The 56,021-nt window shown below is 63.4% G+C and carries 53 protein-coding genes, 1 tRNA gene, 1 other RNA gene and 1 riboswitch (2 of these 56 running past the window's edge); of the genes, 33 read left to right on the top strand and 22 right to left on the bottom strand.

Going from position 1 to position 56,021, the window contains the following annotated elements:
* The 4 genes from tpiA to kdsA form a co-directional block, all read left to right on the top strand.
* Positions 1–489, top strand: the 3' portion of a protein-coding gene (tpiA, locus tag QEG70_RS12400) for a triose-phosphate isomerase (protein WP_308720957.1). 255 nt of this gene lie to the left of the window's left edge; only the last 489 of its 744 coding nucleotides appear in the window; its start codon lies beyond the left edge, outside the window; the stop codon is at positions 487–489.
* Between the two features lie 37 nt (positions 490–526).
* Positions 527–820 (top strand): preprotein translocase subunit SecG, encoded by a 294-nt coding sequence (gene secG / locus QEG70_RS12395; protein ID WP_110569213.1) that lies wholly within the window; start codon positions 527–529, stop codon positions 818–820.
* A gap of 128 nt (positions 821–948) precedes the next feature.
* Entirely contained in the window at positions 949–2,583 is a 1,635-nt protein-coding gene (locus QEG70_RS12390) for a CTP synthase (RefSeq protein ID WP_308720956.1), read from the top strand.
* On the top strand, positions 2,580–3,428 hold the full coding sequence (kdsA, locus tag QEG70_RS12385; RefSeq protein WP_308720955.1) for a 3-deoxy-8-phosphooctulonate synthase: 849 nt from the start codon (positions 2,580–2,582) through the stop codon (positions 3,426–3,428). The genes QEG70_RS12390 and kdsA overlap by 4 nt, the downstream gene beginning before the upstream one ends.
* A gap of 82 nt (positions 3,429–3,510) precedes the next feature.
* Here kdsA and QEG70_RS12380 read toward each other — a convergent pair whose 3' ends face one another.
* The 4 genes from QEG70_RS12380 to QEG70_RS12365 all read right to left on the bottom strand — a co-directional run bounded on the left by QEG70_RS12380 (position 3,511) and on the right by QEG70_RS12365 (position 9,266).
* Entirely contained in the window at positions 3,511–4,590 is a 1,080-nt protein-coding gene (locus QEG70_RS12380; RefSeq protein WP_308720954.1) for a glycosyltransferase family 4 protein, read from the bottom strand.
* 43 nt (positions 4,591–4,633) lie between these two features.
* Positions 4,634–5,794, bottom strand: coding sequence for a hypothetical protein (locus QEG70_RS12375; protein WP_308720953.1), 1,161 nt, complete (start codon positions 5,792–5,794; stop codon positions 4,634–4,636).
* 184 nt (positions 5,795–5,978) lie between these two features.
* A complete protein-coding gene (locus QEG70_RS12370; protein ID WP_308720952.1) occupies positions 5,979–6,926 on the bottom strand; it encodes a homoserine O-succinyltransferase in 948 nt (315 codons plus the stop codon).
* Positions 6,927–6,971: 45 nt separating this feature from the next.
* A riboswitch (SAM-I-IV-variant riboswitch) is annotated at positions 6,972–7,079 on the bottom strand.
* Positions 7,080–7,130: 51 nt separating this feature from the next.
* Positions 7,131–9,266, bottom strand: a complete 2,136-nt coding sequence (locus QEG70_RS12365; protein ID WP_308720951.1) for a putative bifunctional diguanylate cyclase/phosphodiesterase — start codon at positions 9,264–9,266, stop codon at positions 7,131–7,133.
* A 473-nt stretch (positions 9,267–9,739) separates the two neighbouring features.
* On the opposite strand from QEG70_RS12365, the gene QEG70_RS12360 reads away from it, so the two are divergent.
* Both QEG70_RS12360 and QEG70_RS12355 read left to right on the top strand, forming a co-directional pair.
* On the top strand, positions 9,740–11,188 hold the full coding sequence (locus QEG70_RS12360) for a phosphomannomutase (protein WP_308721105.1): 1,449 nt from the start codon (positions 9,740–9,742) through the stop codon (positions 11,186–11,188).
* Between the two features lie 134 nt (positions 11,189–11,322).
* The gene (locus tag QEG70_RS12355; RefSeq protein WP_374762602.1) at positions 11,323–12,951 is read left to right on the top strand and encodes a tannase/feruloyl esterase family alpha/beta hydrolase; all 1,629 of its coding nucleotides are present in this window, start codon (positions 11,323–11,325) and stop codon (positions 12,949–12,951) included.
* A gap of 78 nt (positions 12,952–13,029) precedes the next feature.
* Here QEG70_RS12355 and QEG70_RS12350 read toward each other — a convergent pair whose 3' ends face one another.
* A complete protein-coding gene (locus tag QEG70_RS12350; protein WP_308720949.1) occupies positions 13,030–13,380 on the bottom strand; it encodes a hypothetical protein in 351 nt (116 codons plus the stop codon).
* A gap of 155 nt (positions 13,381–13,535) precedes the next feature.
* On the opposite strand from QEG70_RS12350, the gene QEG70_RS12345 reads away from it, so the two are divergent.
* Complete coding sequence (locus QEG70_RS12345) at positions 13,536–14,102, top strand: hypothetical protein (protein ID WP_308720948.1); 567 nt, start codon at positions 13,536–13,538, stop codon at positions 14,100–14,102.
* An 86-nt stretch (positions 14,103–14,188) separates the two neighbouring features.
* Here the strand turns inward: QEG70_RS12345 and shc are convergent, their stop codons facing one another.
* The 3 genes from shc to QEG70_RS12330 form a co-directional block, all read right to left on the bottom strand.
* Positions 14,189–16,294 (bottom strand): squalene--hopene cyclase, encoded by a 2,106-nt coding sequence (gene shc, locus QEG70_RS12340; protein WP_374762601.1) that lies wholly within the window; start codon positions 16,292–16,294, stop codon positions 14,189–14,191.
* A 41-nt stretch (positions 16,295–16,335) separates the two neighbouring features.
* The gene (locus tag QEG70_RS12335; protein WP_308720946.1) at positions 16,336–16,893 is read right to left on the bottom strand and encodes a TetR/AcrR family transcriptional regulator; all 558 of its coding nucleotides are present in this window, start codon (positions 16,891–16,893) and stop codon (positions 16,336–16,338) included.
* Between the two features lie 133 nt (positions 16,894–17,026).
* Positions 17,027–18,085, bottom strand: coding sequence for an NAD(P)-dependent alcohol dehydrogenase (locus QEG70_RS12330; protein ID WP_308720945.1), 1,059 nt, complete (start codon positions 18,083–18,085; stop codon positions 17,027–17,029).
* A gap of 524 nt (positions 18,086–18,609) precedes the next feature.
* On the opposite strand from QEG70_RS12330, the gene QEG70_RS12325 reads away from it, so the two are divergent.
* Complete coding sequence (locus tag QEG70_RS12325; protein ID WP_308720944.1) at positions 18,610–18,786, top strand: hypothetical protein; 177 nt, start codon at positions 18,610–18,612, stop codon at positions 18,784–18,786.
* A gap of 457 nt (positions 18,787–19,243) precedes the next feature.
* Here the strand turns inward: QEG70_RS12325 and QEG70_RS12320 are convergent, their stop codons facing one another.
* Positions 19,244–19,648 (bottom strand): HD domain-containing protein, encoded by a 405-nt coding sequence (locus QEG70_RS12320; protein ID WP_308720943.1) that lies wholly within the window; start codon positions 19,646–19,648, stop codon positions 19,244–19,246.
* A gap of 15 nt (positions 19,649–19,663) precedes the next feature.
* Complete coding sequence (locus QEG70_RS12315; protein WP_374762600.1) at positions 19,664–20,581, bottom strand: hypothetical protein; 918 nt, start codon at positions 20,579–20,581, stop codon at positions 19,664–19,666.
* Between the two features lie 616 nt (positions 20,582–21,197).
* On the opposite strand from QEG70_RS12315, the gene QEG70_RS12310 reads away from it, so the two are divergent.
* Positions 21,198–21,662: a hypothetical protein gene (locus QEG70_RS12310; RefSeq protein ID WP_308720941.1), complete on the top strand. Its 465-nt coding sequence runs from the start codon at positions 21,198–21,200 to the stop codon at positions 21,660–21,662.
* A gap of 218 nt (positions 21,663–21,880) precedes the next feature.
* Here QEG70_RS12310 and guaA read toward each other — a convergent pair whose 3' ends face one another.
* The gene (gene guaA / locus QEG70_RS12305) at positions 21,881–23,482 is read right to left on the bottom strand and encodes a glutamine-hydrolyzing GMP synthase (protein WP_167370246.1); all 1,602 of its coding nucleotides are present in this window, start codon (positions 23,480–23,482) and stop codon (positions 21,881–21,883) included.
* 168 nt (positions 23,483–23,650) lie between these two features.
* On the opposite strand from guaA, the gene QEG70_RS12300 reads away from it, so the two are divergent.
* The 3 genes from QEG70_RS12300 to QEG70_RS12290 all read left to right on the top strand — a co-directional run bounded on the left by QEG70_RS12300 (position 23,651) and on the right by QEG70_RS12290 (position 25,002).
* Positions 23,651–24,046, top strand: coding sequence for a hypothetical protein (locus tag QEG70_RS12300; protein ID WP_308720940.1), 396 nt, complete (start codon positions 23,651–23,653; stop codon positions 24,044–24,046).
* 99 nt (positions 24,047–24,145) lie between these two features.
* Positions 24,146–24,655 carry an NUDIX hydrolase gene (locus QEG70_RS12295; protein WP_308720939.1) on the top strand — a complete coding sequence of 170 codons (510 nt, stop codon included), beginning with the start codon at positions 24,146–24,148 and terminating at the stop codon, positions 24,653–24,655.
* Entirely contained in the window at positions 24,652–25,002 is a 351-nt protein-coding gene (locus QEG70_RS12290; protein ID WP_308720938.1) for a response regulator, read from the top strand. The genes QEG70_RS12295 and QEG70_RS12290 overlap by 4 nt, the downstream gene beginning before the upstream one ends.
* A 65-nt stretch (positions 25,003–25,067) precedes the next feature.
* Here QEG70_RS12290 and QEG70_RS12285 read toward each other — a convergent pair whose 3' ends face one another.
* The 3 genes from QEG70_RS12285 to QEG70_RS12275 are packed head-to-tail and all read right to left on the bottom strand — an operon-like array spanning position 25,068 to position 27,658.
* Positions 25,068–25,658: a hypothetical protein gene (locus tag QEG70_RS12285; RefSeq protein WP_308720937.1), complete on the bottom strand. Its 591-nt coding sequence runs from the start codon at positions 25,656–25,658 to the stop codon at positions 25,068–25,070.
* Between the two features lie 55 nt (positions 25,659–25,713).
* Positions 25,714–27,177: an ArnT family glycosyltransferase gene (locus tag QEG70_RS12280; RefSeq protein ID WP_308720936.1), complete on the bottom strand. Its 1,464-nt coding sequence runs from the start codon at positions 27,175–27,177 to the stop codon at positions 25,714–25,716.
* A gap of 10 nt (positions 27,178–27,187) precedes the next feature.
* On the bottom strand, positions 27,188–27,658 hold the full coding sequence (locus QEG70_RS12275) for an Lrp/AsnC family transcriptional regulator (protein ID WP_061275817.1): 471 nt from the start codon (positions 27,656–27,658) through the stop codon (positions 27,188–27,190).
* Between the two features lie 145 nt (positions 27,659–27,803).
* Here QEG70_RS12275 and trxB point away from each other — a divergent pair, with 145 nt between their 5' ends.
* On the top strand, positions 27,804–28,760 hold the full coding sequence (trxB, locus tag QEG70_RS12270; protein ID WP_308720935.1) for a thioredoxin-disulfide reductase: 957 nt from the start codon (positions 27,804–27,806) through the stop codon (positions 28,758–28,760).
* 105 nt (positions 28,761–28,865) lie between these two features.
* Positions 28,866–29,750, top strand: coding sequence for a LysR family transcriptional regulator (locus QEG70_RS12265; RefSeq protein WP_129551321.1), 885 nt, complete (start codon positions 28,866–28,868; stop codon positions 29,748–29,750).
* A 244-nt stretch (positions 29,751–29,994) separates the two neighbouring features.
* On the opposite strand, the gene ihfB is transcribed toward QEG70_RS12265, so the two are convergent.
* The 4 genes from ihfB to QEG70_RS12245 form a co-directional block, all read right to left on the bottom strand.
* Positions 29,995–30,288, bottom strand: coding sequence for an integration host factor subunit beta (gene ihfB, locus QEG70_RS12260; RefSeq protein WP_061275800.1), 294 nt, complete (start codon positions 30,286–30,288; stop codon positions 29,995–29,997).
* 27 nt (positions 30,289–30,315) lie between these two features.
* A complete protein-coding gene (gene sppA / locus QEG70_RS12255; protein ID WP_308720934.1) occupies positions 30,316–31,239 on the bottom strand; it encodes a signal peptide peptidase SppA in 924 nt (307 codons plus the stop codon).
* Between the two features lie 66 nt (positions 31,240–31,305).
* Positions 31,306–31,788, bottom strand: a complete 483-nt coding sequence (locus QEG70_RS12250; protein ID WP_308720933.1) for a Ros/MucR family transcriptional regulator — start codon at positions 31,786–31,788, stop codon at positions 31,306–31,308.
* 392 nt (positions 31,789–32,180) lie between these two features.
* Complete coding sequence (locus tag QEG70_RS12245; protein ID WP_308720932.1) at positions 32,181–32,585, bottom strand: ArsR/SmtB family transcription factor; 405 nt, start codon at positions 32,583–32,585, stop codon at positions 32,181–32,183.
* Positions 32,586–32,806: 221 nt separating this feature from the next.
* Here QEG70_RS12245 and QEG70_RS12240 point away from each other — a divergent pair, with 221 nt between their 5' ends.
* From QEG70_RS12240 to guaD, 4 genes are all read left to right on the top strand, one after another.
* Entirely contained in the window at positions 32,807–33,595 is a 789-nt protein-coding gene (locus tag QEG70_RS12240; RefSeq protein ID WP_308720931.1) for a sulfite exporter TauE/SafE family protein, read from the top strand.
* Between the two features lie 51 nt (positions 33,596–33,646).
* Entirely contained in the window at positions 33,647–34,873 is a 1,227-nt protein-coding gene (locus QEG70_RS12235) for a UdgX family uracil-DNA binding protein (RefSeq protein WP_308720930.1), read from the top strand.
* Between the two features lie 105 nt (positions 34,874–34,978).
* A complete protein-coding gene (locus QEG70_RS12230) occupies positions 34,979–37,183 on the top strand; it encodes an FUSC family protein (RefSeq protein WP_308720929.1) in 2,205 nt (734 codons plus the stop codon).
* 35 nt (positions 37,184–37,218) lie between these two features.
* Positions 37,219–38,562 (top strand): guanine deaminase, encoded by a 1,344-nt coding sequence (gene guaD / locus QEG70_RS12225; protein ID WP_308720928.1) that lies wholly within the window; start codon positions 37,219–37,221, stop codon positions 38,560–38,562.
* A 120-nt stretch (positions 38,563–38,682) separates the two neighbouring features.
* Here guaD and QEG70_RS12220 read toward each other — a convergent pair.
* Positions 38,683–38,772 (bottom strand) — tRNA-Ser (locus QEG70_RS12220).
* A gap of 244 nt (positions 38,773–39,016) precedes the next feature.
* Here QEG70_RS12220 and rplU point away from each other — a divergent pair.
* From rplU to proB, 4 genes are all read left to right on the top strand, one after another.
* Entirely contained in the window at positions 39,017–39,331 is a 315-nt protein-coding gene (gene rplU / locus QEG70_RS12215) for a 50S ribosomal protein L21 (protein ID WP_061275787.1), read from the top strand.
* A gap of 66 nt (positions 39,332–39,397) precedes the next feature.
* Entirely contained in the window at positions 39,398–39,667 is a 270-nt protein-coding gene (rpmA, locus tag QEG70_RS12210; protein WP_061275785.1) for a 50S ribosomal protein L27, read from the top strand.
* 148 nt (positions 39,668–39,815) lie between these two features.
* Positions 39,816–40,859: a GTPase ObgE gene (gene obgE, locus QEG70_RS12205; protein ID WP_308720927.1), complete on the top strand. Its 1,044-nt coding sequence runs from the start codon at positions 39,816–39,818 to the stop codon at positions 40,857–40,859.
* Positions 40,856–42,007, top strand: a complete 1,152-nt coding sequence (proB, locus tag QEG70_RS12200) for a glutamate 5-kinase (RefSeq protein ID WP_308720926.1) — start codon at positions 40,856–40,858, stop codon at positions 42,005–42,007. The genes obgE and proB overlap by 4 nt, the downstream gene beginning before the upstream one ends.
* A 106-nt stretch (positions 42,008–42,113) precedes the next feature.
* Here the strand turns inward: proB and QEG70_RS12195 are convergent, their stop codons facing one another.
* Together QEG70_RS12195 and QEG70_RS12190 are read right to left on the bottom strand one after the other, a co-directional pair.
* Positions 42,114–42,803 (bottom strand): hypothetical protein, encoded by a 690-nt coding sequence (locus QEG70_RS12195; RefSeq protein ID WP_308720925.1) that lies wholly within the window; start codon positions 42,801–42,803, stop codon positions 42,114–42,116.
* Between the two features lie 103 nt (positions 42,804–42,906).
* Complete coding sequence (locus tag QEG70_RS12190) at positions 42,907–43,182, bottom strand: DUF2312 domain-containing protein (protein ID WP_061275776.1); 276 nt, start codon at positions 43,180–43,182, stop codon at positions 42,907–42,909.
* A 254-nt stretch (positions 43,183–43,436) separates the two neighbouring features.
* On the opposite strand from QEG70_RS12190, the gene zwf reads away from it, so the two are divergent.
* On the top strand, positions 43,437–44,918 hold the full coding sequence (gene zwf, locus QEG70_RS12185; protein WP_308720924.1) for a glucose-6-phosphate dehydrogenase: 1,482 nt from the start codon (positions 43,437–43,439) through the stop codon (positions 44,916–44,918).
* A 7-nt stretch (positions 44,919–44,925) separates the two neighbouring features.
* Entirely contained in the window at positions 44,926–45,378 is a 453-nt protein-coding gene (locus QEG70_RS12180) for a hypothetical protein (protein WP_308720923.1), read from the top strand.
* A gap of 445 nt (positions 45,379–45,823) precedes the next feature.
* On the opposite strand, the gene QEG70_RS12175 is transcribed toward QEG70_RS12180, so the two are convergent.
* Positions 45,824–46,780: an alpha/beta hydrolase gene (locus QEG70_RS12175; RefSeq protein ID WP_308720922.1), complete on the bottom strand. Its 957-nt coding sequence runs from the start codon at positions 46,778–46,780 to the stop codon at positions 45,824–45,826.
* Positions 46,781–46,873: 93 nt separating this feature from the next.
* Between QEG70_RS12175 and rnpB the strand changes: the two genes are divergently transcribed.
* The 9 genes from rnpB to murD all read left to right on the top strand — a co-directional run.
* An RNA gene (gene rnpB, locus QEG70_RS12170) (RNase P RNA component class A) lies at positions 46,874–47,287 on the top strand.
* 324 nt (positions 47,288–47,611) lie between these two features.
* A complete protein-coding gene (gene mraZ, locus QEG70_RS12165; protein ID WP_308720921.1) occupies positions 47,612–48,088 on the top strand; it encodes a division/cell wall cluster transcriptional repressor MraZ in 477 nt (158 codons plus the stop codon).
* On the top strand, positions 48,085–49,086 hold the full coding sequence (gene rsmH / locus QEG70_RS12160) for a 16S rRNA (cytosine(1402)-N(4))-methyltransferase RsmH (protein ID WP_308720920.1): 1,002 nt from the start codon (positions 48,085–48,087) through the stop codon (positions 49,084–49,086). The genes mraZ and rsmH overlap by 4 nt, the downstream gene beginning before the upstream one ends.
* Entirely contained in the window at positions 49,083–49,874 is a 792-nt protein-coding gene (gene ftsL / locus QEG70_RS12155; RefSeq protein WP_308720919.1) for a cell division protein FtsL, read from the top strand. The genes rsmH and ftsL overlap by 4 nt, the downstream gene beginning before the upstream one ends.
* Positions 49,875–49,912: 38 nt before the next feature.
* Positions 49,913–51,922 (top strand): peptidoglycan D,D-transpeptidase FtsI family protein, encoded by a 2,010-nt coding sequence (locus QEG70_RS12150; RefSeq protein WP_374762599.1) that lies wholly within the window; start codon positions 49,913–49,915, stop codon positions 51,920–51,922.
* Between the two features lie 5 nt (positions 51,923–51,927).
* The gene (locus QEG70_RS12145; RefSeq protein WP_308720917.1) at positions 51,928–53,400 is read left to right on the top strand and encodes a UDP-N-acetylmuramoyl-L-alanyl-D-glutamate--2,6-diaminopimelate ligase; all 1,473 of its coding nucleotides are present in this window, start codon (positions 51,928–51,930) and stop codon (positions 53,398–53,400) included.
* Positions 53,397–54,788: a UDP-N-acetylmuramoyl-tripeptide--D-alanyl-D-alanine ligase gene (locus tag QEG70_RS12140; protein ID WP_308720916.1), complete on the top strand. Its 1,392-nt coding sequence runs from the start codon at positions 53,397–53,399 to the stop codon at positions 54,786–54,788. Before QEG70_RS12145 ends, QEG70_RS12140 begins: the two co-directional genes overlap by 4 nt.
* Entirely contained in the window at positions 54,788–55,879 is a 1,092-nt protein-coding gene (mraY, locus tag QEG70_RS12135; RefSeq protein ID WP_061275344.1) for a phospho-N-acetylmuramoyl-pentapeptide-transferase, read from the top strand. Before QEG70_RS12140 ends, mraY begins: the two co-directional genes overlap by 1 nt.
* Positions 55,876–56,021, top strand: the 5' end (the start) of a protein-coding gene (murD, locus tag QEG70_RS12130; RefSeq protein WP_308720915.1) for a UDP-N-acetylmuramoyl-L-alanine--D-glutamate ligase. 1,243 nt of this gene lie beyond the right edge of the window; the window shows 146 of its 1,389 coding nt (coding positions 1–146); its start codon is at positions 55,876–55,878; the stop codon falls past the right edge of the window. The genes mraY and murD overlap by 4 nt, the downstream gene beginning before the upstream one ends.

The raw sequence follows: 56,021 nt of genomic DNA, 5'->3' as shown, positions 1-56,021 counted from the left end.
CTCGGGGTGCAGTATGTCATCCTTGGCCATTCCGAGCGCCGTGCCGAGCACCATGAGCTTGACGAGACGGTGCGCGAGAAAGCCGTTGCCGCCATGGCCGCCGGCCTCACCCCCATCGTGTGCGTGGGCGAGAACGACGACCAGCGCTCATCAGGGGATTCGCAGGCCACCGTGGGCTGGCAGCTCGAGGGCTCGCTGCCGCAGGGCTTTACAGGCATCGTGGCCTATGAGCCGATCTGGGCCATCGGCACCGGGCAGGCTGCATCACAGCAGGATATTGCCGATATGTCCGCCTTTATCCGCGCCGAACTGGTGCGGCAGTTCGGTGAAGCTGGCAAAACGATCCGAATCCTTTATGGTGGGTCCGTTAACGCACGCAATGTCACCGATATCCTGCCTGTCGAACACGTTGACGGGGCGCTGGTGGGCAATGCCAGCCTGAAGGCCGAGTCCTTCGTGCCGCTTGTCCGCGCCGCCCGCGCATCGTGATTGCCGCGCGGCCTGCGGGGATCTACTGGAAAGACGCATGATCACAGTTCTTCTTCTACTGCACCTGTTCGTCACCATCGCGCTGATCGGCACCATCCTGATCCAGCGCAGCGAGGGTGGCGGCCTTGGAATCGGCGGCTCGCAGGGCATGGGCTCCTTCATGTCCGGGCGCGGCACGGCAACGCTGCTCACCCGCTCGACCGCGGTGCTCGGCACGGCGTTCATGGTGCTCTCGCTCACGCTCGCGGTCATGAACCGGGGTGCCTCGAGCGGGGTTGGCCACGATATCCTGGCCCAGCCGCCCGCAACTTCGGCCCCCGCAGGCAAGTAAGCCCGGCCCCTTTCGGGCACGGGCAGCAGCCCCTGCCCCGCATATGTGGGGCGGGGGCTTTTTATTTTTTTAATCAGCCCGCAGGTAGGCTTTGCGCGTGGGCTGCAAGCAGTGTAGGAAGGCCATCCATGACGCGGTTTGTATTCATCACCGGCGGCGTGGTGTCCTCCCTCGGCAAAGGCATCGCTTCGGCTGCCCTTGCTGCCCTGCTCCAGACCCGTGGCTATCGGGTCCGTTTGCGCAAGCTTGACCCCTATCTCAATGTCGATCCGGGGACCATGAGTCCCTACCAGCACGGCGAGGTCTTCGTGACCGACGACGGTGCCGAGACGGATCTCGACCTTGGGCATTATGAACGCTTTACCGGCGTGCCCGCCACCAAGGCGGATAATGCCACCACGGGGCAGATCTATTCCGGCGTGATCGCGCGCGAGCGGCGTGGCGACTACCTTGGCGCCACCGTACAGGTCATTCCCCACATTACCGACTCGATCAAGGAAACGATCGTGGCGGATACCGAGGATCTTGACTTCGTGCTGGTCGAGATCGGCGGCACGGTGGGCGATATCGAGAGCCTGCCCTTCCTTGAATCCATCCGGCAGTTGCGCAATGACCTCGCACCTGACCAGACCATGTTCATCCACCTCACCCTGCTGCCCTGGATCGCGGCTGCGGGTGAACTGAAAACCAAGCCCACGCAGCATTCGGTCAAGGAACTGCAGAACGTGGGCATCCAGCCGCAGATGCTCGTCTGCCGCTCGGACCGGGAAATACCGGAAAACGAGCGCCGCAAGATCGCCAATTTCTGCAACGTGCGCCCGCAGGCCGTCATTGCCGCGCGCGATGTGGATACGATCTATGCCTGCCCCATCTCGTATCATGCCGAGGGCATGGACACCGAGGTGCTGCACCATTTCGGCCTGCCGACCGATACGGCCCCCGACCTGTCGCGGTGGGAGAAGATCGTTGACGCCGTGCGCCACCCCGACCGCGAGGTGGTGGTGACGGTGGTGGGCAAATACACTGCCCTGCTCGACAGCTACAAATCGCTCATCGAGGCGCTGCAGCATGGCGGCATTGCCAACCGTGCGCGCGTGCGGCTGAACTGGGTCGAGGCCGAAAGCTTCGAGAAATCGGACGACGCGGTGAACATGCTGGCCCGCAGCGACGCCATTCTGGTGCCCGGCGGGTTTGGCGAGCGCGGATCGGAAGGCAAGATCCGCGCCGTGCGCTATGCGCGTGAGAACAACATCCCCTTCATGGGCATCTGCTTTGGCATGCAGATGGCGGTGGTGGAATGCGCGCGCAACCTTGCGGGCATTCCCGATGCATCTTCGACCGAATTCGGGCCTACCGACCAGCCGGTGGTGGGCCTGATGACCGAATGGGCACGCGGCAACGAACTGCTGCGCCGGCGCGAAGGCGGCGAACTTGGCGGTACCATGCGCCTTGGCGCCTACCCCGCCAAACTTGCTGAAGGCTCACGGGCAGCCGAGACCTATGGCCGCACCGACATCCGCGAGCGCCATCGCCACCGCTACGAGGTCAACGTGCATTACCGCGAGCAGCTGGAAAAGACCGGCCTGCGCTTTTCGGGCATGTCGCCTGACAATATCCTGCCTGAAGTGGTGGAATACCCCGACCATCCGTGGTTCATTGCGGTGCAGTACCACCCCGAGCTGCTCTCCAAGCCGTTTGACCCGCATCCGCTGTTCTCCGGCTTCATCAAGGCGGCAGTGGCGCACGCGGCGGCCAAGCGATGACAACGCACGCCACGGTCGATATCGGCGCGCTTGCGGTTGGCAACGAACACCCGTTCGTGCTGATTGCGGGGCCATGCCAGATCGAGTCCGCCCAGCATGCAACCGAGGTGGCCGATGCCCTGCAGGGCATGGCGAAGCGCCTCGGCATCGGGCTGATCTATAAAAGTTCGTTCGACAAGGCCAACCGCACCTCCATCAACGGCGCGCGCGGCGTGGGCATGGCACAGGGGCTTGATATCCTCTCACAGGTGCGCGCGCGTTTTGGCATGCCGGTCCTCACCGACGTGCACCAGCCCGAGCAGTGCGCGCCGGTGGCGGAAGTGGCCGATGTGCTCCAGATCCCCGCCTTCCTGTGCCGCCAGACCGACCTGTTGCTGGCAGCAGGCCAGACCGGGGCTGCCATCAACATCAAGAAGGGGCAGTTCCTTGCCCCGTGGGACATGGCGAACGTGGCGGCCAAGGTCGCCTCGACCGGTAACGAACGCATCATGCTGTGCGAGCGCGGCACGTCGTTTGGCTACAACACGCTGGTCAATGACATGCGGGCGCTGCCCATCATGGCAGGTACGGGTTACCCTGTAATCTATGATGCCACGCATTCGGTGCAGCAGCCCGGCGGCCTGGGTTCGGCCTCGGGCGGGCAGCGCGTGTTCGCACCCATTCTGGCGCGCGCGGCTCTGGCCATTGGCGTGGCGGGCCTGTTTATCGAGACCCATCCCGACCCCGACACGGCCCCGAGCGATGGCGCGACCATGCTGCCGCTCTCGGCCATGGAAGACCTGCTGGCCACCCTGCTGCGCTATGACCGGTTGACCAAGCAGACCCCGCCGGATGAAATCCTCTAAAAGCTTCAGAAGATCGCCGCCTTTTTGAAAAAAGGCGGCCCCAAAAGACTTTTACTTTTCCGCTTTCAGCCGGTTAACGGCGCTATGCCAGCGCCGCCATGCGCTGCAACACGGCACTCCCGGCCTGCATGAAGGCCGCCGGGCTGAAATGCTGCGCCACATAGGCCCGCGCCGCCTGCCCCATGGCTGCAAGACGCTCGGGCTGGCGCAGGGCCTGCTCGAGCTTGACGGCAAGCTCATGTGGCCGCCGGGGGCGGACATGCCAGCCACTGACCCCTTCGGTAATGGAATGCGTCATCTCGCCCACGGTGCTGCCCAGCACCGGCAGGCCCATGTTCATGGCCTCATGAGCGGCAATGCAGAACCCTTCCTGCCGCGAGGGCTGGGCATAGAGATGGCAGCCCCGCAGGAACGCCGCCGTATCATCGACATAACCCGCGAAATGGACCTGATCCAGCCCGTGGCGCTGGCAAAAGCCCTGCAGCAGCTTATGCTCCGCTCCCTCGCCGCCTATGGTGACCCTGTAGGGCGGCAGGCCGGGCACCTCACGCAGGGCCAGCAGCGCGCGGAGCAGCACGTCATACCCCTTGGATGGATCAAGCCGCCCCAGCGAGCCGATCTGCACCACCTCGCCCGGCTGCCACGGCGTGGCAGGTGCCAGATCAGGATCAATGCGGAAGATGGGCCATGACATGACCCGTTCGGCAGGCAGGGCAAGGCGCTGGCGGGTCAGTTCGGTCACGTAGCCTGAATCGCCCACCCATAACCGGCTGCGGTTGCGCATGAGCCGCAGCAGGGCCAGGTTGGCAGGCTTTAGAAAGGCGTTGTGCTGCCAACTCACCACCGGAATGCCCTGACGCAGCCCGACAAGCTGCCCGAGCAGGGTGGCGCGGGTGAGCGATGTCCAGATATGGGTCGGCTGCACTTTGCGCACCCAGGCATCAAGGCGGTGCAGCATCAGCGCGGGGGATGATGTATCCTCGGCCAGCACAACGGGCGCAATCCCGGCCTTGCGCAGGGCGGGCATGGCGCGCCCATTGCGCGGGGAGAGCGCCGCAACATCAACACTATGCCCGTTGGCGCGGCACACCTCCACGATATCGGGTATGGGCAGGGCAGCCCCTCCCCCCTCGAACGTGTTGATGACATAGGCGATCCGCATGACCTTCTCCTCCCACACCGATGGTCATGGGTTCTCTCAGCTTTCAGGCGGCGGCTGTTTTACCATGCGAGAGGAAATACACAATGTCCCGGGCAGCGCGGCTGGCGGCACTCTCATCGGGCACGGTGTGGAAGGTTGCGGCAAACGCCGCCTGCTGGCGTGGCCCATAAAGGGCCTGCTGCGCCTGCGCCACCGCAAGTGCATGGGGCAGTTCATCCACCCGGTCGATCACCTGCCCCATGTTCCAGTGGGCATAATTGGGATTGTCGCGCCACTTCGCACCGTGCGAATTGAGGAAGATGCACGGCCGTGGCTGGTAGATCCATTCATAGATCTGGCTGCTGACATCACCGAGGTAAATATCAGCCCCGCGCACATAGGACATGTCAACCGAGTTGGGGCTGCCGGCATCGATCAGGATATGTGACAGGTTGCGGATTTTCTGCGGTATCATCCGGCGCAGGCGCAGCCTGCGGTGCTCGACCGATGTATGCAGGTAGCGCCTGAACAGCATGACATGGGGCGCAAAGATCAGGTTGTAGTCGTCCTGCCGTGCAAACCAGTCCAGCACCTCAAGCCCCATGTCCCACCATGAGGACAGGACCGGATCGAAATGCGGGTTGTACAGCACGGTCGGGCGGTCATTATCAAAAAACCGGGAACGGCTGGACAGGTCGACAATATCGAATTTGGGGTAGCCCACCACGGAATGCGCATCAGGGCGGATGAGGTCTCCGGCCTGCATGCGCTCGCGCGTTTTCTCGCCGGGCAACAGCACCAGGTCGAAAAACCGCGTCACATCGCGAAACCCGATGGAACGGTCGCCCGCGCCGTGGGGGAAGTAGATCAGCTTGATATCGAGCCGGAAATGGCTCTTGAGCAGGGCGGATGTGGTCTCGGGCACGACCAGCGCATCAAAGCGGGAGAACAGGCGGATATTCTCGCGCAGGTTGGCAATGCGGCGGAACGGCAGGAAGGAACGGGCCACCACGTTGACGGCACGCGCGAGCAGGCTGATGTCAATGTGCACGAAGGTCACATTCCGCGCGCAGGCGGCAACCATGCGGCGTACCTGCGCCTCCTGCTCCACTGATGAGGTAATGACCGTAACATCCTGCCCCAATGCGACAAGCTGGCAGATGATGGGGGCCGTATGCGGAATCTGGTGGATACAGTCGTGGTTGAATAGAAAGCCGATCTTCATGCCATGCAAAGTCATGCCTGTAACTATATCGGTTTTTTATCGCAATAAATAGCCGCGGACCATGGCCTTGACCCTTTTCTAGCACCGTCGGCGACGGGGGAGAATACCCCCATCTTCACACCATTCTTTTTATTGTCTGACATTTGCGCGAACAGGCATGCCTCCTTCACGTATCCGTGTGCCTTCAGGCGCAGGCCATGGCGGGGCTGCGGCTTTCATGCCCGATCCGCGCCATATCGAACGGCGTGGTCTGGTAGATCTGGTTGATCCAGTTGCCCGCCAGCAGGTGCGCATGCGCGCGCCAGCGGTTGATGGGGCGCAGGGTCGGGTCATCATGCGGGAAATAATTGTGCGGCACCGCAATATCGAGCCCCCGCTCCCGGTCGCGGAAATATTCATCGGCCAGCGAGGTGGAATCATATTCAAGGTGGTTGAACATGTGCAGCGCATGGTGGCGCGGGTCATCGAGCAGGCACAGGCCGGTCTCGGGGCTTTCGGCCAGAACGGTCATGTCGGTGCCGCGCGGCAGGTCGGCGCGCCGCACCTCCGTCCAGCGCGAGACGGGAATGGACAGGTCATCGGCAAAGCCTTGCAGGTAGGGCGATGTCGGGGCAAGGATGCGGTGGTCATACACCCCGAACGCCTTGTGGGCGAGCGCGTGCTTGGGCATGCCATGAAAGTGATGCACTGCCGCCTGGGCGGCCCAGCAGATGTTGAAACATCGGTGCACGTTGGTCCGGGTCCAGTCGAACACGCGGCGCAGTTCATCCCAGTACGTCACCTCGGCAAAAGGCAGGCGCTCGACGGGGGCGCCGGTGATGATGAAGCCATCGAAACGCGCGCCGCGCACCTCCTCCCACGCCCGGTAGAACGAGGTCATATGGCTGGCGGACGCATTGCGCGGCACATGCCCGCTCATGCGCACCAGCGTGAGTTCGACCTGCAGCGGTGTTGCCCCGATGAGGCGGGCGATCTGGGTCTCGGTGCGGATCTTGTTGGGCATGAGGTTGAGCAGGCCGATGCGCAGCGGGCGGATATCCTGCCGTATGGCGTCGGTCTCGCCCATCACCATCACACCCTCGGCTTCAAGCGTGCCACGGGCGGGGAGATCATCGGGTATTCTTATGGGCATTGCCGCGTCCGTCCTCCATTATGTGGGGCGTGACGCACTGCGTGGCATGATCCGCTTGGTTGCCGGCCTGGCCACATCCTCCCTTGCGGGAGCGCCACCTTGCCCGGAACGGCAGGTTGGCGTTGGGCGTCGCCCCAACTCCTGATGCTGGCCGTGGTTTTACGTGTTTTGCGTTACGGGTGCAAGAGCATGCCGCCCCTGCGCTCAGGCATGGGTAAGGAGGCTCTGGCGGATCATCTCCGATGGCTGGGGGCGGCCAAGCAGGAAGCCCTGCACCTGGTTGCAGCCCAGTTCGTTGAGATGCGCCCACTGGTCGTGTGTTTCCACCCCTTCCGCCGTGATGGGAATGTCCATGCTCTGCGCCAGGCTGATGATGGCGCGGATGATGCCCGCAGCCCCGCGCTCGGGCAGTTCCTGCACGAAGGAGCGGTCGATCTTGATCTTCTGGAATCGAAACGAGCGCAGGTAGCCCAGCGAGGAATAGCCGGTGCCGAAATCATCCAGCACGATGCTGCACCCGATCTGGCCCAGCCTGTGCAGGATGTCGCGGTTGGTGGCGCTGTTCTGCACAAAAATGTTTTCGGTAATCTCGACCTCAAGCCGCGCGGGGGCAAGGCCGGAACACGCCAGGGCCCCTTCCACGATGCCGAGGAAGCGCGGGTTGCGCAACTGGATGGGCGAGACATTGACCGCAATGCGCACCTGCTCGGGCCAGCCCGCCGCCTCGAGGCAGGCGGCGCGCAGCACCCATTCGCCAAGGTCGTGGATCAGGCCGTTTTCCTCGGCCAGGCCCACGAACTGGTCGGGCGGGATCATGCCGCGCTCGGGGTGGTGCCAGCGCACCAGCGCCTCGCACGCGCTGATGCGGTTGCCCGGCATGGAATAGAGCGGCTGGAAATGCAGCGTCAGCGCATTGCCTGCAATGGCCGCGCGCAGTTCATTGCCAAGGCGCGCGCGGGTCTGGATTTCATCGCGCAGGTCGGCATCAAAGAACTGGAAGCCGTTGCGCCCGAGCGACTTGGCGCGGTACAGCGCAATATCGGCATGCTGGAGCAGCATTTCGGCATTCTCGCCATCCTGCGGGTACAGCGCCGCCCCGATACTGGCGCCAATGACGATATGGTGCCCGTCGATGACGTAGGGTTTGCTGACAGTCTCGACAATTTCACGCGCGCGACCGGTCAGTTCGTCCGGGGCGGGCACCTGGGGCCAGATGATGGCAAACTCGTCGCCGCCCAGCCTTGCCACAAGGTCTTCGGGCCGGCTGCAGGCCAGCAGGCGGGCGGAAACCAGCCGCAGCAGCGTGTCGCCCGCCGCATGGCCATAAACGTCATTGACGGTCTTGAAGTAATCAAGGTCGATGCACAGCAGCGTCGCACTCAGGCCGGGGGCGCAACTGGCCTCGAGCCGGGCGGAGAACAGGGCGCGGTTGGCCAGCCCGGTCAGCGGGTCGTAATGGGCGAGCTGCTCGACGCGGCGCTGGGCGCTGCGCTGTTCGGTCACGTCATCGGCCACGCACATTTCCCACCGCGCGCCGCCGCGCTCATCGGTAATGGTGACGTGGCGGGTGGCAATGGCGCGCGCGGTGCCGTGATGGTCGCACAGAACCTGCTCCGCCGCCTGCGCGCCGCCTGCCGCGCGGCTGAGCAGCAGGTGGCCGATCTCGTCGGCATCAAATACAGCATCGACCTTGCGTTCAAGTAGCAGGTCGCGCGTGCAGCCCATCATCTCCTCCGCCGCGCGGTTGACCAGCACGGGGTGGTCCTCACGCATGGAGCGCACGACCAGGGCGGAGGGAATGTTCTCGACAATGGTGTCGATGAACAGCTTGTCACGCAAGATGCGCTTGTTGGCCCGCCTCAGGTCCTCGGCCGCGGCCTTCAGCCCCGCGGCCGAGGCCACGGCGTGGGAATGCGAGGCGTTGATCAGGTCCAGCGCCGAGCCCGTGCCGTGATAGCGCCCCGCCTTTGTCACGATATAGCCGCGCATGAGGTCGGAGGGCTGGGTCATGAGCGCGCGCGCCGTAAACTCGGCGGAGGGAATATCGGCATCGATCATGACCGGGCTGTCATCCATCAGCAGCGCCACGGGGCGGCGGTTGAACAGCGCATGGCCAAACCGGCCCGATACCTTGAGGAAGAACGCCTGCCGCTCCACCAGCCCCACCGGCGCGTCGTGCTGGTCCACCACCGCCACCAGCATCAGCGCGGGGTCATTGTGAAACAGCTCGAACAGCCGCTCGCCCAGCGCATCCGGCCCGATGACCGGCCCCTGGCAGGCGATATCGCCCATGGTCATGAAAGCCGAGGGGGCTGGCGGAGCGGCGATATCATTCATCATGCAATGTTCCACAACCATTTCAAAGCGGAGGGCGCCATGCCTGCGCCAGCATTCAGGACGCGCATGACAGCCTGCCCCACCTGCCCGCAACCAGGAGCCGAGCGTGATCGACATGCGGGCACATCATGATGTTGCAACGAACCGGCAGGCCATATTCATCATTCCTTAACCACGGCTTCTTCATCTAGCCGCCCCGCCTGCCTGCATGTGTTATAGTTTCAATACATTTTTATTATGTTTTTATGAACAAAATTAAAAAATGCAGTATAGATCAGCCATAAATGCAATATAGCGCCTCCCGCCCCTGTGCCCCGGCCGCCTTATTTGCGCCATGCCCCTGCCCCACGCTGGCCCGCGCGGCGGGGGCAGGCAGCGACCGGACACGATTGTTTGTATCAACATCTGCCCGCGCGCCAGCGTTGTGCGCAGGATTGGTCAGGAGCGAGAAAGAACCCATGAAGATAGCCCAGTGGATGCAGCATTCCGGTGTCGCGTTTGGAACGAGCGGCGCGCGCGGCCTTGTCAGCGCCATGAAGGATTCGGTCTGCTTCGCCTACACCGTGGGCTACCTGCGGCACCTGACCAGCCTTGGCGAGTTCGCGCCCGGCGCATCGGTGGCCGTGGCGGGTGACCTGCGCCCGAGCACGCCGCGCATCCTGCGCGCCTGCGCCGCCGCGATCCGTTACATGCATGGCGTACCGGTCTTTTGCGGTTACGTGCCCACGCCCGCCCTGTGCCTGCATGCGTTTGCGCAGGGCATGCCCTCGCTCATGGTCACGGGCAGCCATATCCCGGCGGACCGCAACGGCATCAAGTTCAACCGTGCGCGCGGCGAGTTCCTCAAACCTGACGAGGCGGCGATGCGCGAACTCGATGTGAGCCTGCCCGAAGGCTGGTTCGACACGCAGGGCACGCTCACCGCGCCGCCCGACCTGCCGCCCGTGACCGACGTGGTGCCCGGCTTCGTGGCCCGCTACCGCGACTTTTTTGGCGCCGATGCCCTGGCGGGGCTGAAACTGGGCATCTACCAGCATTCCGCCGTGGGGCGCGACGTGCTGGTGCAGATTGTCGAGGCCCTTGGCGCCACCGCCGTGCCTCTTGGCCGCATGGACAGCTTCATTCCCGTCGATACCGAGGCCGTCCGCCCCGAGGATGCCGCCCTCGCCCGCGAATGGACCGCCGATGGCACGCTGGACGCCATCCTGACCACTGATGGCGATTCCGACCGCCCGCTGCTGGCCGACCGGCATGGCGCATGGCTGCGCGGCGACGTGCTGGGCATTCTGGCCGCGCGGTTTCTGGCTGCCCGTGCCGTGGCAACCCCGGTCAGCAGCAACACGGCGCTGGAGCAGGCGGGGTTTGCCTACACGGTGCAGCGCACGCGCATCGGCTCGCCCTACGTGGTCGCGGCCATGACGCAAGCGGCGGGCGATGGGCATGAACCCTCGGTCGGTTATGAAGCCAATGGCGGCTTCCTGCTGGCAAGCCCGGTCACGCGCGGCGGCCGCACGCTGGCGGCATTGCCCACGCGGGATTCCGTGCTGCCCATGATCTGCGCGCTCGTGGCTGCGCGTGAGGCAGGCACCGACCTTGCCGGGCTTGTCGCCACCCTGCCCCGCCGCTTTACGCTGAGCGACCGGCTCAAGGACATGCCCACAGCGCAGAGCACCGACCACATTGCCGCCCTGCGTAGCGACCCGGCGCGAGGGGCGAATGCGCTGGGCCTGACCGATGCGTGCGGCGCGCTGGCCCATGTGGATGAAACCGATGGCCTGCGCATGATCTTTGCGGGTGGCGAGGTCATTCACCTCCGCCCGTCAGGCAACGCGCCGGAACTGCGCGTGTATGTAGAGGCCGAAAGCCCCGAACGGGCGACGCAACTGTTGCATACCGGGCTTGAAGCCGTCAGCGCATGGCGCTGAACCCGCGGCCCGCGCAGGATTGAAGGCACCTCCCTGCCCGTAGCCCGGGGGCTTCCAACCCCGGGCATTCAGGACCACAATGGGGCCAGCCGTCATGACCCGATCTGGCGCATGACACCCGTTTTTTCCCTGCAATGAGCCGCCAGGACCTTCGCATGCCCCATCTCGATCCCCTGCCCGCGTCCCGTCCATGGCGCGCCTCCCGCCGCGCCCTGGCAGGTGCCCTGCTGGCCGCCCCGTTCATGATGGGAGGCGCCTGCGCCGCACGGGCCACAAGCTGTAGCGACCTTGCCCGCCACGCCCTGCCTGACGCCACCTTCACCACCGTTGAAACCGTAAAGGCGGGAAGCTGGCACGCCCCGCAGGACCAGCTCAGCCACATCATGTCCACGCCGGGCATGAACCTGGCCGGGCACCAGACCGAGGCCGCGAACCCCGCCTTCTGCCGCATTGCCCTCACGCTCCACCCGACGGCGGATTCCCACATCCGCACCGAGATCTGGCTGCCACTCAAGGGCTGGAACGGCAGGTTGCTGGGCGTGGGCAATTTTGGCTGGGCCGGTTCGCTCATGTATGACGGCATGGCCACGGGCATCAATGAAGGCTATGCAGTGGCCAGCACCGATACCGGGCATGACAGCGCAACTCCCGAGGGCCAGGGCGGCCGCTTTACGCTGGGCCACCCCGAGAAAATGATCGACTACGCCTACCGCGCCGACCACCTGATGACGGTCGCGGCCAAGACGCTGGTCAGGACATTCTATGGCCACGAGGCCACGCATGCCTACTGGATCGGCTGCTCGCTCGGCGGGCTGGAAGGGCTGATCGAGGCCAAACGCTACCCTGAGGATTATGACGGCATCGTAGCGGGCGCACCGCCCAACCCGATTGTCAATTTCAATGCCGAGCAGCTCTGGGCGGGGTGGATGAGCTATCATGACCCCGCGCTACGCGTATCCCGCGACAAGTTCCGGCTGCTCAATGCGGCGGTGATGAATGCCTGCGCGGGGCCGGTGGGCAGGAAACAGGGCTTTGTGGATGAACCCGACCGCTGCGCCTTCAGGCCCGAGCAGATCCTATGCAAACCGGGCGGCAACACGGATCATTGCCTGACCGCCGATGAAGTGCGCGCAGCCCGTAACATCTATCAGGGCCCCGTTGACCCGCAGACGCATACGGTCATCTTCCCCGGCCCGGCCAAGGGCAGCGAGGATGGTTTCTCGGCTGATGGCAAGGCCTTCCCCGTAGCGCTCGACCTGTTCAGATATGCAGCCTTCCAGAACCCGGACTGGGACTGGACCACCCTGAAATGGGATACCGACGTGCAGGAGGCCACCCGCAAGGTCGGCCCGCTTTTGCATGTGGATGACAACCTTGCGCCCTTCCTGGCCCGTGGCGGCAGGCTGCTGCTTTATATCGGCTGGAATGACGGCCATAACCCCCAGCAGCTCGCCACCTACTATCAGGCCGTGCAGCGCCGCGCGGGTGCTGCAGGCCGTGACGGGGTCAGGCTCATCACCATTCCCGGCATGGAGCACTGCCACGGCGGGGCCGGGTGCGACACCTTCAGCAAGCTTGGTGCAATCGATAGCTGGGTCAGTAACGGGCAGGCGCCTGACATGATTGTTGCCGCCCGCGTCGAAGGGGGGAAGGTCGTGCGTACCCGCCCGCTCTGCGCCTGGCCTGCCGTTGCGCGTTATGATGGGCAGGGCGACATGGATGATGCCCGCAGCTTTGCCTGCGTGACACCAGGTACGAACTGATTTTTAAACATTTACAGGGAACGCCGCCTTAAAGAAAAGGCGGCACCCAACAACGTCTGTTATTTTTCAACAATCTTTTCAGTTTTTAAGAATAACCCATTCACCCTCGACCTTCTTGACCGGCAGGGTCGCCTCGCGCACGTCGCCCTGCGCGTTTTTCAGCGTGATCTTGCAGGTATAGATCGAGTCATCACCTTCCTTCGTGTGGCAGTCGCTATCAACAACCTTGACCTGCGGGGTCTGCGACACAAGCGGGTTGGGGCGACCGATCAGTTCCATGCTGAGGTGGTTCGCCTGGTCGAGTTCCTGCTTCATGCTCTTGTCCAGAGCCGTCTGTATGTCGCCTGTCGAAGGGCCGCCGCAGGCGGTCAGCGCCAGCACGGGAAGCAGCACCAGGCCGGAACGCAGGGATTTAACTGAAAAACGCATGGCGGGTTCTTTCACGGGCAGGAATTGAGGCCGTGCTTATGATAAAGCTGCCCATGGATGTCAATAAACCAGGCTTTACGCCTGACCATCCGGCAGGCATTGGCCATCCTTTTATCAAGACCTGTGCCCTCAATAGCAGCACCCGGTCGGAGAATATGATGACAGCAGACCAGGAACACACTGATGCCGCGCAGAATGGCCCGGATGGTAATGATGCCCCCCTGCCCCCTGAAAACGGCGGCAAAAAGGGGTGGCTGAAATCAAAGTTCGCCTCCGTGGCCGAAAAAACGGGCCGGGTGAAGGAAGGGGTAAAAGACTATTACAGAAGCGACGCCTCGCAAGAGAAGATCCAGTGGCTGCGCGATAAAACCCTGTCCATCAGGGAGTCCGAACTGCTGGAAAAATATGGCCCGCTGATCGAGCAGACCATCCGGCAGGTCGCCTCTTCCGCCGCGTTCGATATCCTTGCCGATGAACTGATCATCGCCCGTTTTGCCGATCTGGTCATCGCGCACCTGCCGCCACATGCCCAGATTGTCCTGCGCAAGACCGGCATGGACAGGCTGCTGACAGCAGCCCTGTCGCGCGCCAAGGAGCCGATCCTGCGCAAGATCGCGGCCATCCGCCTGCAGGGTGTGCCCACCGCTGACGCCATGAAAGCAAAGCCGCTTGAGATTGAAGCCAGCCCCGCTACGACCGGGAAAGACGGATTACAGAAATAAAAAAGCACTGTTTTATTTAAGGTAGCGATTTTTTGGTTTTTTAAAATCAGGTGGGCAGGCGCATTTCAAATGCGCCTGCCTTTACTTCAGGTGCTGCTTTTAAGCAGGCGCGCGGCCCGGCTCAGCGCCATGATGGGGAAGAACTGCCGGTACAGGTCATAGCGCAGCATGAACGCACGTGAGAGTTCCGCGCCCTGCTGCAGGCGGCTTGTCAGGGCCGGGTCATCGAGCTTGATGGTCTGCCCCACCCCGTAACCGGGGAAGCCGGTGCCGGTGAACTCCTTCTCATCCCAGTGGCCATCGGCCTGCTGCAGGTCGATCAGGTAGCGGCAGCCGCGCACGATGGCCTCATGGTCCTGCTTGCGGTTGGCCGCGATCAGCCCCATCAGCGCCCAGGCGGTCTGCGAGGGCGTGGTCGGCCCGCGCCCGATGGAGGCGATCTCCATATAGGATGCACAGCTTTCGCCCCAGCCGCCATTTTCCTGCTGGTGGGCCACGAGCCAGTCACAGGCCTTGCCAATGTAAGGCTGGGTCATGTCCTCGCCAATGGCGGCAAGGGCGGGCAGCACCGCACCCGTGCCATAGAGGTAATTGACGCCCCAGCGGCCAAACCACGGGCCATCGGGTTCCTGCTCGGCGCGGATATAGGCCAGCCCGCGCTGGAGTGCAGGCATGTCACGCGGCAGGCCCAGCACGCCAAAAGCCTCGAGCACATGCGCCGTGACATCGACGGACGGCGGGTCAAGTGCTTCGCCAAAATCACAGAACGGGATCTTGGAGAGCAATGCGCGGTTGTTGTCCTTGTCAAACGCGCCCCAGCCGCCACAGGTGCTCTGCATGCCCACGAGCCAGTTCACGCCGCGGGTAATCGCGGCCTCGACGCCCCTGCCCTTCCATTCCTCGCGGTCGCGGCAGGCGGCGAGCGCAATCAGGGCCACGGCGGTGTCATCGGTGTCGGGGTAGCGGTCATTGGCATATTCAAACGCCCAGCCGCCGGGTTCGAGATCCGGCAGCTTGATCGACCAGTCACCTTTCACGCGCACCTGGCGTTCAAGCAGCCAGCCAAGGGCCTTGTCCATCTCGGGGGTGAAATCGGTCTCGGCATCGGCATCATGCAGGGCCATCAGCGCCAGCATGGTGTCCCATACCGGGCTGTTGGTGGCCTGCACCCAGCTTGCATCGCCCCGGTCATAGCGCCAGCCGGGATCATCAAGCGCTGCCAGCCCCTTGGCCATGACGGGGTGATGGAACTGGTAGTCCTCGCCATGCAGCGCCATCAGGCCATAGACCCATGGCGGCTGGATGCCGCCCCAGCCGCCATCGGCATCCTGATGGCGGATGATCCATTCCAGCATGTGGCGGATCGCGGCCTCGCGCATGGTGTTGCGCTTGAGGAATTTGGTCTGCAACCAGTGCAGCGCGCGATCGGTCTTGCGGAAGAAGGTGGCCCACAGGTCCTGCCCGTCACGCGGGGGCAGTTCGTAATCGAAATTCTCGCGCCCTGCGGGAAAGAGCGCATCCAGCCGGTCCTGCGGGCGCAGGGGGCGCGACGAGCGCCGCGCGGACAGGATGGCCAGCGGCACCAGGGTCGCGCGCGCCCACTGCGCGAAATTGTAGATGGAGAAAACGAATTTGTTGGGGAACCAGATAATTTCCGGCGGCAGGTTGGGCGTCTTTTCCCACGGCCATTCCCCGATCAGGGCCAGCCAGTAGCGGGTGAACACGCGCACGTTGCGCAGGCCGCCCTTGCTTGCAATCCATGTGGCGGCCCGGCTCAGGGCGGGGTCATCGGCGGCATAGCCCAGCGAGCGCAGGGCGGCGTAGGATTCGACGGTGGCGTTGATGTCGCCATTGCCCGCGCCGTAATAGATGCCCCATGAGCCATCCTCACGCTGCATTTCCAGCAGGGCTTTGCCCAGGCGGGGGCGCAGGGGGTGGTCCTCAAGGCCAAGGAACCACAGGGCCAGGCACCACTCGGCCTCCATCGAGGCGTTCGAGGCGACCGAGCCAACCCAATGGCCATCGGGCTTCTGCTGTTCCATCAGCCATTTGCAGGCGGCGGAGATCGTGTGCGTCAGGCTGTTGTCAATGCCCCTGAAAGCCGCCGCCGGAGCGGAATCGGGGCGGGATTCGGTCTTGTTGGAGCCGGAAGTTCCGGCCTGCTTGCGTGAAGGGCGACTTTCGCTGTTCATTTCATCCATACCTGTGGGCGATATAATAGTCAGGGGCCTTGTCAATCCGTGCCGGCCTGCAGGGGCGTGACCAGTTGCTCAAAATCAGCGAAGACAGTTTCCCACTCCGCCTGATCCATTTCAATAAACCCTGTGCTGCGCAGAAAAAATGCCCCCTCGGCGGCAAAAAGCGCCGTGCGGGCCCGACGCGCCACGGCAGAGGCCGGATTACACACTTTGAACCAGCGTGCATACCACGCCCGCACCCGGTGCAGGTGTTTGGGGGACTGCATGAGGGTAACGAGCATGCCCGCCATCCTCGCCTGCGTGGCCTCATCAATCTGGCTGGCGACCAGCAGGTAGGCGCGCGCCCGATCGGTGGCATCGGGGTTGCGTGGCATGTTCTGGCTGACCTGGGCATCAAAAACCGCGATCCAGCGGTCGATCAGGGCGGTGATCAGGTCATCCTTGCTGCCAAAGCAGTATTGCAGCCCACCCTTGGTTATGCCCGCCTCGCGCGCCACGGCATCGAGCGTGAGGGCGGCAACCCCTTCGCGCTGCACGAGGTGCTCGACACAATCAAGCACCCTATCGCGGTCAATGGTTCTTGGGCGCGCCATGCGCGGGGTCTCCGTAGTTTCATTCCGTCCGGATGGAATTAAACCATGACGGCCTGCCCTGCAAGCCATGCCCGCGTGAGTGGCACGGTGCCGCCTGTGAAAAAAAAGCGGCACCTGCTGGCATGCCCTGCTGTCAGGCTGCGGTGAGCGAGGCCATGTCGATGACGAAGCGATAATGCACATCACCCCGGTCCATACGCGTGAAGGCTTCGTTGATCTGCTGCATGGGCACGATCTCGCAATCGGGCAGGATGTTCTTGCGCGCGCAGAAATCGAGCAGTTCCTGTGTCTGCGGCAGGCCACCCACGGGCGAGCCGGTAATGCGCCGCCGCCCCAGCACCAGCGGCAGCGAACTGAATGCGGGCACCGGGCCAAGATTGCCCACGATCACCAGCACCCCTTCCACATCGAGCAGGGCGACATAGGGCGAGACATCATGCGAGACCGGCACGGTGTCGATAATGACATCGAGCGATGAGGCCCCGGCCTTCATGGCCTCATCGGAGGTGGAAACGATGACATGATCCGCCCCCAGCGCCCTGGCTTCCGCCGCCTTGGCGGCACTGCGCGTAATGACCGTGACCGTGGCGCCAAGCCCTGCCGCAAGCCGCACGGCCAGATGCCCCAGCCCGCCAATGCCCACCACGCCCACGCGGCTGCCCGGCCCCACATTCCACGTGCGCAACGGGGAATAGACGGTGATGCCCGCGCACAGCAGCGGCCCCGCGCGGGAGGGGTCAAGCCCCTGCGGCAGGCGCAGCACGAAGTCATCGCGCACCACGATGTGCTTGGAGTAGCCGCCATGCGTGGTTTCGCAGGTGAGCCGGTCGCGGCCGTTATAGGTCAGGGTCGGCACTTCGCGGCACATCTGCTGCTCGCCCCGGCGGCACTGGTCGCATTGCTGGCAGCTATCGACAATGGTGCCCACGGCAACCGCATCACCCACCTTGTGGCGTGTCACCTTGGGGCCGACGGCAACGACCTGGCCAATGATTTCATGCCCCGGCACGCAGGGGTAAAGGGTTTGTCCCCAGTCCTTCCAGTCATCACGGCTCTGGTGCAGGTCGGAATGGCAGACGCCACAGTACAGGATTTCGAGGGCCACATCATTATCACGCAACGCCCGGCGCTCGAAGGCATAGGGCGCCAGCGGGGTCTTTGCATCACGCGCGGCATAACCAATGGTCTTCATGTTATTCCACCCTGTTCAGACTTTTGTTCTACGGCACAGGCACGCGGTATGGACACCCGCCCTGGAGGGGGCTGAAACCGGATCCCCCAGCAAGAAGGCATCTCTGGGGTTCTGTCATGCCGGAGCTTGCAAGGGCGCAGTCTGGCACTGATGGTTCAGGGCCACAAGAAAACAACATGCTGCCACACAGCGCGCATTGCGGGGCGTATGCGCCACAACGCGACGGATTACAGGATGTTTTCAGAACGGAACCGAAGCGCGCCTTCATGTCGGCTGTCGGAACAATAGATGCCAGCATGGATGCCGCTCATTGCCGCACATGTGGGGAACACACTCCTGTTAGCGGCAGCGGGAACGACGGGAAAGGCAGCAGCCGACAGGGCGACTGGTTCTTCCACACGTCATTCTTGACAAGAAGGAAAGCGCGCATAGGGTCGATCCTGTAAAGGGTCATGCGGATGCATGGTCATTGTGGAGCAATATGGTGCCTCAAGGCGCATCTCCAGCCATAATCTTGGAAAAAAATGATGAAAGAATACAGTCAGGACGAACTGGAAAAGTTCGATTATCCGGACACGCCGGACATGAGCGAGCCGCCGGTCATCCAGATGCCGGACTTGATGGAGGAGTTCCGGGAAAAAGTGGCAGCGGCTCGGGCCAAAAATCAGAAAAATTCAAAAAATCCTATCCCAACCGCCTAATCTTTCTGTCTGGCCTGCCGGTATGAGCGACAATGCTGGGCGCGTGCTGATTGATCTATCGAGCATGTCAGGCTGCCAGTGCGATAATGCCCTTGAACACATGCTCAAGGGACTGACAGAGGCACCAGCCCAAGCGCTGAATGTAACGAAATCCAGAACCATTCTGCCCGTTTACTGACCAGTGAACCGAGCAGGCTGCTGCAAAATGTCGATTACGCCCCTCGGAGGCACTGGACGTCAGATGGGATGCCGGTCGTACACACATGGCTTGAAAACCGCACTGCGACCGATGGTTCATCTCCGCACATGCGCTCGCGAAATCAAAATCCATGCTGAACATGGATGACAGGATGAAAATACGCGCAGATGTGGCCTATATCAGCGAAGCGATGTGCCGTGACACGGTGTTATTCTCCCAGCCGTAGGACCGCCCTTGTGGCGGGACCGCTATGAGGGGTTACCGGGAGGCCCCTCCGGCGCATCGTTTCCAGATCAGACAGTAAAACGATTGCAGCCAGACTTCCTTCCCGTCTCCCGTTACCTTGATCAGGCCATCCACGTCATGTCGTGAGTCCACCACCGCATCGGGCAACGGCCCGAGCGCCTGCCAGGGCCAGTGGGCCGGAACCTGTGCCTGAAAAGCGGGCGTGACCTTGCCAATATCATGCAGCGCCACGAGCAGGCCAAGTTGTCGACGGTCCAGCGCCAGCCGCCCGCTGCCGGGCCACAGAACCGCTACCGCCGCCACATCGAGCATATGCGCAACAAGGGGATGGATGGGCGCACCCGTGTTGCCGCCCTGATCCGCCGGGCGTGCCTTGCCCCATAAAAAGCGCAGCATGTCGTAGGCTTCATTGACCATGCGCGGCCACCGGCTTCATCCATTTACGGGTATGGTCAGCACGGCGCCCGGGTTTTTGGTGGTTTTTGAAAGTTCCATCAGGATCTGCAGCATGGTGAACCCGAGTTTGCTGGGGAAATCGGTATCCGATATATAGTAGAATTTGTTATTGTATTTTGTTGATACAAAAGAAGATTTTGGCCGCTCATTACTGACATGAACAAAAACGGTCGGCTTTGTATTGCGCCCGACCAGAATGATTTTGGGCAGGGTACGCCCTGAATCAATATCTTCCTGCGGCACGTCGATCTGGTAGGCAATCTGCCCCATAACGCCCAGCATCGTGCGCGTAAGAAGCCGGACCTGGCCGCGTTGCGGCTTGCCTGCCCCGTAGATGACTTCCACGCGCTCGTCATTGGGGCCCATTGCAAAAAACCGCCGCGTCGCCTTCACGACTTCAGACAGGATCGGGTCGGTCGTTGAGGATACCGTCAGGAAGACCCGGTCAAAAGCCGGGGTCTTTCCAGGTATTTCCTCGCTATGTTCAAGCTGTATGCCGAGCAGGCCCGCAATCTGCAACCGGCGCAGGTCATAGAGCAGTTCAAAGAATTCAGGCGAGCCGCGCCCAAGATCCCCCCCGATGGCGCCCGCGTTATTGATAAGATTGACCGACTGGACCGACAGGCGGAACAGGATATCGATGGGCAGGCCGCCCATGGCCAAAGGCAGCAGGCTGCCGGGGGGGAGCGGGCGCAGGAAACTCTGCGCATAGGCATCGCCCGTAACGGGCTGGAATGTAAAAGTCGGGCTTTCCTGTATCTGCGCCCCGATGGTCCCTGCGGGCCTGATCGGGTTGGAGTCCGAACCGACCCCGATGGAAATATTGCGCTGTAACTGGTAGCCGGAAATCAACTGGGTCGTATCAAGGAAGCCGGGCGTGTCAGCATACCGCAAGCGGACAACATTAAGGAGGGTCTGCTGCTTGGAAGAACCAATCAGCGCCTGTGAATAGTCAAGCTGATCACGATCCAGCCTCTGGGAGCCAACGCCATAACATCCACTCAACAATAAAATAAGCGGCACCACCATAATTTTTTTCATGACAACAGAACTCTGCATCCCTCAATACGACATATTACATGAACTTTAATTATTTTTTAATGATACGCGGGTCCCTGACTTCATACACTGGCGGCATTGCATTATATCATACGGTTTTCTTGAATTGTAACTCTATTGATTTTTATCCGGTAATGGAAATAATCTTACCTACCATCATTTAATTAATATTTTCAATGACATAGGATAATATCTGGCGCGATGTGCTGGCAGGCAGGCTGTATGATATTATTAAAATCATGTAAATTATACTGCTCCATCCACCCATGCCCGAGGTCCGACCACCGGCCCCGCGCATGAAAGCCATTTTTTGCAAGGAGCATGCGCTATCATGAAATAGTGTATCAACCTGCCGATGCCGCCCCATCATATCCTGTGCAGAAGAGGTAATCTGGAGTAATGATCAGGATCGTGAGTGTTGTCCAAATCTCCCTTAAGGTGTCTTGATATTATGCGTAAAAGCTTTTTTGCCCTTGTTCCGGCACTTCTGCTGACGGGCCATGCGCATGCAACGGACGTGAAGCTTCCCGATGGAACACAGGCCAGCACGACCGTTCAGACACCGTGCACAAGCGAGAGCTACAAGGAATACGAAACCTGCATTTCCGCCATCCTGAGCCTGCCCTCCAACCGTGGTGGTGATATCGACATCAGGGCAATCGAAACCCTGCTGCCCAAAGACATCCAGAAAGCAGCCATCATCAGCGGAATCACGGCGGCACCGGTTGCGCCGATGACGGTGTCGTTAAAGCATTATGATGACAAGAATATCACCTGGCCCTCAACAGATACGCCACTCGACCACATCATTATTCCCAATAACGGCACCTATCAGGTCGCACTCACGACAACTGATGGCGGGAAGACATGGGGCATGCGGATCATTATCGAACAGCCGGGCTCAGCCGATCAGTAAAATACAGGGCGGAGGGCATCCATCCCGTCGCCGCTCCTGCCTCCCAGCTTTTATTTATGGCAAGAAGTAAAAATTGCTGCGCTTGCATAGGCAATACAATATTTCCAGCCAGGAAATACCGTCAAAAGCCCATCTGCGGCCGACCTTATTCATCCCCCTTCCTCCAACGGGCATGCCGGTTGGAGGAAGGGGCAGGTTATTTCAGAACCTTGTGGAAATCATTCCCACTCGATCGTTCCCGGCGGCTTGGACGTAATGTCATACGTCACGCGGTTCACGCCCCGCACTTCATTGACAATACGCCCGGCCACGCGATTGAGGAAAGACATGTCAAACGGATAGATATCCGCCGTCATGCCATCCGTGCTGGTCACGGCACGCAGGGCACAGGCGTAATCATAGGTGCGGCCGTCACCCATCACACCCACGGTGCGCACGGGCAGCAGCACGGCAAAAGCCTGCCAGATGGCGTCATACAGCCCGGCGGAGCGGATCTCCTCCAGGAAGATCGAATCAACACGGCGCAGCAGGGCCAGCTTCTCGCGCGTGATGGCACCGGGAATACGGATGGCCAGCCCCGGGCCGGGGAACGGGTGACGGCCCACGATCGCTTCGGGAATATCCATCTCGCGGCCGAGTTCGCGCACTTCATCCTTGAACAGTTCACGCAGCGGCTCGACAAGCTGCATCTTCATCCGCTCGGGCAGGCCACCCACGTTGTGGTGCGACTTGATGGTAACCGACGGGCCGCCAGTAAAGCTCACGCTCTCGATCACGTCGGGGTAGAGCGTGCCCTGCGCCAGGAACTCGGCGCCGCCAAGCTTGGCGGCTTCTTCCTCGAACACCTCGATGAACAGGCGCCCAATGGTCTTGCGCTTGATTTCGGGGTCGCTCACGCCCTCAAGCGCATTGAGGAACAGGTCGGAGGCATCACGGTGGATCAGGTGGATGTTGAAGCGGTCACGGAAGGTGCGGATCACCTCATCCGCCTCACCCGCGCGCAGGATGCCCGGATCGACGAAAATGCAGGTCAGCTGGTCGCCAATGGCCTGATGGATCAGCACGGCGGCCACCGAGGAATCAACGCCCCCCGAAAGCCCGCAGATCACCCGCCCCTTGCCCACCTGCTGGCGGATGCGCGCAATCTCCATGTCGCGGAAGCCCGCCATGGTCCAGGTGCCCCGGCACCCCGCAACGCCATGCGTGAAGTTGCGCAGCAGGGCCGCGCCATGCGGGGTGTGCACCACCTCGGGGTGGAACTGCACGCCATAGAGCCTGCGGCCTTCATCGGCGATGATGGCGAACGGCGCGCCCTCGCTCACGGCCACGGCCTGGAAGCCGGGCGGCAGCGCGGTCACGCGGTCACCGTGGCTCATCCACACCTGCTCGCGCCCACCGCGCGCCCATGTGCCGCGAAACAGCGCGCAGTCCTTGATGATATCGATATGCGCGCGGCCGAATTCACGGTGTTCGGATGATTCGACCTTACCGCCCAGCATGCGGCACATCGCCTGCTGCCCGTAGCAGATGCCCAGCACCGGCACGTTCAGTTCAAACACCACCGGCGGGATGGTGGGCGCATTCTCGTCAAGCACGCTGGCCGGGCTGCCTGACAGGATGATGCCCTTGGGCGCAAAGGCCCGAATCCGCTCGGCCGTGCTGGAATATGGCCAGATTTCGCAATACACCCCGCTCTCGCGCACGCGGCGGGCAATCAGCTGCGTGACCTGGCTGCCGAAGTCCAGGATCAGGATCCGGTCTTCATGCAGGGATTCATCAAGTCCTGCCGGTGGGGGGGCTGTATTCACGGTGTCGTTCATCATGTGTCTTTCGGTCGCGGCATTATCGATACACAGGGCTTCCAGCATGAACGGGCGACCCGGTGCAAGGGTGGGATAGTCTTTCGGGCGCAGATAGCACAATATAAGGCATCAGGCAGGCCCATGTCGCCTGCCGCGTTCCAAAACCTGAACCAGAGGTCCGTTTTCATGATTGCATGCCTCGTGCGGCCAGCGGTGGTGGCCCTTGGCCTGGCCGGCATCCTTGCCTTTGCGCCCCCCGCCTCAGCCGATGCGCTGCACGACCCGAAAGGATTGTGGACCGGACAGCTCGTGACCGACAAGGGCAACTGCACCGACGTGACGCGTGACACCTCCACTTTCCAGGTCGGTTCGAAAACCCTGACCTTCACCCCTGCTGATGGCTCCGTGCCGCTGCGGGGCCAGCCGGAAAAGGGATACGCCCATTATCATGCCGAGACCCTGCTGCAACAGCCCTCGGGGGCGGCCTTCCCCATGGTTTTCGAGGCCCATCCCGAAGGGAATACCATCGTTGGCATCTATGGCACGCCGCGCTGCCGGGCGCACATCGTACTCCATCGATAGACCCGGCATACCGCCCCGCAGTGGCGCGATCACGCAATCGGGAACACTCCGGTCCCGTACAGGCATGGATGCCGCGCCACGATCCGATATATTTCATCCATGTCCGATAACATGACACTGGCCGGGGCCGTTCTTTCCATCATCGTGCGCAAGGGGCGCATGCTGCTCGTGCGCCGTCGCAATCCGCCCGATCAGGGGTTGTGGGGCTTTCCCGGCGGGCGCATCGAGTATGGCGAAACCTGTTTTGATGCCGCCGCGCGCGAACTGCGCGAAGAAACCGGCTTCACCACCCATGCCGAAGGCACGCTGACCGCCTTTGACCTGATCGATCGTGATGGCAAGGGCCATATCCGCTTTCACTACCTGATCGTGGCCGTGAAATGCCACGACAATGGCTGGACCGACATCCACGCGGGCGATGACGCGGATGCGGTGGACTGGTTCGACCTTGAGCAGGTACATGCCCGCCCGGCCGCCTTCAGCCCCGGCCTGCCCGAACTCGGCGCCCTGGCCCTGTCAGCCCGCGGCATCGCGCCGTGGCCACTGGCCCCGCAAACCCGCACGACCGATACCGCCCCCCGCCATCGGGCCGAAAGCCTCCTGTCATGACCGCCCGCACCGCCCTGATTGTTGAAGACGAGGCCATGATTGCCGAACTGGTCGCCACCATGCTGGAAAGCGACGGCATCACTGCCACCATATGCCCCAGCGTGGCCGATGCCATGCATGCGCTTGAAACCCGCCCCTGCACGCTGGCGCTGGTGGACCTGACCCTGCCCGATGGCGAGCCTGATGCCTTTATTGCCGCTGCCCGCGCGCGCGGCAGCCATGTGATCGTGATGAGCGGCGACCCCGACCGGCTGGCAGGCTACGCCCCCCTGCCCCTGCTGGAAAAACCCTTCCGCATGAAGGCCATGCTCGAACAGGTGCGCCAGGCATTGCCCGTGGCTGACTGAGGCTGGCACAGTCTGCTCCGGATTGGCTTTTCAGGTGGCACTACAGCCCTGGCAGGCGCGACATCTCACGCGGCAGGCCTGTTTTTTCGTGCATTCTGCTCCCATCTGTCGAACAGGCTCAGCAGTCTCTTTCCATCCGTATAATCGCCTTCCTTAACCCCGATGCAGAATACTGCTACAATATGCATGGGGCAGACTTTGACTGCATTTATTCCGCTCAATACCATCTGCCCGTAAAAATAATTTCTTTTGCCAGTGGAAACCTGCTGCCAGGCGACCCATGGATATTGTTTGCATAAAACTTCTCCCAGATAGACGCCTACATCAAATGCCAATGATTCCGTTGCAGAAGAAAGAACTGATTCTGGCACGGCTATCGGGAACGGTTGTTGCTGCCTTATTTCTTCACGTTCCTGCTCGCTCAGACATACTGACCCGACATGCTGCGACAGCCAGTCACTCAAACGCGCGACTGAACCGTGACTGTAATCAAGGTCTATCTTGTTCGTACGATCACACGTATTTAACGCATGCTGTAATGCTTTAATTCTGTTGGATATATTGGCAATAAACCACTTCTTGTAGTCCTTGCGCAAGGAGGATGGACCACTCATTAAAACATCTGCCTGAAGCACGCCTACAGGTTCATATTCCATGCTCGCTGTCACCCTCTCTTCCATGCCGCCCGTTTACATGGCGCGCATGACGACCTTACCCACCCGCTACCGGCAGGCGCGCCATTGTCTGGCGCTGGGCGGCTGACAGGTCAGGACGCAACTGCACGCGATACAGGCCAACCGGTTCGGCCACACGCCCCCCGCGCCCGCGCATGACCGTGCCCAGCCTGTCCATGGTGGCGAATACATCCGTATCAAACGTGCGGCGCGGATTGCAGACCATAATGCCCCCGCCCGTCACGTCATGGGGCAGGTTGAACAATGCCCAGCGCGGCTCCATGCCCACCACGGTGCGGCCGGGCAGCACCGTGGCCAGTTCCGCTGCCGTGCCGTAATCACACGCGGCCACGAATTCGCCCGGTCTGGCCACGGCTGTAATATCCGCCGCCAGCGCGCGCCACCCCGCCATCTGCCGCAACGCCACATCGGTATGGGCAGAAAGGGGCAGCGGGGCAAACAGCGCCTGCCCATATACCAGCGCACCAACCAGCAGCCCGCCGCCAACCGCCCAGCGCCCCCAGCGCCAGCCCACCAGCGCCGTGGCCACGGCCAGCGCCGGATACAGGACCACCGGCCAGTTCGCCTGCACCCGGTCGCCTATGCCATGCTGCACGAACACGCAGGCAGGCACGGCGACCAGACAGGCCAGCAGGGCCGCACCGGGCGCCTGCCGTGCCTGCCGCCATGCACGCACCTGTCCCCACACAAAAAACGCGGTAATGCCCGGCGTCATCAGCCCCACCTGCCCGGCCAGCAGTTCGGTCAAAAACTGAAAGGCCTTTGCCGGGTGCCAGTCTGCCGTGCGGCCACCCTGGCGGGCAAAGCTGACCCAGCCATGCGTTGCGTTCCACCACAGCACGGGCGTTGCGCACAGCACGGCCAGCGCCAGCCCGGCTGCAATCGCGGCCCAGTGCCGCCCCTGCCCCGGCACGCGCCGCCACAGGGCGAGGACCGCCCACCACAGGCCAATGCCCGCCACGGGCAGCACGGCGGTGTATTTGCTGTCAAAGGCCAGCCCCGCCACAAGACCCGCCACAAGCCACCAGCGCGCGCCCCCTCCGGCCACGAGGCGCCCCATGGCCCAGAGCAGCACGGACAGGAAGAAAAACACCGGCATGTCCGGCGTCATGACAATGGACTGGATGGCCACCGCAAGCGTTGCCTGCAACAGCGCACAGGCCCGCCAGGCCAGCGCGGGCGCAGTACCCGGCAGCAGGTCACGCACCGCCCGGAACACGAAAAAGGAAACCCCTGCCCCTGCCAGCACGCCCACCAGCCTGACGCCCAACGGGTCATCGCCACCGAGCGCCATGCCCAGCCGGATCCACACCGCCACCATGGGCGGGTGGTCAAGGTAGCTTGCCGCTGGCGCCAGCGCCCAGATGCGGTAATAGGCTTCATCAGGCGAAAGCGGCAGGAAAGCTGCCACCGCCAGCCGCAGGCAGGCCAGCAGGCCAAACAGGCACAGCCAGGGGCGCGGGCTGTCCTTCACCCTCACGCAGCCACCCTTACACAGGCACGCCGGGACGGTTGAGGCTGGTGCGGATGGTCTGGAGTGTCTGCACGCGCACCACGTGGGTGGCTTCGGTCAACTGGCGGGTCAGCAGGTTTTCATGCGTTGCGTCACGCGCCACGAGCCGCACCAGAAAGTCGCCGCCACCGCGAATCATATGGCACTCACGCACTTCCGGCCAGGCCGAGACCTGTGCTTCAAAAGCGGCAAGTACGGTTTCCTTCTGGCTATCCAAGCCAATCAGGGCAAAAAGCGTGATCGACCAGCCCAGCCGCGCGCCATCGGTATCGGCATGGTAGCCACGGATCACATGGTCCTCCTCAAGCCTGCGCATGCGGCGCAGGCATGGGGGGGCGGAAATGCCGACACGCCGCGCCAGTTCCACGTTCGTCATGCGGCCATCGAGCTGAAGTTCGGCCACAATCCGACGATCAATCGCATCCAGATCAGCCATCCGTTCCGCCATGCACATTCCATCTCTCGACAAAGGGGCACCCCACCGGACCGGGTGCCACGATAATGAAGCACTTTCTACTCCAACCCTTGCACGGACGCCAGTGGACGACCATACCAAAGGAAATTATGACGATACGATAGGTTTTACCGATCTCATGCCCCAGACCGTTTCCACCGACCTGCTTGTCATCGGCGCGGGTCCCGCCGGTTATACCGCCGCCATCTATGCCGCGCGCGCCAGTCTCTCACCCGTCCTCGTGGCGGGGCTGCAACCCGGCGGCCAGCTCATGATCACCACCGATGTCGAGAACTATCCCGGCTTCGCCAAGGGCATACAGGGGCCGGAACTGATGGAGCAGATGGCCGAGCAGGCCCGCAATGTCGGCACGCGCATGATGGATGACATCATCGTCTCGTGCGATTTCACCCGCAAGGACGGCAGCGGCCGCTTTTACGCCACGGGCGATTCCGGCACGGTGTACGAGGCGCGCAGCGTCATCATCGCCACGGGGGCACAGGCCAAGTGGCTTGGCGTGCCGGGTGAGAAGGAATTCCAGGGTGCGGGTGTGTCGGCCTGCGCCACATGCGATGGCTTTTTCTATCGTGGCAGGCGCGTGGCCGTGATTGGCGGCGGCAACACCGCAGTGGAGGAAGCCCTTTACCTCACCCACCACGCCAGCCACGTGACCCTGATCCACCGCCGCGACACCCTGCGGGCGGAAAAGATCCTGCAGGACCGGCTGCATGCCAACCCCAAGATCTCGGTGCTGTGGAACAAGGCGGTCGAACGCATTACCGGCAGCGGCACACCCGCAGTGGTCACGGGGGCGGACCTGCGCGACACGGTCACGGGCGAGACCACACATATCGACGTGGATGGCGTGTTCGTTGCCATCGGCCATACCCCGAACACCACAATTTTTCGTGATGTCGTAGCCATTGATACGGACGGTTACATCGCCACGACACCGGGTAGCACACGCACCTCGGTGCCAGGCGTATTTGCCGCAGGTGACGTGCAGGACAAGATATACAGGCAGGCCGTGACCGCCGCGGGCACCGGCTGCATGGCCGCACTCGAGGCCGAGCGCTTTCTTGCCACAGGTCAGTAAAGGACTGCATGAGTCCTTGACCTGCTCCAGCATTTCCTTCACCACAAGCCCTTAGTGTCATAACATTTGGCGCGCCCTTTATAAGATAGAAAGCGGAGTCAACGCGTGGACTGGGATAAACTCCGGATATTTCATGCTGTAGCCGAGGCAGGGTCCTTCACCCATGCCGGCGACGTGCTTAACCTGAGCCAGTCTGCGGTATCGCGGCAGATTTCAGCCCTGGAAGAAGCGCTGCAGGTTCCCCTTTTCCACCGGCATGCCCGGGGGCTGATCCTGACCGAGCAGGGCGAGACGCTGAACCAGACGGTTCGGGAAGTCTTCTCCAAGCTCGCCATGACCCAGTCCCTGCTGACGGAGAGCAAGGAAAAGGCAGCCGGTCGGCTACGGGTTACGACAACAACCGGCTTTGGCACCTGCTGGCTCACGCCACGGCTGCACCGGTTCATGGAAACCAACCCCGATATTTCGATTACCCTGATCCTGGAAGATAACGACCTCGATCTGGGCATGCGCGAGGCCGACGTGGCGGTGCGCATGCATCCGCCCCGCCAGCCGGACCTGATCCAGCGGCACCTCGCCGACTTCCCGCTGCCGATCTATGCCTCGCAGTCGTATCTCAACGACTATGGCACGCCGCGCACGCTGGAAGAGCTCAATGCCCACAAGCTGATCCTGTTCGGGGGGTATCACCCACCCGTGCCGCACATCAACTGGCTGGCCGAAACCGGCGTGCCATCCGATGAGCGCCGCCAGGCCCGCCTTGAGGTCAATAGCCTTGCCGCCATGGCGGGCGCCATCGCGGCTGGCATCGGCATTGGCTCGATTCCGCTTTATGCGGCATCGCAGTATCCCAACCTCGTCAAGATCCTGCCCGAGGTGCCGCAGCCCACGGTAGATGCCTACTTCGTCTACCCCGAGGAACTGCGCACATCAAAGCGCGTGGCTGTTTTCCGTGACTTCCTGCTCGCGGAAATCAACGCCCGCCACTAAGCACCCGCAGTATCGCCCGCGCCGGTTCATTCCGGCCGGGTGACGCATGCATGCCAGGCGCCGCCATGCGACTGCCTGCCCAGCCTGCGTGGCACCATGGCGTGCCATCGCGCGGAACGTTTTCAGGGTGGTTTCTGCCAAAAGCCTGAAAGAATGCCGCCCTTTTCAAAAGGCGGCTTCCGCAAGCCTCTTCCTTCCCCATTTGCCGTGCGGCATTAAAAAAACAGCAGATCCGCCGCCGCGTTCAGTCGGCAACGGGGGCTGAATTGACGCGTTCGCGCAGTTCCTTGCCTGCCTTGAAGAAGGGTACGACCTTCTCATCCACCGACACGCTCTCCCCCGTGCGGGGATTGCGCCCGGTGCGGGCATCGCGCTTCTTGACGGTAAACGCGCCAAAGCCACGCAGTTCCACCCGGTCGCCGTGCATCAGGGCATTGCTGATTTCAGCAAAGATGACCTGAACGATACGTTCCACATCCCGCAACGGGATATGGGGTCGGGCTGCGGCAAGCTCGGCAATCAATTCCGATCTGGTCATCCTGTTCCCCTCAAATTAAACGAGAAATTATAGTTTCCAGATCGCAACGGCCCCGTCAAGCATACTACTTTCTTTCAACAGCATTTCCGCACCCGGCACGCCGGACAGCACGCCCGCAATCCAGTGCCGCCAGTTCACACGGGTGGCCTGCGGCCCGATGTCGGTCATGGGCGCATCATCGGGCAGATGCGTGGTCTGGAGCAGCCACTGCCGCGCATCATCAAGCGAGCCGATCTGGTCAACCAGCCCAAGCCCGAGCGCCTGCTGGCCGGTATAGGGGCGGCCATCGGCCAGCTCACGCACGCGCTCGGGCTTCATGTGCCGGTCCTGCGCCACGACGGTAACAAAAAAACCGTAGAGATCGGCAATAACGCCCTGCAACATCTCGCGCCCCTGCGGCGAGAGTGGCTGCACGGCGGAAGGCTGGCCTTTCATGGGGCCGGATACAAGCTGGTCCACATGCACGCCCACCCGCTCGAGCAGGCCAGACACATCGGGCGATTCCAGCAGCACGCCAATCGAGCCGGTCAGGGTGGAGCGGTTGGCGAAAATGCGGCTGGCCGGGACCGACACCATATACCCCGCCGAGGCCGCAACGCTGCCCATGGAGACCACGACCGGCTTGCGCCGCGCAAAGGCCGCCACGGCATCATGCAGCACCTCGCCGCCGGTTACGGCACCGCCAGGGCTGTTGACTTCAAGCACCAGCCCCTTGACCGAGGCATCATCCGCCGCCTTTTTCAGCGCCTCGACATTTTCATGCTCATCCGTGCCGATGACCCCCGCAAGCTTGAGATGCACAATGTGCGGGGCATGACCGGCCAGGCCACCCGAGCGGCTTACGGCCAGCAGGCAGGCAAGAACAAAAAAAGCCACGGCACTCCCCCGCCAGAGCAGAAGCTGGCGGCGGCGTGACGTGGCATGCACAGACAGATCGGGGCTGGTATCCATGCTTAGGGCAATACCATGAATACCGCCCATACCGAAGACAGGATCAAACGTAAAAACAGGCCCGTATCATGCCTTGCGGCGGCGGCCCGGGCGCCCGCGGCCACTTTCCGCCCCACCGGCATCCGATGCTGCCGCCGCGGCGGAGGCTGCGGTGATCTTGCGGCCAAGCCCGATCTCGCGCGCAAGGCTCGAGCGCCGTTCGGCATAGTTGGGGGCGACCATGGGGTATTCCGCAGGCAGGCCCCAGCGCTCACGATACTGGTCGGGGGTCATGCCATAGGCGCTCTGCAGATGGCGCTTGAGCATCTTGAGTTTCTTGCCGTCTTCGAGGCAGACGATGTAGTCGGCGAACACCGAGCGCTTGATGGGCACGGCGGGCTGAAGCTTTTCAGGCTCTTCCGCCGGGCGCCCCACGGTTGACAATGCCGTGTAAACATTACGGATCAGATCTGGCAGCACATCAGCGCCGACACTGTTATTGGAAACATGTGCCGACACGATCTGCGCGGTCAGTTCCAGACACGAGAAATCCTGCTCAGTATCAGACATGGTTTTTGCGCCTCTTTAACTTACAATCAAATTTCGTGATTTATTCACGATCCTTCATTACGTTTACATATACGGACAGATCATTGAATACAATACTGAACATTGATTGGCACACGCTTATTCTGATTACCTATACCTCTTATATTATATGGAATACCCAGTATTAAATAACGCCACCCCTGAAAAGCATTTATTTGTATAAAATTGATTCAAAACGTGCCTCAAACACGCCCCCACCCGACCGACCGCCATCATATGGACGTTTTTGGCGTAGCGATTTTTGCAGGATGCTTCGGCACATGCCGCCATTTTGAACAAAATGCGGCATACCGGAAAAACTTTTATTAATTCTGTCAATATGTTGAAGGGCAACACACCCTTCAACCGCGCCGTCACGATTCCATATATATACGGGCGAAGCAGGCCGCCGACTCATCCTTGGCCGGGCTTTTGTCCGCGTTACCCCGGCGCACCAGTCCGGCCAGGCGCTCCATGTCAAAATCCGGATCGCAGACAGCACAGATCAGACGCACGCGCATTGCCTCCAGACTATCCTTAATACTGTAAATGACCTGTCGGGCTTCCTTGCGGGTTACAACAATTTCGGCGCGCCTGAGTTCCGCAAGCTGCTGGCTCAGGGTGGGCTGGCCGATACCGGTCTCGCTTTCGATCTGGCCCACGCTCTTTTCGCCCTCAAGCAGGCAGGCCAGCACCATGAGTCTCTGCGGCTGGGCCAGAAGCCGCAGGCGCTGCACAAGGCTTTCGGCCACGTCGCGTGTTCTCGGCATTTTGGGCATGGGGTGCTTCCTCTCGGCTGGCGGTTTATGCGCCTGCTGTACCATATCCAGGCCCTGCGCAACAGCAACCTGCCGCATGCGGCGAATATGGCACTTGATAAAATACATACATTATATATTAAATAGATAAACCATTTATCAGGCTCCGCATGCCACAAACCGGACTGACCGCATGATCCACAGCCGCCCACGCCAGCACCCGATGCCCGGCAGCCCGCGCCATGACTGACCTGACGCAGGCGGCCCTCGGGCTGGGCAGCGGCGGCATCATTGGCTTCACGCTCGGGCTTGTGGGGGGCGGCGGCTCCATCCTGGCCGTGCCGCTGCTGCTTTACGTGGTAGGCATGGCCGACCCGCACCGCGCCATTGGCACGAGTGCCCTTGCCGTCACGGTCAATGCGCTGTTCAACCTTGCCAGCCATGCCCGGGCCGGCAACGTACGGTGGCAATGTGCCGGTCTGTTCGCCAGCGCGGGCGTGGGCGGCGCGCTGGTGGGGGCCGCGTGCGGCAAGGTCATCAACGGGCAGCACCTCCTGTTCCTGTTCGCGCTGGTCATGATGGGCGTTGGCGGGTTGATGGCGCGTGGCTGCCGCACGGGTGTGCAGCCCCCCGCCCCCGCCGGGCACACCCGCGTGGCGCCCGTACTGCTTTATGGCGTGGCGACAGGATTCTGCTCGGGCTTCTTCGGTATTGGCGGCGGCTTCCTGATCGTGCCAGCACTCCTGGCAGCAACGGGCATGCCCATGCTCAACGCCATTGCCACCTCGCTGGTGGCGGTGTGCGCCTTCGGGCTGACCACATCGGTCAGCTATGCCGCAGCCGGAATGATTGACCTGCCCATGGCGGCCATACTGGTGGCAGGCGGCATGGCGGGCGGGCTGGGCGGCACACAGGCGGCACGCAGACTGGGCCGCCAGCCGCAACGCCTGCGGCTGATCTTTGCATGCCTGATCTTTATCGTGGCATTCTACATGATGTGGCGCAGCGCGCGGGCCATGGGCCTTGTCTGATACCGCGCGGGCGCTGCCGCGCCTGCCCGCCACCGCGATGAGACCGCCACCATGCCTGATATAACCGTCACGCTTGCCCATGAAGCCGACTTCACGGGCTGGCGATCCGCCACGCGCAGCCTTGCTGGCCGCCGCACCCCGCCAGCCGACATTACGTGGCGGATCGCACCCCATCCCGAATCCGCAGCCCTGCCTGCGCCAGACCCGGCTGCCGCGCGGTTTACCGTGCCGCGCGCAGTCATGGAACTTGCGGCCATTATGGTGCAATCCGCCCTGCCCGACCGCTTCGCCCTCGCCTACACGCTGGTTTATGATCACCTCATGGGCATGCCGACCGACGAAGAGGCGGCAGCCTGCATGGCGGCAGCGAAGGCGGACGTGCTCGCGCAAACCCGGCACCTGCGCGATGATATCCGTGCGGCCCTCTCGCGCCATGATGGCACATCCTCCTATCAGGCCCATGTGGACACGCTCAGCCTTGTGCCCGAGAGCAATGCGCGGTTCCTGACCCTGCAACGCTCGTTCGCGCCCTGGCAGCTTGACATGCCGGACCGCACGCTGCGCTGGACCGGTCACGAAATGTTGCATGAAGCCCCCGGCCAGGCACCCCGGCCACTTGACCCGACCAGCCTGCCGCCGCCCGCCCTGCCCATGGTGCCCGACCTCGATATTGCCCGCATCACGTCGCTACGCGCGGTGGCGCTGGCGGCAAAAACATGCCTGATCTGCCCCATGGCGGCCCATGCCACCCAGACCGTGTTTGGCGAAGGCCGGGAGGCCGCGCGCATGATGTTCGTGGGCGAACAGCCCGGCGATATTGAAGACCGCGCGGGCCGCCCCTTTGTCGGCCCGGCGGGGCAGTTGTTCGACCGCGCCCTGCTTGAAGCCGGAATCGGGCGCGATGACGCTTACGTGACCAACACGGTCAAGCATTTCAAATTCCGCCGCACGCCCACGCGCCGCATCCATGAAAAGGCAGGCCCGGCGGAAATTGCCGCCTGCGCCCCGTGGCTTGCCGCAGAGCGGCGGATCATCCGCCCGGCAGTCGTGGTCATGCTCGGTGTTACGGCGGCCTCGGCGCTGCTTGGGCGTGCCGTGACCATCAGCCGGGAGCGCTCGCGCATTATTCCGCTGGAGGATGGATCGGACGGACTCGTAACGGTTCACCCCTCCTACCTGCTGCGCCTGCCCGATGAAGCGGCGCGGGCGCGCGAATATGACCGCTTCGTCAACGACCTGCGCCTGGCAGCCACCCGCCTCGGCCCTGCCGTGACATAATCCGTCACGAGGAAAGCCGATGCCTGATATGCACTCGCAACACCATTACGTTATGCCAAGATGGGCTATGGGTATGGGGCCCCTTGCCGCCGGAAGCCGTATATCGTGCCTGCAGACCTCAATCTTCTGCCCTCTTTCCTGACCCGCCTTTTCAGCGGAAAGCATTTCCCCACCATCCGCGCGCCTGGCTATGCGCGCATGAGCGGCCTGAAATGGCTCTACGCCCCCACGCCTGAAGCGCTCGGCTTTGCCGTGCGCACCACGGTCGCGGCCCTGATGGCGCTGACGATCGCGATGTGGATGGAACTTGATGACCCGCCATGGGCCGCCATGACCGTATGGATCGTGGCCCAGGGCTCGCGCGGGGAGAGCCTTTCCAAGGCGCGGTGGCGACTGGTGGGCACCGCCATCGGGGCAATCAGCGCGGTGATTCTGGTCTGTTCGTTTCCACAGGCACCATGGCTGTTCTTTCCCGCCATCAGCATATGGATCGGGCTGTGCTGCATGTGCGCGACCCTGGTGCGGAACTTCCGCTCCTATGCGCTGGTGCTCTCGGGCTATACCTGCGCCATCATTGCGCTGGCTGCCACGCGCGACCCTGACAACATCTTCATGATCACCATGTCACGCACGTCCTATATCGTGCTGGGCATTACGTGCGAGACGCTGGTGGCGGTGCTGTTCGCGCACAACCTCGCCTCAAGCGCGCGGCGCAACATGCGCCAGAAGATCCAGATGGCGCTGGGCAGCTCCACCGATGCCGTAGCCAACCTGCTCGCGGGCGATGACGCGGCCTTCGTGCGCTCGCGCGCGCTGTTCGGCACCATCCTGAGCATCAACGACCAGATCGAGTTCAGTGAAGTCGAGATGGGCCCGCACGGGCATGAAGGCGACCACGCGCGCGCGGCCCTGGCGGCCGTGTCGGTGCTGCTTTCACGGGGCCTGGGTATGATGGCGCGCATCAAGGCGCTGGAAACCACCAACGAGCAGTTTACCGAGACCTCGCTGCTCACCCGCACCTTCCTGCTTGGCGTGCCCGCGCGGCTGGAGAACGATGCAGAAATTCCGCACATCCAGCAGGACCTGCAGGACCTGCGCGGCGTGTGCCGCCAGCGCATTATTGACGCGCTGAGCCATGAAATCAGCATGGAGCCCACCACCGAGACCGCCGAGGTGGACGACCTGCTGAACTGCCGCATCCTGCACAATGCGCTTGATGAACTGCTGGGCGAACTTGAGCAGGCCATTGCCGAATTCGATGCCAGCCAGCACGAGATCCGCGGCGATCACTTCCATTTCCGCATCGAGGCGCATCGCGACTTCAAGGAAGCCGCCTATAACGGCATCCGCGCCGCCGTGGCCATTGGCGCGTCCGCCCTGATATGGGAGGTGACGGCCTGGGCCAACGGCATCGGCTTCATCACCATGGTCGCGGTGACCTGCGGCCTGTTCGCCACGCGCGAGAACCCGGTGGTGGGCACCATGAACTTCCTGCGTGGTGCGTGCTGGGCAGTTCTGGTCTCGGGTTTTCTGGTGCTTCTGTTCCTGCCGCGCCCGGCCGAGTTCGAGATGCTGGCAGCCGTCCTTGCCCTGCCCATGATCGCGGGCGGGCTTGCCGCGCGCAACCCGGCCACGGCAGGGGCTGCGGCGTCCTACTGCCTGTTCCTGCCCAACCTCGTGGGACCGGGCAACCAGACGCGCCTCAACGAGATCGCCTATTTCAACGCCTCCTTCGCGCTGCTGTGCAGCATCGGCTTTGCAGTGCTGATTTTCCGCGCGGTGCTGCCCTTTGATAATGACGAGGAACGCTGGCGCATGCGCAACCGCACGCTACATGACCTGCGCCACCTCGCCTCCGCCCAGCCCATGCCGCGCACGCAGTCATGGATCGGGCGCAATACCGACCGCTTCTCGCGGCTGATCCGCCATGCAGGCCCCACGCCCACGCCCACCATCGAGGCCTACCTGCAGGGCACGCTCTCGGCCATGACCATCGGTCTGAACATCATCCGGCTGCGCACGGTGCTTGAACGCGGGCAACTGCCGCCGGCTGCGGATCGCGCCATCGAGCTGTTCCTCAATCGCATGTCGCAGTTCAGCGGGCGGTACGGGCGCTTTGGCCGCACGGCGCGCGTGGCACGCGGGGCCACGCGCAGCCTGCGCCGGCTGGAGGCGGCGGAAGGCAACATCACGTCACGCATCGAGATCACCCGCGCCATTGCGTATCTGCTGGTCATTTCCTATGAACTTGGCGCCAACGCCGCCTTCCTTGATGCTTCCCAGCCTTACCGCACCAGCGAGATGTCCTGACACATCGCCCGGACCGGCAGGGAGATGGAGCCAACATGACCCCTGCCCCCACGCCCCCGGTTCACGCCGCCCTTCGCGGCCATATCGTCACCTTTCGGGGCAACCCGTTCCTCATGCCGCCCGCCGATGCGCTGGTGGAGGAAGCTGACGGGCTGGTTGTGATCACCAACGGGCGCATCACCCATGTCGGCCCCTACAGCGAAACCAGCACCCACCTGCCCCCCGGCACCGACGTGGCTGATTACCGGGGCTGCCTGATCTCGGCAGGGTTTGTGGATACGCATGTCCATTACCCGCAACTGCCCATGATAGCGGCCTATGGCGAGCAGTTGCTGGAATGGCTGGAACGCTACACCTTCCCCACCGAGCGCCGCTTTGCCGATGGGGACTATGCCGCGACAATTGCCCGCACGTTCCTGCGCGAACTGCTGCGCTGCGGCACCACCACGGCAGCAGTGTACTGCACCGTGCACCCGCAATCGGTCGATGCATTCTTTACCGAATCCACCCGGCTGGGCACGCTGATGGTGGCGGGCAAGGTGCTGATGGACCGCAATGCGCCCGACTTCCTGCGCGATACCGCCCAGCGCGGCTATGATGAATCACGTGCGCTGATCGAACGCTGGCATGGCAGGAACCGCCAGTTCTATGCCGTCACCCCCCGCTTCGCCCCCACCAGCACGCCCGCGCAGCTTGAACTGGCAGGCGCGCTGCTGGCGCAGGACGAGACCCTGTTCATGCAGACCCATCTGGCCGAGAACCGGGCGGAAGTTGCCTGGGTGAAGGAACTCTACCCCGACAGCCGCTCCTATCTTGATGTGTATGACCGTGCGGGCCTGGTGCGCCCGCGCAGCGTGATGGGCCACGGCATTTACGTGGACGAGCAGGATCTGTGCCGCTGCCATGCAAGCGGCTGCGCGCTGGCGCACTGCCCCACGTCGAACCTGTTTCTGGGCAGCGGGGCTTTCCGCCTGTTTGACGTGATGGATGCAAAACGCCCGGTGCGCACGGGGCTGGGCACCGATATTGGCGCGGGCACCAGCCTGTCGCACCTGCAATCCATGAACGAGGCCTACAAGATCGCACAGATGAACGGCCACCGCCTGCACCCGGTGCAGGCCTTCTGGCTGGCAACGCAGGGCGGCGCACAGGCACTGCACCTTGATGGGCGGATTGGCACGGTAGCCGTGGGCATGGATGCCGATCTGTGCATTCTCGACCCGAAGGCCACGCCACTGCAGGCCCTGCGCACGGAAATGTGCGACAGCACCGCCGACCTGCTGTTCTCGCTGATGATGCTGGGCGATGACCGCAGCATCCGCGCGACCTATGCGGGCGGCACGAAGGTGCATGACCGCGATGAGAGCGCTACATTTTAAGGGACTGCCTGAAGTTTCCGGAGAGCTGCCCATTTTAAAAAGGCAACGTTCTTCCAAAGCTTTTTGAAAAAAGCTTTACCAAAAACTTTTAATATTTTGGGAAAAACACACGCGATGCAGTGGCGGAGAGGGTGGGATTCGAACCCACGGTACGCTTGCACGCACAACGGTTTTCGAGACCGCCCCGTTCGACCGCTCCGGCACCTCTCCAACTGCACGCGGTGATGCAGCGGCTTATAGGGTGGCATGCCCGCCCGCGCAAGGGGTCTTTTTTACCTATTCGACAGCGCCATAAAAATATTGACCTCGCCCCCCGCAGCCAGTAAAAGCCCGCATTCACCCCGCGCGGACGGGGCGCCGCTGCAATGTGGCCAATATAAAAAAGCGACTGGGCCGTGCCGCCTGCATTCCCGCAATGCCGCGCACGCCAAGAGATCGGAAAGATAGATAGAGAATGTTTGCAGTTATCCGTACCGGCGGTAAGCAGTACCGCGTTGCGAAAGATGCCGTCCTGAAGGTCGAGAAGCTGGAAGCCGAAGCCGGCGCCACCATCACGTTCGACCAGGTCCTCGCCGTTGGCGGCGAAAGCGGCACGACCATTGGTGCGCCGACCGTCAAGGGTGCGACCGTCACGGCAACCGTGATCGCGCAGGATCGCCTGGCCAAGGTCATCATCTTCAAGAAGCGCCGCCGGCAGAACAGCCGCCGCAAGAATGGCCACCGCCAGCCGGTGACCGTGGTGCGCATCTCCGCGATCAACGCCGCCTGATCCCTCTCCGGGCTTATTCGCCCGGGCAGGTTTGATCAGAGATTTCAGTTTTAAGGAGTTCAGGCAATGGCACAAAAAAAGGCAGGCGGTTCGTCCCGTAACGGGCGCGATAGCGCCGGGCGTCGTCTTGGCGTCAAGAAGTTTGGTGGCGAGAGCGTCATCGCAGGCAACATCATCGTGCGCCAGCGCGGCACGAAGATGAAGCCGGGTGTAAATGTTGGCGTTGGCCGCGACCACACCCTGTTTTCCCTGGTGGATGGCCATGTGAAGTTCGTGCGCCGCGCTGAAGGCCGCGTGCACGTTTCCGTGGAAGCCCTGCCGCTGGCAGCGGAATAAGGCATACGCCTTATCACTACGGGATTACCCGAATTGAAGGGGGCGGTCATTCTGGCCGCCCCCTTTTTCGTATGACGCCAGCACGCCATTTTCTGGTATCATGCATGCACACGGGGCACGCATTCTCGCCCCAACCGGATCGCAGGCAATGAAGTTTCTTGACCAGGCCAAAATCTATGTAAAATCCGGCGACGGGGGCGACGGTGTCGTGGCCTTCCGCCGTGAGAAGTATATCGAATTTGGCGGTCCGGACGGGGGCAATGGCGGCCGCGGCGGCGATATCATCTTCGAGGCGGTTGATAACCTCAATACGCTGATCGATTTTCGCTACACCCAGCATTTCCGCGCGCGCAAGGGCGGCAATGGCGCAGGCTCCGACCGCACGGGTGCCGCTGCCGAGACGGTGGTGATCAAGGTGCCCATCGGCACCCAGATCTTTGATGAAGACCGCGAAACCATGCTTGGCGACCTTGATGTGGCGGGCAAGCGGCTGCTGTTGTGCCGTGGCGGTGATGGCGGGCGCGGTAACGCCCACTTCAAGACCAGCACCAACCGCGCCCCGCGCCGGGCCGACAAGGGCTGGCCGGGCGAGGAACGCTGGGTGTGGCTGCGGCTCAAGCTGATTGCCGATGTGGGGCTGGTTGGCCTGCCCAATGCTGGCAAGTCCACCTTTCTGTCCACCGTATCGGCGGCCCGGCCCAAGATTGCGGATTATCCGTTTACCACGCTGCACCCGCAGCTTGGCGTGGTGCGGCTGTCGGTTACGGAAGAATTCGTGATTGCCGATATCCCCGGCCTGATCGAGGGCGCGCATGAAGGCAGCGGGCTGGGCGACCGGTTCCTGGGCCATGTCGAGCGCTGCGCGGTGCTGCTGCACCTGATCGATGGCACGGCGGAAACGGAGGAGGTCGTGGCCGCATGGCGCACCATCCGCCACGAACTGCGCGAATATGGCGGCGGCCTGGCCGACAAACCCGAGATCATCGTGCTGAACAAGATCGACGCCCTCCTGCCCGAGGAAATTGACGAGCGGGTCAAAGCCCTTGAGCAGGCCAGCGGGCACAAAATCATGACCATGTCGTCAGTCGCGCACATGCATGTCGATACCGTGCTGCGCCGCCTGCAGGATTACGTGACGCGCGACCGCGCCGAGAAAGCCGAACAGCACAAAGCGGAGACCCCCGAGGCATGACCGAGACCGCCCTGCCCCAGCTCAGCCATGCGCGGCGCGTTGTCATCAAGATTGGCAGCGCCCTGATCGTGGACCCGCAGCAGGCGGCTCCCCGCCAGCCCTGGCTGGACAGCGTGGCGCAGGACATTGCCGCCCTGCGCGCGCAGGGCACGGAAGTTGTTGTCGTCTCATCGGGCGCCATTGCGCTGGCCCGCCACCAGCTCGGGCTGACGCGCCCCGTGCTGCGGCTGGAGGAAAAACAGGCCGCCGCCTCCGTTGGCCAGATCCGGCTGGCGCAGGCATGGACCGATGCGCTCTCGCGTTTCAACATAACGGCGGCCCAACTCCTGCTTACCCCTGATGATACCGAGAACCGTCACCGCTACCTCAATGCGCGGGCCTCGCTGAGCACGCTGCTGGCACTGGGCTGCGTGCCGATCATCAACGAGAACGACGCCATCGCCACCACCGAGATCCGCTTTGGCGACAACGACCGCCTCGGCGCCCGCGTGGCCGAAATGATCAATGCCGACCAGCTCGTGCTGCTGTCCGATATCGACGGGCTGTACACCGCCGACCCCCGCACCAATCCCGATGCCCGCCACCTGCCCGTAGTCACCGAACTGACCACCAGCATCGAGGCCATGGGCGGCGCGCCCCCGCCGGGCTATTCCTCGGGTGGCATGCGTACCAAGCTCATGGCGGCCCGTATCGCCACCCAGGCAGGCTGTGCCATGGCCATTGCAAAAGGCGAAGGGCTGCACCCGCTCGCCCGCCTGCGCGATGGCGGACGCTGCACATGGTTCCTTCCCGCGGAAGATGCCCGCTCGGCACGCAAGAACTGGATTGCGGGCAGCCTGACACCTGCGGGCCAGGCCGTGATTGATGATGGCGCGGTGCGGGCGCTGGCAGGCGGGTCTTCCCTGCTGCCCGCGGGCGTTACCGACGTGACCGGCGATTTTGATCGTGGCGACATGATTGCGGTGGTGAACCGGAACGGGCAGAAAATTGCCTGCGGGCTGGCCGCCTACGCGGCAGACGAGGCAAGGCGCATCGCGGGCCATCAGTCAGACGAAATCGAGACCCTGCTGGGCTGGCAGGGCGCGGATGAACTGATCCACCGCGATGATCTCGTGCTGCTGGCAAAAATGGAAAGCCTGACGGGCTGACCCGGCAATCAAGCTGCCTGAAAGAATAGAAGTTTTGGTGAAGCTTTTTGAAAAAAGCTTCAAAACCATCCCAGCTTCAAAAAAAAACGACGCCCTCGCGCCGCGCTCATTCAGGGCGCGGCGGCCAGCGCAGTGTGGGTTCGGCGCGCGTGCGGCGCTCAGGCGGCCAGACCGAAGCCCGAACCGGGCGCGCAGGGGGCACGTGCGGAGCGGGCCGGACCGGTTCACGGCTCCAGTCCGCCAGGCCGGGTTCCGCCTCAGCGCCATAGGGCGGCTCGGGGCGCCGGGGCGCATAAGGCTGGGAGGGTGACGGCCCACGCTGCGGCGGGGGCCAGCCATCTTCTTCCGCAGGCCCGCGCTGTGCTGGCATGGGGGCAGGCTCAACAGGCCGGGAGGGCGGCGGCGCGGGCTGGGCACGCGGCGCGCGCCGTTCATAGGCGGGAGCATCATGCGACACGTCGCCCCCCTCGGCACCCCTCTCCACAGGTGGCGCGGGCGGTGCCGGTTCCCACATGGGTGCATCCACGGCCGTGGGCGCGGCGGGCACCCGCTCGGCCAGCGCGTCCGCCACGCCAGAGGGCTGTGCGGCGGCCTGTCCGTTGTTAAGGCCAAGCGCCAGCACACGCAGTTCGGCCTGCAGGTCATCAAGCTGGATGGCCAGGTTATCAAGCCGCCCCTTTACGCCAAACACGGCAAACGGCACCAGCATCCACAACAGGACGAACAGCATGCCACCCACCAGCAGCACGGCCTGCGCCCATGCGGGCATCCATTGCGGGAAAAGCGATGACATCATGCAGCGTGCAACCTGAACGGACAATGTGCCCCGGCACGGCCATGGCCAGCCCACGCACCGGCCGGAAAGGGCGTTGGAAGGACGATCCTACAACCTATGCGGGTTACATGCCAAGCGCGCGGCGGTAGATGTCGAGCAGGGTTTCCTGCTCCTCCACTTCCGCCGGTTCCTGCTTGCGCAGGCGGATGATCTGGCGGATCACCTTGACATCAAAGCCTGCCGACTTCGCCTCGGTGAAAATATCCTTGATATCGCCCGCAAGCGCCTTGCGCTCTTCCTCCAGCCGCTCAACGCGTTCGATGATGCTGCGCAGGCGATCGGCTGCGATACCACCAACTGCGGCGGGGTTGTCGTCCGCCTCGAAATTGTCAGCATTCATGGCAGGTTTCTCCAGATATCGTGATTGCGCCGTTCCCGCCCGCGCGCACATGAAGGGAATGTCATTAGGCGACGGGATGGAACGGCGGGATTATCGCGCCACCGCCCGCTGGTCAATGCCAACTTGACAGGCCAGAGAGCCGGGCCGTAATCGAAGCTGCACCCCATATGCCGCTTTCGCGTCATGTCCGCATACGTCAAGCATGCCCGCCCGGCCATGCAGGGCACCAGATACAGGCAGGAGGCCCACGTTCGATGGCACATCTTCCCCCCGTTGATACCTTTGACTACATCGTTTTCGGCGGAACGGGCGACCTGACCATGCGCAAGCTGCTGCCTGCGCTGTATCATCGCTACCGTGACGGGCAGATCCCCGATGCCTCGCGCATCATCGGCACCGCGCGCTCGCCGCTCTCGCGCGCGGACTACCAGCAGCGTGCGACAGAAGCCCTGCACGAGCACGTCAAGCCCGAGGCGCTGGATGAGGCCACGGTGCAGCGGTTCGTGAACATGGTGCATTACGTGAGCCTGAACGGCGCGGAAGCCGAGAGCGACTGGCCCACGCTCAAAACCCTGCTCGACGCGGTGCCCGCAACGCGCATCCGGGTGTACTACCTTGCCACCTCGCCCGCGCTGTATGGCCAGATATGCGAGAACCTGAGCCGCGAGGGGCTGGTGACCGAACAGTCACGCGTGGTGCTGGAAAAACCCATCGGCACCGACCTTGCCAGCGCCGAGGCCATCAATGACAGCGTGGGCCGTCACTTCCCCGAGAACCACATCTTCCGCATCGACCATTACCTGGGCAAGGAGACGGTGCAGAACCTGATCGCGCTGCGCTTCGCCAACCCGGTGTTCGAGCGGCTGTGGACGTGCGATGCCATCGAATACGTGCAGATCACCGCCGCCGAGACCGTGGGCGTGGAAGGGCGCGGCGCGTATTACGACCGCTCGGGTGCCTTGCGCGACATGATCCAGAACCACCTTCTGCAGGTGCTGTGCCTCGTGGCGATGGACCCGCCGGTCTCGCTCGAGGCCGACAGCGTGCGCAACGAGAAGCTCAAGGTGCTGCACGCGCTCAAGCCCATCTCGGCTGATGATGTGGCCATCTATACCTCACGCGGGCAGTACATGCGCGGCACCATTGGCGAGCGCACGGTGGGCAGCTACCTTGAAGACCTTGGCGAAGGCGTGACCAGCGAGACGGAAACCTTCGTGGCGCTGAAAGCCGAGATCCTGACCTGGCGGTGGGGCAACGTGCCGTTCTACCTGCGCTCGGGCAAGCGCATGGCGGAAAAGTCGAGCGAAATCGTAATCCAGTTCAAATCGGCCCCGTGCTCGATCTTTACCAACAACCCCGAGCCCAACCGCCTCATCATCCGCATCCAGCCTGATGAAGGGGTGATGCTGTCGGTCTCGACCAAGGACCCCACGCCGACCGACAGCCTGGCCCTGCGCCAGGCCGACATCAACATCGAGTTCGAGAAAGCCTTCAACATCCGCTACCCCGATGCCTATGAGCGCCTTTTGCTCGATGTGGTGCGCGGCGACCCGATCCTGTTCATCCGCCGCGACGAGGTGGCCGCCGCATGGCGCTGGATCGACCCCATCGAGCAGGGCTGGCGCGAGAACAAGGCCCCGCTCGAACCTTATGCCGCAGGCACCTGGGGGCCGGAAGGGGCGCGCAACCTGCTCTCGCAATCGGGCCATCTGTGGCACGAGGACATGAAGAAATAACCGCCATATGAGCAATGACACCCCGCCCTCCCCCCCGCGCCTGACCCGCAGGCGCGCGCCGGTTACGCTGAAGCAGCGCATCATCCGCCGCGTGCTCATGCTCATCCCCATGGCGGCCCTTGTCATCCTTGTGGGCCGCATGGGGTGGCTGGACCAGGCCGCCGACAAGCTGACCTTCTCGCGCACGAGTTGGTTCGACAATACCGCCCTTGTCGAGCACTTCCGCACGATCGTCACCCATAACGGCATGACAGCGGATGCGAAGGACTGCCTGCTCTTTGTCGTCAACGGCAACGACCCGGCTGATGCCACCCGCATTCAGGTCATGGAAAAGCATTCCGGCAAATGCCCCGGTGACCGCAATACGCTGCCGCTGCTGTTCACGCTGCGCATCGACCGGCTGGACCAGAAGGCGCTGACCGACTGGCAGTCGCCCGGCATGTTCCACCCGCTGCCGTGAAAAGGCAGTGATGAGAGACTGCCTGAAAGCAACTCATTGATAAAAAATGATAGAAGTTTTTTGGCGCCGCCTTTTTTTTCAAAAGGGCGGCGTTTTTCGAAGCTTTTTGAAAAAAGCTTCACCAAAAACTTTCTTATGTTTTCTGGATGTTTTTCGGGCTAAATTTTCAAATAGTCTCTTATTTTTTCAGGCCGAAAAATGATAAAGATCAGCCATGCAAAATCCGTGCCGTTTTCAATAATGAATATTTACAGTTCATCAGGCAACATAACGGCGCTGAAATCAGGAATGGATATTATGACATTTCTGAACAGAAAAGTTCTTATGTTCGATATTTTATGGAAATAGAAGGCATCTATAAGGTCGTGCAGGTTACCACAGGAAAACCCTGACACCGCGCCAGATTCATGATCGAAGCTGCTTCCCCGGAAACGTCTCCTGTTTGTCAGCCCTGCGCCCGCAGCACGCGCCGCAGGGCATGGGCGCCATATTTTATGGCAGCACGGCCTGCGGGCAGAAAGGCGTAGAAATTGAGGAACCCATGCACCGTGCCGCACCAGGTGCGGGTTTCAGCCTGGCCTCCCGCCTGCTGCATGGCGTGGGCGTAGCCAGTGCCTTCATCATGCAGGGGGTCGCATTGCGCCAGCCCGATCACGGCAGGCGGCAGGCCCGCGAGCGAAGGCGCGAAAATGGGCGCAAGCCGCGGATCATGCAGGTCGGCTGGCGTGCGGATATACTGCTCGGCATACCATTCCATCAGCTTGGTCGAGAGCATGTAGCCCGTGGCATAGGTCTCGCGCGAGGGCACGTCACGCTCCCCATACAGCGAAGGGTAATAGAGCAGTTGCATGGCAAGCGTGGGGCCGCCCCGGTCACGCGCCATCTGGGCCAGCACGGCAGCCAGCGTGCCGCCCGCGCTGTCACCGGCAACAGCAATCGGCCCGCCCCAGCGATGCGCCTCGCCCGCCAGCCATTGCAACGCCGCCCAGCAATCCTCGACCGCATGGGGAAAGCGGTTCTCGGGCGCCAGGCTGTAATCGATGGACAGCACAGCCGCCCCCGACTGCCGCGCCAGCCTGCAACAGATGCCGTGATGCGAGTTCAGCCCGCAATGCACATACCCGCCCCCGTGCATGAACAGCACAACCCCATGCACCCGGCCATAGGGCACATAAAGCCGGGCAGCCAGCAGGCCGTCACGCCCCGGCACGCGGCAGTCGATCACACGCCGCACCTGTAGCGAGGACAGCCCCATGGGAAAACATGGGCGGTCGAGCTTGCGGCGCATGTCCTCCAGCGTGTGCGGCTCAACGTTACGCCGCCGCGTGTGCCACCAGTGCATGCCGCCCAGCAAGGAACGGGTAAGCAGGCCGGGGCGGGAGGCGGCGGTTGAGTCGGGCATGGAGCGCCTTTTTGGCTGAAAAACGGACTGAAAGGATATACCCCCCTCATTTATCGCTTGACGCTACGCGCATGCACCGCCAGTTTCCGCATGCCAGACGGTCGGACGGTCGCTGCCACGCGGTCATACGCGTGATGGAGGAAAGTCCGGGCTCCACGGAAAAACGGTGCCGGCTAACGGCCGGCGGGGGCGACCCCAGGGACAGTGCCACAGAAAACAGACCGCCCTCACGGCGGCGCGCGCAGCAATGCGGGCAACGTTGGGGGCAAGGGTGAAACGGTGCGGTAAGAGCGCACCGCATGCATGGTAACATGGATGGCAGGGCAAACCCCACCGGGAGCAAGACCGAATAGGAACGGCGGATGGGCCGCAAGGCGCCATCAGGGGTTTTTCCGCCCTGTCGTTCGGGTTGGTCGCGTCAGGTGCGTAGCAATGCGCATCGCAGAGGAATGATCGTCCCGCCCCGCAAGGGGCGGACAGAACCCGGCTTACAGACCGTCTGGCATTTTCCCCATATCCTGAATTCAACCGCCCTGGGCGGGGCGCTCTACCCAGAGTTGTTTACAAGTATTAACACTAAAGAACAAACCATAAACAAGGCACATTCCCGCCATATTGCGTGCGCCTGGTACGGTTTTACATGCCACCTCACTCACCTGTGCTGCAATAACGGTATTTTTCGACCATCTTTCCTGCATCTTTAATTGACCCCCCATAAAATCCCATGTTATCCCATGCTCACACCAGATTCAGAAAAGGGGCGCGGTCAAAGGCGCCACGGGGGCTGATCACTGGGTTTTCTAAATTTGCCGAGGGAGGGCATCGCGCAGCGTGAGTGTATTCCTGGGCACACACCAGAACCGGCTGGATGCAAAAGGGCGCGTTTCCATTCCCTCCGCATTCCGTGCCGCGCTGCGTGCCCGGGCCAAATCGGGCGAACCGCTGGCCATCCTGCGTCCGTCCCATCTGCATCCCTGCCTTGAGGCATGGCCCGCGGATGCTTTTGCCGCACTGACCCGCCCGCTGGATGAAATGGACATTTTTTCCGAAGATCACGACGACCTGGCCACCGCCCTCTATGCCGATGCCTATCCATTCGAGGCTGACCGCGAAGGTCGCATCCTGCTGCCTGAATCCCTGCGCGCCCATGCGGGCCTGACCGACCAGGCCACCTTCATGGGGCTGGGCCGCACCTTCCAGATCTGGGAGCCGCAGGCAGCATCCGCCCGCCGGGCCGATGCCCGCCTGCGTGCCCGCAGCCTCACCACGGGCCGTGGCGTGCCGCCCGCCACGGGCACGCCGTCATGAACGGCCCCTTCCCCCCGCACGACCCCGGCCATGTGCCCGTGATGCTGGCCGAGGTGATGGAATACCTCGCCCCGCATGATGACGGCCGTTACGTGGATGGCACGTTTGGCGGCGGTGGGTACGCGCGCGCCATCCTGGCAAGCTGCAACTGCCAGTTGTGGGGCATCGACCGCGATCCCGCCGCCATCGCGCGCGGCGCGGCCCTCGCCCCCACCTTCCCCGCTGGGGATAGTGGCACGCGGCTGCACCTGCTCCATGGCGGCTTTGCCGACATGGCGGCCCTGCTGGCCGAAGATGGGGTGACGAAGGTGGACGGCATCGTGCTTGACCTCGGCGTGTCGTCCTACCAGATCGACGAGGCCGAGCGCGGCTTCTCCTTCCGCATGGATGGCCCGCTGGACATGCGCATGAATGACACGGGGCCGACAGCGGCCGATGTGGTCAATACCCTGCCCGAGGAGGAACTGGCCGATATCATCTACCATTATGGCGAGGAACGCCTGTCGCGCCGGGTGGCGCGCGCCATCGTGAGCGCCCGCGCCGAGGCCCCGCTGCTGCGCACCACACAGCTTGCCGACGTGGTGCGCTCGGTCGTGCGCCCCGACCGGTCGGGCATCGACCCCGCCACGCGCACGTTCCAGGGGCTGCGCATTCACGTCAATGACGAACTTGGCCAGATCCGCGCCGTGCTGGAACAGGCCCCCGGCCTGCTCGCACCCGGTGGGCGGCTGGTTGTCGTCTCGTTCCATTCGCTGGAGGACAGGCTGGTCAAGCAGGCCATGCTGCACGCGGCAGGCCGCGTGCCCGCCCCCTCCCGCCATGACCCCCGCGCCATGACCGAACGCGCGGGGCCCACCGGCTTCAGGCTCCTGACCGGACGCCCCATCCGGCCAGGCGCGGAAGAAACCCACCGTAATCCACGTGCACGCAGCGCAAGACTGCGCGCGATGGAATGCATTGCCCCTCCATCCATCGCAGCATCGGAACCTGCCGCATGAGTCGGTTTGTAACGTTTTTCTTTGCCATGGTGGCGGCCGTGTCCGGCCTGTTCCTTTATAACAAGAAACAGCAGACCACAGCACTCGACCACCAGATTGCCCAGATCGTGGAGCAGACGGAACGTACCCGCGCGCAGACCGCCATGCTGCGCGCCGAATGGGCCATGCTGAACCAGCCCGACCGACTGGGCACGCTGGCCAGCCGTTACGACAAGGCGCTCCAGCCCGTCTCGCCCACGCAGTTCGTGCAGATGTCGGCGCTCAGCACCCACCTGCCGCCTGTTGGCGTGCCCTCGCACCACCCCGTGCCCGCCCCCCGTGCAACGATGGTGGCCACCCTTGCCGCCGATCATGCAGTCCCCGATCATGCAGCCCCTGCCCCCGTGCATGAGGCCGTGGCCGCCCTGCCCGCAATCGCCGCACCGGCCACGCCCGCCCATGTCGAACGCGCCATGGCGGCCCTCCCCGCCCACCATGCCGAGCCGACCGCCCAGCATGACGGACTGGCCCGCGCCATGGCCCAGATCGAGCCGCGCGCGCCCGTGCATGCCGCCCCCGAGCATGCCCGCCCGCCCGAGCGCATGGCGGCAGCCGAGCCCGTGCACCTGCCGCCCAGCCCGCGTGAGAGCATGATCACGCCTGCCCGCATGCCCGCGAGCTTCCACGCCCACAGCCAGAACATAGCCGAGGCGGCATGGCACCCCACTGCCCCGCCGCGCATGGGGGGCAGTTCGCTAGGCACGCCGCATGTGACCAGCCTGCCGCCGCCGGTGCCCGTCAGCAACTGATCGTCCTTTTCCTACCGGCCCTGTAGCCCGGAACCCGTATGCAAAATCCTTTGAGCAACCAGCCAGACAGAGGCGGACAGGCTTCCCCCGGGGGGAGCCTGCGCACGCTTATGGCGCAGGACCGCATGCATGCGCGGCTGGTGGTTGTGGCCGGGGGGTTCTGCCTGCTGTTTTCAGCCATTGCGCTCAAGCTGACGCTGGCCACGATCATCACCCCCCTGCCGCCGCAGCAACAGCAGATCGCGCCGCAGGTGCCACCCATCCCCAAAAGCGACCCCAAGGGGATGATCGCGGGTGACGTGGTGCTGCCGCAGGTGCATCGTGCCTCGGTCACCGACCGCAACGGGCAGGTGCTGGCCATGTCCCTGCCCGTAGCCCAGGTCTATGCCAACCCGCAGGAAATGATCGACGCCGCCGATGCCGCCCACCGCCTCAAGCAGGCCCTGCCCAGCCTGGACGAAGCCGAGACGAAGCGCCGCCTGTCGCTGAACAAGCAGTTCGTCTATCTGGCGCGTGACATCTCGCCCGCGCAGGAACTTGCCATCAACAACCTTGGCATTCCCGGCATCTATTTCGAACCCGGCGAGCGCCGCCGCTACCCCATGGGCCGCGTGGCCGCCCACATCCTGGGCGGGGTGGATATTGATGATCACGGCGTGGCGGGCATCGAGCGGTATTTTGACAAGCGCCTCGATGGCGACAGCCAGCCCCTGCGCCTCTCTCTCGACGTGCGCGTGCAGAACGTGGTGCATGACGAACTGCAGTCCGCGATGGACATGTTCCAGGCCATCGGCGCGTGCGCCATCGTGATGGACGTGCATACCGGCGAGATCATCACCATGGTCAGCCTGCCCGATTATGACGCCAATGACTTTGGCCGCGCTGCCCCCGATTCACGCTTCAACCGCGCCGTGACGGGCATGTACGAGCCCGGCTCGACCTTCAAGCTCCAGACCGTGGCCATGGCACTGCAGGAAGGCGTTGCCCATATCTGGGACAGTTTTTCGAGCACGCCCATAAAGATCGGCCGCTTTACCATATCGGACATGAAGAACGACCATTTCGCCCCGTGGCTGTCGCTGCCCGAGGTCATGGCCTATTCCTCCAACCCTGCCGCAGCCCATATCGCGCTTGATGCGGGCGCGCCCCGCCAGCAGGAATGGCTGCGCAGGATGGGCTTCTTCTCGCGCGTGCCGATCGAACTGCCCGAGGCGGGGCGGCCCATCATCCCTTCCGTGCATAACTGGGGGGTTTCGACCACCATGACGGTGGCGTTCGGCCACGGCGTGGCGGAGCCGCCGCTTTCCATCGTACGGGGCACGGCGGCCACGGCCAATGGCGGCTTCCTGCTCCGGCCCACCCTTGTTGCGGCGGACAGCCCCGCCACGACGGATGCGCCCGCCGATGCCACCACGGATGCCGCCATGCCTGCGGATGCGGAGCGCCTGATCTCGGCTGCCAATTCCGATATCCTGCGCAGGATCCTGCGCCTCGACGTGGCCAAGGGCACGGGGCAGAAGGCGGAATCACCGGGCTATTACGTGGGCGGCAAGACCGGCACGGCGGAAAAGATCGGCGCGCATGGCGGCTACCTCAAGCATGTCAACGTCTCGGCCTTTACCGGCATCTTCCCCATGAATGCGCCGCGCTATGCCATTTACGTCATGCTCGACAGCCCCAAGCCCACCGCCCAGACCCATGGCTGGACCACGGCAGGCTGGAACGCCGCCCCCACGGCAGCCCACATGATCACGCGCATCGCCCCCATGCTCGGGCTGTTTCCCGATACGCAGCATGAAGCCGCAATCGAGGCCTCGCTGGCCATTCCCATGCGGCCTGCCGTGCCGCGTGGCTACCGCGCGCTCGGGCCGGGCTACGACCCCGGCACGGCCAGGCTGCATGAGCACGAGCATGAAACCGCCCCCCGCGCCGCCGCCCGCCCCCATGCCGCGCGTGACGTGACCGAGGCAGCACCCGCCAGCCATGCCCTTCATGCCCGCAATGAAGCCGGGCGCGCGCCCGCCCACCACCAGCGCGAGCGGGGATGACGCGCATGGACCTGACCGAACTCCTGCACCGCGCAGGCGTGGATGCCGCGCGGCCCCTGCCTGCCGCGACCGGCCCCGTCACCAGCATTACGGCAGACAGCCGCGCCACTGGCCCCGGCGTAATCTTTGCCGCCCTGCGTGGCACGCGGGTGGATGGGCGGGCCTATATTGCGCAGGCCGTGGCCAATGGCGTTGCAGCCGTGCTGGTGCAGGCCGACCCCGCTTTCGTGCCACCGCCGGGCGTTGCCTGCGTGCAGGTGACTGATGCCCGCCGTGCCGTGGCCCTGATCGCGCACGCCCTTGCCCCCCGCCTGCCTGCCGATATCGCAGCCATTACCGGCACCAACGGCAAGACCAGCACAGCGGAGTTCCTGCGCCAGATCTGGGCGCTTCAGGGCTTGCAGGCAGGCACCATCGGCACGCTGGGCGCTGTTGCCCCCTGCCCCCTGCCTGATTGCGGCCCCGTGCTCACCACGCCCGACAGCGTGGGCCTGATGCGCCTGCTCGGTGCCATGGCGGCGGGGGGCGTGGAGCATGTCGCCATCGAGGCGTCATCGCACGGGTTGGAACAGCGCAGGCTCGATGGCATCACGCCCTATGCCGCGGGATTCAGCAACCTTACCCACGACCATCTGGACTATCACGGCACCACCGCGCATTACCGTGCCGCCAAGCTGCGCCTGTTCGACACGATCCTGCCCGAAGGCGGCATTGCCGCCCTCAACGCCGATATGGACGCCGAGACCTGTGCCGCCGTGCGCGCCATTGCCCAACGCCGCAACCTCGTGCTGCGCACCACCGGCACGCAGGGCGAGACGCTGCGCCTGCTCTCTACCCGTGCCACCCCCATGGGCCAAGACCTGCACGTCGCCACCCCTGATGGGGAATGCGAGATCAGCGTGAAGCTGGTCGGGCGCTTTCAGGTCGATAACCTGCTCATGGCCGCAGCCCTTTCTGGCCGCGCGGAAGCGGCGCCCGCGCAGGCCCTTGCCCTCCTGCCCCGCCTGCATGGCGTGCGCGGCAGGCTCGAGCGTGCCGCCGTGCTGCCGGGTGGGGCCGCCGCCTATGTCGATTACGCCCATACGCCCGATGCCATTGCCCGCCTGCTGCACTCGCTACGCCCCCACACGCCGGGCAGGCTGGTGATCGTGATGGGGGCTGGCGGCGACCGTGACCGGGGCAAGCGGCCCGTGATGGGCGCCACCGCCACCCAACTGGCCGACACCGTGATCGTGACCGATGACAACCCCCGCAGCGAGCCGCCTGCCGCCATTCGCGCGGCCATCATGGCGGCCAGCCCCGGCGCCATCGAGATTGGCGACCGCAGGCAGGCCATTGCGGCGGGGCTGGACATGCTGGGCGCGGGCGACGTGCTGGTGGTGGCGGGCAAGGGCCATGAACAGGGGCAGATCGTGGGTGATGCGGTGCTGCCATTTGATGATGCCACGGTGATCCGTGGCCTGACGGGGACTGAATGACAGTGCTATGGAGCCGCGCGGACCTTGAGGCCGCGACATCGGGGCGTTTTCCGCCCTCCAGCGCAGTGACCATTGCAGGCACCGGCGTCTCGATCGATACGCGCACGCTCCGGCCGGGCGATGTGTTCATCGCGCTGATTGGCGAGAACAGCAACGGACATGCGCATGCCGCCGCCGCCCTTGAAGCGGGCGCTGCCGCCGTGGTGGCGCATGAGTCCTGCGGCGATGACCCGCGCATCCTGATGGTGGATGACACGCTGGCCGCCCTGCAGGGCATGGCCCGTTTCGCCCGCGCGCGCTTTACGGGCCGCATGCTGGCCGTGACAGGCAGCGTGGGCAAGACCTCGGTCAAGGACATGCTGCATGCGGCACTGGCCGCATGCGGGCCGACCCATTGCGCCGTGGCGTCATACAACAATCACTGGGGCGTGCCGCTCACGCTCGCCCGCCTGCCTGCCGCAAGTGCCTATTGCGTGTGCGAGATCGGCATGAACCATGCGGGCGAGATCGCGCCGCTCGCCGCCATGGTGCGGCCCGACGTTGCAGTGGTGACCACGGTTGCCGCCTCGCATCTGGGGCTGATGGGCAGCATCGACGCCATTGCGCGTGAAAAGGCGGAACTCCTGCTGGCCCTGCCCGCAAGTGGCATCGCCGTCCTACTCGCCGGGATTGCGGGAAGTGACCATTTTGAACGCAATGCCGCCAAGGCAGGGGCCACGCTGTGGCTCGTGGGCACCACACAGGACTGCGTGGCGCAGGCGGGTGACGTGGCGCAGGATGCGCAGGGCAGTACCTTCAGCCTCACGCTGCCGGGCTGGCAGGGCGTGGCGCGCGTCAATGCGCCGGGCCGCCACATGGCTGACAATGCCATGCTGGCGCTGGCGGCAGCGCATGCGGCGGGCGCTGACATGGCCCGTGCCGTGGCGGGGCTTGCCACCTTCCGCCCCGGCGCCGGGCGGGGCGCGCTTGCAAGGGTGATGCATGACAATGTTGCCCTGCTTGATGAGAGCTACAATGCCTCACCGGCCTCTGTCCGCGCCGCACTCGACCTGCTCGGGCTTGTTGCCACGGGGCGGCGCATCGCCGTGCTGGGCGACATGCTTGAACTCGGCGCGTTTGCGCGGCATGAGCATGCCTCCCTTCTCCCTGCCGTCCGCGCGAACGCGGATGCTGTCTTCTGTTGCGGCCCGAATATGAAAACACTCTTTGACAGCCTGCCTCCTGCCCTGCGCGGGGCCTGGGCGCCGGATTCCACCACGCTCGCCCCCTTGGTGCGCACTGCCCTGCGCGCGGGCGACACGGTCATGGTCAAGGGCAGCCTTGGCAGCCGCATGCGCCATGTCGTTGCCGCCCTGAAGGCCGATGACGCCCGGGTGGGACCGGCCTGATGCTCTATGACCTGTTCGAGCACCATGCCACGGCCCATACCTCCGTGCTCAACCTGTTCCGCTACATCACGTTCCGCTCGGGTGCTGCGTGCCTGACGGCGCTGGTCATCAGCCTGTGCCTGGGCAACCCGCTGATCGCGCAGTTGCGCCGCATCCAGCGCGGTGGCCAGCCCATCCGCAAGCTCGGGCCGGAGCGCCACCTGATCGAGAAGGTGGGCACGCCCACAATGGGCGGCGTGCTGATCCTGCTCTCGCTGTTCGGCTCGACCCTGCTGTGGGCGGACCTGACCAACGGCTTCGTGTGGGCCGTCATGCTCACCACGGCGGCCTTTGGCGCGGTGGGCTTTGCCGATGACTACCTCAAGCTCTCACGCCGCAATACCGATGGCGTGTCCAAGCGGGTGCGGCTGGGCTGCGAGTTCGGGGCCTCACTGATCGGTGGCATCTGGCTCGAGCACATGATGCCGCCCGACCTTGCCAACCACCTCGCCTTTCCCTTCGTGAAAGACCTGCTGCTGCCGCTGGGCTACGCCTTTCCGCTGTTCGCCATGATCACCATCACCGGGTTTGGCAACGCCGTGAACTTTACCGACGGGCTGGACGGGCTGGCCATCGTGCCGGTCATTGTGGCGGCCCTCGTATTCGCGCTGATTTCCTACCTCGTGGGCAACCATGTGTTTGCCGACTACCTGCAACTGCACGCCGTGCCCGGCACGGGCGAGCTTGGGGTGTTCTGCTCCGCCCTTGTGGGCGCGGGGCTGGGCTTCCTGTGGTTCAACGCGCCGCCTGCCGCCGTGTTCATGGGTGATACCGGCTCGCTCGCGCTGGGTGGCGCGCTTGGCGCCGTGGCCGTTGCGGTCAAGCATGAGCTGGTGCTGTGCATCGTGGGCGGGCTGTTCGTGGTGGAGACGCTTTCGGTCATCATCCAGGTGTTCTGGTACAAGCGCACCGGGCGGCGCGTGTTCCTGATGGCGCCGCTGCACCACCATTTCGAGAAAAAGGGCTGGGCGGAATCCAAGATCGTGATCCGCTTCTGGATCGTGTCCATCGTGCTGGGGCTGTGTGGTCTGGCCACGCTGAAACTGCGGTGAGCGCGCCCTTCCCCCCCACCCTGTTCGCGGGCCACCATTATGGCGTGGCGGGGCTGGGCCGTAACGGCAATGCCGCTGTTGCCGCCCTGCTGGCCATGGGCGCAAGCGTGCAGGCGTGGGATGACCGGCCCGAGGCCCGCGC

The sequence above is a fragment of the Komagataeibacter xylinus genome (genome assembly GCF_031081985.1).
GTDB classification, from domain to species: Bacteria; Pseudomonadota; Alphaproteobacteria; order Acetobacterales; family Acetobacteraceae; genus Komagataeibacter; species Komagataeibacter xylinus_E.
This window is presented reverse-complemented; position numbering and strand designations above follow the sequence as displayed.

What these genes read in the sequence shown, in the direction of transcription:
- secG (WP_110569213.1), top strand. Translation starts at nt 527, where the DNA reads ATGATCACAGTTCTTCTTCTACTGCACCTGTTCGTCACCATCGCGCTG.
- QEG70_RS12390 (WP_308720956.1), top strand. Translation starts at nt 949, where the DNA reads ATGACGCGGTTTGTATTCATCACCGGCGGCGTGGTGTCCTCCCTCGGC.
- kdsA (WP_308720955.1), top strand. Translation starts at nt 2,580, where the DNA reads ATGACAACGCACGCCACGGTCGATATCGGCGCGCTTGCGGTTGGCAAC.
- QEG70_RS12380 (WP_308720954.1), bottom strand. Translation starts at nt 4,590, where the DNA reads ATGCGGATCGCCTATGTCATCAACACGTTCGAGGGGGGAGGGGCTGCC.
- QEG70_RS12375 (WP_308720953.1), bottom strand. Translation starts at nt 5,794, where the DNA reads ATGAAGATCGGCTTTCTATTCAACCACGACTGTATCCACCAGATTCCG.
- QEG70_RS12370 (WP_308720952.1), bottom strand. Translation starts at nt 6,926, where the DNA reads ATGCCCATAAGAATACCCGATGATCTCCCCGCCCGTGGCACGCTTGAA.
- QEG70_RS12365 (WP_308720951.1), bottom strand. Translation starts at nt 9,266, where the DNA reads ATGATGAATGATATCGCCGCTCCGCCAGCCCCCTCGGCTTTCATGACC.
- QEG70_RS12360 (WP_308721105.1), top strand. Translation starts at nt 9,740, where the DNA reads ATGCAGCATTCCGGTGTCGCGTTTGGAACGAGCGGCGCGCGCGGCCTT.
- QEG70_RS12355 (WP_374762602.1), top strand. Translation starts at nt 11,323, where the DNA reads ATGAGCCGCCAGGACCTTCGCATGCCCCATCTCGATCCCCTGCCCGCG.
- QEG70_RS12350 (WP_308720949.1), bottom strand. Translation starts at nt 13,380, where the DNA reads ATGCGTTTTTCAGTTAAATCCCTGCGTTCCGGCCTGGTGCTGCTTCCC.
- QEG70_RS12345 (WP_308720948.1), top strand. Translation starts at nt 13,536, where the DNA reads ATGATGACAGCAGACCAGGAACACACTGATGCCGCGCAGAATGGCCCG.
- shc (WP_374762601.1), bottom strand. Translation starts at nt 16,294, where the DNA reads ATGAACAGCGAAAGTCGCCCTTCACGCAAGCAGGCCGGAACTTCCGGC.
- QEG70_RS12335 (WP_308720946.1), bottom strand. Translation starts at nt 16,893, where the DNA reads ATGGCGCGCCCAAGAACCATTGACCGCGATAGGGTGCTTGATTGTGTC.
- QEG70_RS12330 (WP_308720945.1), bottom strand. Translation starts at nt 18,085, where the DNA reads ATGAAGACCATTGGTTATGCCGCGCGTGATGCAAAGACCCCGCTGGCG.
- QEG70_RS12325 (WP_308720944.1), top strand. Translation starts at nt 18,610, where the DNA reads ATGATGAAAGAATACAGTCAGGACGAACTGGAAAAGTTCGATTATCCG.
- QEG70_RS12320 (WP_308720943.1), bottom strand. Translation starts at nt 19,648, where the DNA reads ATGGTCAATGAAGCCTACGACATGCTGCGCTTTTTATGGGGCAAGGCA.
- QEG70_RS12310 (WP_308720941.1), top strand. Translation starts at nt 21,198, where the DNA reads ATGCGTAAAAGCTTTTTTGCCCTTGTTCCGGCACTTCTGCTGACGGGC.
- guaA (WP_167370246.1), bottom strand. Translation starts at nt 23,482, where the DNA reads ATGAACGACACCGTGAATACAGCCCCCCCACCGGCAGGACTTGATGAA.
- QEG70_RS12300 (WP_308720940.1), top strand. Translation starts at nt 23,651, where the DNA reads ATGATTGCATGCCTCGTGCGGCCAGCGGTGGTGGCCCTTGGCCTGGCC.
- QEG70_RS12295 (WP_308720939.1), top strand. Translation starts at nt 24,146, where the DNA reads ATGTCCGATAACATGACACTGGCCGGGGCCGTTCTTTCCATCATCGTG.
- QEG70_RS12290 (WP_308720938.1), top strand. Translation starts at nt 24,652, where the DNA reads ATGACCGCCCGCACCGCCCTGATTGTTGAAGACGAGGCCATGATTGCC.
- QEG70_RS12285 (WP_308720937.1), bottom strand. Translation starts at nt 25,658, where the DNA reads ATGGAATATGAACCTGTAGGCGTGCTTCAGGCAGATGTTTTAATGAGT.
- QEG70_RS12275 (WP_061275817.1), bottom strand. Translation starts at nt 27,658, where the DNA reads ATGGCGGAACGGATGGCTGATCTGGATGCGATTGATCGTCGGATTGTG.
- trxB (WP_308720935.1), top strand. Translation starts at nt 27,804, where the DNA reads ATGCCCCAGACCGTTTCCACCGACCTGCTTGTCATCGGCGCGGGTCCC.
- ihfB (WP_061275800.1), bottom strand. Translation starts at nt 30,288, where the DNA reads ATGACCAGATCGGAATTGATTGCCGAGCTTGCCGCAGCCCGACCCCAT.
- sppA (WP_308720934.1), bottom strand. Translation starts at nt 31,239, where the DNA reads ATGGATACCAGCCCCGATCTGTCTGTGCATGCCACGTCACGCCGCCGC.
- QEG70_RS12250 (WP_308720933.1), bottom strand. Translation starts at nt 31,788, where the DNA reads ATGTCTGATACTGAGCAGGATTTCTCGTGTCTGGAACTGACCGCGCAG.
- QEG70_RS12245 (WP_308720932.1), bottom strand. Translation starts at nt 32,585, where the DNA reads ATGCCCAAAATGCCGAGAACACGCGACGTGGCCGAAAGCCTTGTGCAG.
- QEG70_RS12240 (WP_308720931.1), top strand. Translation starts at nt 32,807, where the DNA reads ATGACTGACCTGACGCAGGCGGCCCTCGGGCTGGGCAGCGGCGGCATC.
- QEG70_RS12235 (WP_308720930.1), top strand. Translation starts at nt 33,647, where the DNA reads ATGCCTGATATAACCGTCACGCTTGCCCATGAAGCCGACTTCACGGGC.
- guaD (WP_308720928.1), top strand. Translation starts at nt 37,219, where the DNA reads ATGACCCCTGCCCCCACGCCCCCGGTTCACGCCGCCCTTCGCGGCCAT.
- rplU (WP_061275787.1), top strand. Translation starts at nt 39,017, where the DNA reads ATGTTTGCAGTTATCCGTACCGGCGGTAAGCAGTACCGCGTTGCGAAA.
- rpmA (WP_061275785.1), top strand. Translation starts at nt 39,398, where the DNA reads ATGGCACAAAAAAAGGCAGGCGGTTCGTCCCGTAACGGGCGCGATAGC.
- obgE (WP_308720927.1), top strand. Translation starts at nt 39,816, where the DNA reads ATGAAGTTTCTTGACCAGGCCAAAATCTATGTAAAATCCGGCGACGGG.
- proB (WP_308720926.1), top strand. Translation starts at nt 40,856, where the DNA reads ATGACCGAGACCGCCCTGCCCCAGCTCAGCCATGCGCGGCGCGTTGTC.
- QEG70_RS12195 (WP_308720925.1), bottom strand. Translation starts at nt 42,803, where the DNA reads ATGATGTCATCGCTTTTCCCGCAATGGATGCCCGCATGGGCGCAGGCC.
- QEG70_RS12190 (WP_061275776.1), bottom strand. Translation starts at nt 43,182, where the DNA reads ATGAATGCTGACAATTTCGAGGCGGACGACAACCCCGCCGCAGTTGGT.
- zwf (WP_308720924.1), top strand. Translation starts at nt 43,437, where the DNA reads ATGGCACATCTTCCCCCCGTTGATACCTTTGACTACATCGTTTTCGGC.
- QEG70_RS12180 (WP_308720923.1), top strand. Translation starts at nt 44,926, where the DNA reads ATGAGCAATGACACCCCGCCCTCCCCCCCGCGCCTGACCCGCAGGCGC.
- QEG70_RS12175 (WP_308720922.1), bottom strand. Translation starts at nt 46,780, where the DNA reads ATGCCCGACTCAACCGCCGCCTCCCGCCCCGGCCTGCTTACCCGTTCC.
- rsmH (WP_308720920.1), top strand. Translation starts at nt 48,085, where the DNA reads ATGAACGGCCCCTTCCCCCCGCACGACCCCGGCCATGTGCCCGTGATG.
- ftsL (WP_308720919.1), top strand. Translation starts at nt 49,083, where the DNA reads ATGAGTCGGTTTGTAACGTTTTTCTTTGCCATGGTGGCGGCCGTGTCC.
- QEG70_RS12150 (WP_374762599.1), top strand. Translation starts at nt 49,913, where the DNA reads ATGCAAAATCCTTTGAGCAACCAGCCAGACAGAGGCGGACAGGCTTCC.
- QEG70_RS12145 (WP_308720917.1), top strand. Translation starts at nt 51,928, where the DNA reads ATGGACCTGACCGAACTCCTGCACCGCGCAGGCGTGGATGCCGCGCGG.
- QEG70_RS12140 (WP_308720916.1), top strand. Translation starts at nt 53,397, where the DNA reads ATGACAGTGCTATGGAGCCGCGCGGACCTTGAGGCCGCGACATCGGGG.
- mraY (WP_061275344.1), top strand. Translation starts at nt 54,788, where the DNA reads ATGCTCTATGACCTGTTCGAGCACCATGCCACGGCCCATACCTCCGTG.